Annotated in this window: 48 protein-coding genes and 3 pseudogenes (1 of these 51 only partly in view); 29 read left to right on the top strand and 22 right to left on the bottom strand. The window is 64.1% G+C overall.

The genetic code is table 11. The features are described from left to right. The 3 genes in view from AC1MHZ_RS21540 to ureG are tightly spaced (at most 11 nt apart) and all read left to right on the top strand, a layout consistent with a single transcriptional unit that may run on beyond the window. On the top strand, positions 1–128 hold the 3' portion of the coding sequence (locus AC1MHZ_RS21540) for a HupE/UreJ family protein (protein ID WP_482966901.1). 418 nt of this gene lie to the left of the window's left edge; only the last 128 of its 546 coding nucleotides appear in the window; its start codon lies off the left edge, out of view; the stop codon is at positions 126–128. Then, entirely contained in the window at positions 128–802 is a 675-nt protein-coding gene (locus AC1MHZ_RS21535) for an urease accessory protein UreF (protein ID WP_084856911.1), read from the top strand. Before AC1MHZ_RS21540 ends, AC1MHZ_RS21535 begins: the two co-directional genes overlap by 1 nt. An 11-nt stretch (positions 803–813) precedes the next feature. Further along, positions 814–1,437, top strand: a complete 624-nt coding sequence (ureG, locus tag AC1MHZ_RS21530; RefSeq protein WP_084856912.1) for an urease accessory protein UreG — start codon at positions 814–816, stop codon at positions 1,435–1,437. 65 nt (positions 1,438–1,502) lie between these two features. Here the strand turns inward: ureG and AC1MHZ_RS21525 are convergent. After that, positions 1,503–1,766, bottom strand: a pseudogene (locus tag AC1MHZ_RS21525) (short chain dehydrogenase); the annotation flags it as partial. A gap of 178 nt (positions 1,767–1,944) precedes the next feature. On the opposite strand from AC1MHZ_RS21525, the gene sodC reads away from it, so the two are divergent. Both sodC and AC1MHZ_RS21515 read left to right on the top strand, forming a co-directional pair. Continuing rightward, positions 1,945–2,460: a superoxide dismutase family protein gene (sodC, locus tag AC1MHZ_RS21520; RefSeq protein ID WP_084856914.1), complete on the top strand. Its 516-nt coding sequence runs from the start codon at positions 1,945–1,947 to the stop codon at positions 2,458–2,460. Between the two features lie 239 nt (positions 2,461–2,699). Then, positions 2,700–3,605 carry a LysR family transcriptional regulator gene (locus tag AC1MHZ_RS21515; RefSeq protein ID WP_084856998.1) on the top strand — a complete coding sequence of 302 codons (906 nt, stop codon included), beginning with the start codon at positions 2,700–2,702 and terminating at the stop codon, positions 3,603–3,605. A gap of 81 nt (positions 3,606–3,686) precedes the next feature. On the opposite strand, the gene AC1MHZ_RS21510 is transcribed toward AC1MHZ_RS21515, so the two are convergent. Together AC1MHZ_RS21510 and AC1MHZ_RS21505 are read right to left on the bottom strand one after the other, a co-directional pair. Next, entirely contained in the window at positions 3,687–4,103 is a 417-nt protein-coding gene (locus tag AC1MHZ_RS21510; RefSeq protein WP_084856916.1) for a RidA family protein, read from the bottom strand. After that, positions 4,103–5,459, bottom strand: a pseudogene (locus AC1MHZ_RS21505) (flavin-containing monooxygenase). Before AC1MHZ_RS21505 ends, AC1MHZ_RS21510 begins: the two are co-directional and overlap by 1 nt. 298 nt (positions 5,460–5,757) lie before the next feature. Here AC1MHZ_RS21505 and AC1MHZ_RS21500 point away from each other — a divergent pair. Then, positions 5,758–6,432: a DUF1028 domain-containing protein gene (locus AC1MHZ_RS21500; RefSeq protein ID WP_084856919.1), complete on the top strand. Its 675-nt coding sequence runs from the start codon at positions 5,758–5,760 to the stop codon at positions 6,430–6,432. Further along, positions 6,425–7,585: an acetylornithine deacetylase gene (argE, locus tag AC1MHZ_RS21495; protein WP_084856921.1), complete on the top strand. Its 1,161-nt coding sequence runs from the start codon at positions 6,425–6,427 to the stop codon at positions 7,583–7,585. The genes AC1MHZ_RS21500 and argE overlap by 8 nt, the downstream gene beginning before the upstream one ends. Before the next feature lie 70 nt (positions 7,586–7,655). On the opposite strand, the gene AC1MHZ_RS21490 is transcribed toward argE, so the two are convergent. The 4 genes from AC1MHZ_RS21490 to AC1MHZ_RS21475 all read right to left on the bottom strand — a co-directional run bounded on the left by AC1MHZ_RS21490 (position 7,656) and on the right by AC1MHZ_RS21475 (position 13,826). After that, entirely contained in the window at positions 7,656–9,029 is a 1,374-nt protein-coding gene (locus AC1MHZ_RS21490; protein ID WP_482966900.1) for an APC family permease, read from the bottom strand. Between the two features lie 190 nt (positions 9,030–9,219). After that, positions 9,220–10,491, bottom strand: coding sequence for a carbohydrate porin (locus AC1MHZ_RS21485; protein ID WP_482966899.1), 1,272 nt, complete (start codon positions 10,489–10,491; stop codon positions 9,220–9,222). 122 nt (positions 10,492–10,613) lie between these two features. Beyond that, positions 10,614–13,031, bottom strand: coding sequence for a glucose/quinate/shikimate family membrane-bound PQQ-dependent dehydrogenase (locus AC1MHZ_RS21480; protein ID WP_482966898.1), 2,418 nt, complete (start codon positions 13,029–13,031; stop codon positions 10,614–10,616). 201 nt (positions 13,032–13,232) lie between these two features. Beyond that, the gene (locus AC1MHZ_RS21475; protein WP_084856927.1) at positions 13,233–13,826 is read right to left on the bottom strand and encodes a TetR/AcrR family transcriptional regulator; all 594 of its coding nucleotides are present in this window, start codon (positions 13,824–13,826) and stop codon (positions 13,233–13,235) included. Positions 13,827–13,928: 102 nt separating this feature from the next. Between AC1MHZ_RS21475 and AC1MHZ_RS21470 the strand changes: the two genes are divergently transcribed. Beyond that, entirely contained in the window at positions 13,929–15,314 is a 1,386-nt protein-coding gene (locus tag AC1MHZ_RS21470) for an MATE family efflux transporter (RefSeq protein WP_482966897.1), read from the top strand. Here AC1MHZ_RS21470 and AC1MHZ_RS21465 read toward each other — a convergent pair. Further along, complete coding sequence (locus tag AC1MHZ_RS21465; RefSeq protein WP_084856931.1) at positions 15,279–16,625, bottom strand: hypothetical protein; 1,347 nt, start codon at positions 16,623–16,625, stop codon at positions 15,279–15,281. The genes AC1MHZ_RS21470 and AC1MHZ_RS21465 overlap by 36 nt on opposite strands. A 170-nt stretch (positions 16,626–16,795) precedes the next feature. After that, positions 16,796–17,407: a LysE family translocator gene (locus AC1MHZ_RS21460; protein WP_084856932.1), complete on the bottom strand. Its 612-nt coding sequence runs from the start codon at positions 17,405–17,407 to the stop codon at positions 16,796–16,798. A 103-nt stretch (positions 17,408–17,510) separates the two neighbouring features. Here AC1MHZ_RS21460 and AC1MHZ_RS21455 point away from each other — a divergent pair, with 103 nt between their 5' ends. Continuing rightward, positions 17,511–18,500: a GlxA family transcriptional regulator gene (locus tag AC1MHZ_RS21455; protein WP_324812069.1), complete on the top strand. Its 990-nt coding sequence runs from the start codon at positions 17,511–17,513 to the stop codon at positions 18,498–18,500. 69 nt (positions 18,501–18,569) lie between these two features. Here AC1MHZ_RS21455 and AC1MHZ_RS21450 read toward each other — a convergent pair whose 3' ends face one another. Next, entirely contained in the window at positions 18,570–19,430 is an 861-nt protein-coding gene (locus AC1MHZ_RS21450; RefSeq protein WP_084856936.1) for a CAP domain-containing protein, read from the bottom strand. A gap of 231 nt (positions 19,431–19,661) precedes the next feature. Here AC1MHZ_RS21450 and AC1MHZ_RS21445 point away from each other — a divergent pair, with 231 nt between their 5' ends. Further along, the gene (locus tag AC1MHZ_RS21445) at positions 19,662–20,066 is read left to right on the top strand and encodes a hypothetical protein (RefSeq protein WP_084856938.1); all 405 of its coding nucleotides are present in this window, start codon (positions 19,662–19,664) and stop codon (positions 20,064–20,066) included. A 3-nt stretch (positions 20,067–20,069) separates the two neighbouring features. Here the strand turns inward: AC1MHZ_RS21445 and AC1MHZ_RS21440 are convergent, their stop codons facing one another. Continuing rightward, entirely contained in the window at positions 20,070–20,687 is a 618-nt protein-coding gene (locus AC1MHZ_RS21440) for a LysE family transporter (protein ID WP_084856940.1), read from the bottom strand. Between the two features lie 151 nt (positions 20,688–20,838). On the opposite strand from AC1MHZ_RS21440, the gene AC1MHZ_RS21435 reads away from it, so the two are divergent. From AC1MHZ_RS21435 to AC1MHZ_RS21420, 4 genes are all read left to right on the top strand, one after another. Next, the gene (locus AC1MHZ_RS21435; protein ID WP_196166767.1) at positions 20,839–21,060 is read left to right on the top strand and encodes an MbtH family protein; all 222 of its coding nucleotides are present in this window, start codon (positions 20,839–20,841) and stop codon (positions 21,058–21,060) included. Between the two features lie 10 nt (positions 21,061–21,070). Further along, positions 21,071–21,790, top strand: a complete 720-nt coding sequence (locus tag AC1MHZ_RS21430) for a thioesterase II family protein (RefSeq protein WP_324812057.1) — start codon at positions 21,071–21,073, stop codon at positions 21,788–21,790. An 84-nt stretch (positions 21,791–21,874) separates the two neighbouring features. Continuing rightward, positions 21,875–22,426: a hydrolase gene (locus tag AC1MHZ_RS21425; protein WP_084856946.1), complete on the top strand. Its 552-nt coding sequence runs from the start codon at positions 21,875–21,877 to the stop codon at positions 22,424–22,426. A gap of 5 nt (positions 22,427–22,431) precedes the next feature. After that, complete coding sequence (locus tag AC1MHZ_RS21420) at positions 22,432–23,514, top strand: DUF1615 domain-containing protein (RefSeq protein WP_084856947.1); 1,083 nt, start codon at positions 22,432–22,434, stop codon at positions 23,512–23,514. A gap of 109 nt (positions 23,515–23,623) precedes the next feature. Here AC1MHZ_RS21420 and AC1MHZ_RS21415 read toward each other — a convergent pair whose 3' ends face one another. From AC1MHZ_RS21415 to AC1MHZ_RS21400, 4 genes and pseudogenes are all read right to left on the bottom strand, one after another. Further along, on the bottom strand, positions 23,624–24,475 hold the full coding sequence (locus AC1MHZ_RS21415; RefSeq protein WP_084856949.1) for an ABC transporter permease: 852 nt from the start codon (positions 24,473–24,475) through the stop codon (positions 23,624–23,626). Continuing rightward, positions 24,472–25,485: an ABC transporter substrate-binding protein gene (locus AC1MHZ_RS21410; protein WP_084856951.1), complete on the bottom strand. Its 1,014-nt coding sequence runs from the start codon at positions 25,483–25,485 to the stop codon at positions 24,472–24,474. The genes AC1MHZ_RS21415 and AC1MHZ_RS21410 overlap by 4 nt, the downstream gene beginning before the upstream one ends. Positions 25,486–25,749: 264 nt before the next feature. Further along, a complete protein-coding gene (locus AC1MHZ_RS21405) occupies positions 25,750–26,505 on the bottom strand; it encodes a methyl-accepting chemotaxis protein (RefSeq protein ID WP_416768064.1) in 756 nt (251 codons plus the stop codon). A gap of 102 nt (positions 26,506–26,607) precedes the next feature. Then, a pseudogene (locus tag AC1MHZ_RS21400) lies at positions 26,608–27,573 on the bottom strand (methyl-accepting chemotaxis protein); the annotation flags it as partial. Positions 27,574–28,202: 629 nt separating this feature from the next. Between AC1MHZ_RS21400 and AC1MHZ_RS21395 the strand changes: the two are divergent. Then, the gene (locus tag AC1MHZ_RS21395; RefSeq protein ID WP_084856955.1) at positions 28,203–29,522 is read left to right on the top strand and encodes a Na+/H+ antiporter family protein; all 1,320 of its coding nucleotides are present in this window, start codon (positions 28,203–28,205) and stop codon (positions 29,520–29,522) included. A 103-nt stretch (positions 29,523–29,625) separates the two neighbouring features. On the opposite strand, the gene AC1MHZ_RS21390 is transcribed toward AC1MHZ_RS21395, so the two are convergent. Then, positions 29,626–30,633, bottom strand: coding sequence for a FecR family protein (locus tag AC1MHZ_RS21390; RefSeq protein WP_482966896.1), 1,008 nt, complete (start codon positions 30,631–30,633; stop codon positions 29,626–29,628). A gap of 223 nt (positions 30,634–30,856) precedes the next feature. On the opposite strand from AC1MHZ_RS21390, the gene AC1MHZ_RS21385 reads away from it, so the two are divergent. From AC1MHZ_RS21385 to AC1MHZ_RS21370, 4 genes are all read left to right on the top strand, one after another. Next, entirely contained in the window at positions 30,857–31,330 is a 474-nt protein-coding gene (locus tag AC1MHZ_RS21385) for a MarR family winged helix-turn-helix transcriptional regulator (protein ID WP_084856959.1), read from the top strand. A gap of 30 nt (positions 31,331–31,360) precedes the next feature. Then, a complete protein-coding gene (locus tag AC1MHZ_RS21380; RefSeq protein WP_084856961.1) occupies positions 31,361–32,554 on the top strand; it encodes an HlyD/EmrA/EmrK family protein in 1,194 nt (397 codons plus the stop codon). After that, complete coding sequence (locus AC1MHZ_RS21375; RefSeq protein WP_084856963.1) at positions 32,551–34,086, top strand: DHA2 family efflux MFS transporter permease subunit; 1,536 nt, start codon at positions 32,551–32,553, stop codon at positions 34,084–34,086. Before AC1MHZ_RS21380 ends, AC1MHZ_RS21375 begins: the two co-directional genes overlap by 4 nt. A gap of 114 nt (positions 34,087–34,200) precedes the next feature. Next, the gene (locus AC1MHZ_RS21370) at positions 34,201–34,947 is read left to right on the top strand and encodes an SDR family oxidoreductase (protein WP_482966895.1); all 747 of its coding nucleotides are present in this window, start codon (positions 34,201–34,203) and stop codon (positions 34,945–34,947) included. Positions 34,948–34,977: 30 nt separating this feature from the next. Here AC1MHZ_RS21370 and mapR read toward each other — a convergent pair whose 3' ends face one another. The 3 genes from mapR to AC1MHZ_RS21355 form a co-directional block, all read right to left on the bottom strand. After that, positions 34,978–36,387 carry a GntR family transcriptional regulator MpaR gene (gene mapR, locus AC1MHZ_RS21365; RefSeq protein WP_324814629.1) on the bottom strand — a complete coding sequence of 470 codons (1,410 nt, stop codon included), beginning with the start codon at positions 36,385–36,387 and terminating at the stop codon, positions 34,978–34,980. Between the two features lie 38 nt (positions 36,388–36,425). Beyond that, complete coding sequence (gene ccoG, locus AC1MHZ_RS21360; protein WP_368829594.1) at positions 36,426–37,832, bottom strand: cytochrome c oxidase accessory protein CcoG; 1,407 nt, start codon at positions 37,830–37,832, stop codon at positions 36,426–36,428. 120 nt (positions 37,833–37,952) lie between these two features. Beyond that, on the bottom strand, positions 37,953–38,192 hold the full coding sequence (locus AC1MHZ_RS21355) for a DUF3203 family protein (RefSeq protein WP_084856971.1): 240 nt from the start codon (positions 38,190–38,192) through the stop codon (positions 37,953–37,955). A 161-nt stretch (positions 38,193–38,353) separates the two neighbouring features. On the opposite strand from AC1MHZ_RS21355, the gene AC1MHZ_RS21350 reads away from it, so the two are divergent. Continuing rightward, complete coding sequence (locus AC1MHZ_RS21350) at positions 38,354–38,878, top strand: MgtC/SapB family protein (RefSeq protein ID WP_324814621.1); 525 nt, start codon at positions 38,354–38,356, stop codon at positions 38,876–38,878. 537 nt (positions 38,879–39,415) lie between these two features. Here AC1MHZ_RS21350 and AC1MHZ_RS21345 read toward each other — a convergent pair. The 3 genes from AC1MHZ_RS21345 to AC1MHZ_RS21335 form a co-directional block, all read right to left on the bottom strand. Next, positions 39,416–40,315: a hydroxymethylglutaryl-CoA lyase gene (locus tag AC1MHZ_RS21345; RefSeq protein ID WP_084856975.1), complete on the bottom strand. Its 900-nt coding sequence runs from the start codon at positions 40,313–40,315 to the stop codon at positions 39,416–39,418. A gap of 20 nt (positions 40,316–40,335) precedes the next feature. Then, complete coding sequence (locus AC1MHZ_RS21340) at positions 40,336–40,743, bottom strand: MerR family transcriptional regulator (protein WP_084856977.1); 408 nt, start codon at positions 40,741–40,743, stop codon at positions 40,336–40,338. 149 nt (positions 40,744–40,892) lie between these two features. After that, positions 40,893–41,543 (bottom strand): ankyrin repeat domain-containing protein, encoded by a 651-nt coding sequence (locus AC1MHZ_RS21335; RefSeq protein WP_084856979.1) that lies wholly within the window; start codon positions 41,541–41,543, stop codon positions 40,893–40,895. 181 nt (positions 41,544–41,724) lie between these two features. On the opposite strand from AC1MHZ_RS21335, the gene ggt reads away from it, so the two are divergent. From ggt to AC1MHZ_RS21290, 9 genes are all read left to right on the top strand, one after another. Further along, positions 41,725–43,533, top strand: a complete 1,809-nt coding sequence (ggt, locus tag AC1MHZ_RS21330) for a gamma-glutamyltransferase (protein WP_482966894.1) — start codon at positions 41,725–41,727, stop codon at positions 43,531–43,533. 75 nt (positions 43,534–43,608) lie between these two features. Beyond that, complete coding sequence (locus tag AC1MHZ_RS21325; RefSeq protein WP_084856982.1) at positions 43,609–44,490, top strand: LysR family transcriptional regulator; 882 nt, start codon at positions 43,609–43,611, stop codon at positions 44,488–44,490. Positions 44,491–44,693: 203 nt separating this feature from the next. Further along, positions 44,694–45,983, top strand: coding sequence for a serine/threonine transporter (locus AC1MHZ_RS21320; RefSeq protein WP_482966893.1), 1,290 nt, complete (start codon positions 44,694–44,696; stop codon positions 45,981–45,983). 161 nt (positions 45,984–46,144) lie between these two features. Then, entirely contained in the window at positions 46,145–46,645 is a 501-nt protein-coding gene (tpx, locus tag AC1MHZ_RS21315; protein ID WP_084856986.1) for a thiol peroxidase, read from the top strand. Positions 46,646–46,909: 264 nt separating this feature from the next. Then, positions 46,910–48,199 carry an MdtA/MuxA family multidrug efflux RND transporter periplasmic adaptor subunit gene (locus AC1MHZ_RS21310; RefSeq protein WP_482966892.1) on the top strand — a complete coding sequence of 430 codons (1,290 nt, stop codon included), beginning with the start codon at positions 46,910–46,912 and terminating at the stop codon, positions 48,197–48,199. Continuing rightward, the gene (locus AC1MHZ_RS21305) at positions 48,196–51,294 is read left to right on the top strand and encodes an MdtB/MuxB family multidrug efflux RND transporter permease subunit (protein ID WP_482966891.1); all 3,099 of its coding nucleotides are present in this window, start codon (positions 48,196–48,198) and stop codon (positions 51,292–51,294) included. The genes AC1MHZ_RS21310 and AC1MHZ_RS21305 overlap by 4 nt, the downstream gene beginning before the upstream one ends. Then, complete coding sequence (locus AC1MHZ_RS21300; protein ID WP_368829598.1) at positions 51,291–54,398, top strand: efflux RND transporter permease subunit; 3,108 nt, start codon at positions 51,291–51,293, stop codon at positions 54,396–54,398. The genes AC1MHZ_RS21305 and AC1MHZ_RS21300 overlap by 4 nt, the downstream gene beginning before the upstream one ends. After that, positions 54,395–55,891 (top strand): efflux transporter outer membrane subunit, encoded by a 1,497-nt coding sequence (locus AC1MHZ_RS21295; RefSeq protein ID WP_482966890.1) that lies wholly within the window; start codon positions 54,395–54,397, stop codon positions 55,889–55,891. The genes AC1MHZ_RS21300 and AC1MHZ_RS21295 overlap by 4 nt, the downstream gene beginning before the upstream one ends. Before the next feature lie 320 nt (positions 55,892–56,211). Continuing rightward, positions 56,212–56,547: hypothetical protein (locus AC1MHZ_RS21290; RefSeq protein ID WP_482966889.1), on the top strand; the 336-nt coding region annotated here is incomplete at its 3' end.

Genomic DNA, 56,547 nt, shown 5'->3' with positions numbered 1-56,547 from the left:
TCACGGTCAGCGGCTTGCTGTTGCTGGCAGGTTTCGCGGTGGGGTGCCTGTTGCGCCGCCATCACCGGCTGCAGAAAGCGTTCGGTGGCGGCCTGCTGGCTGGTGCGGCCTTGGTGCTGGCCGGCTGATGAAGAACGATATGGCGCTGTTGCGCCTGCTGCAACTGGCGAGCCCCGGCCTGCCGGTGGGCGGCTTCACCTATTCCCAAGGTCTGGAGTGGGCTGTGGAAGCCGGCTGGGTGCACGATGTCGCGAGCTTCGCCGCCTGGCAACGCGAGCAGTTGCACGACACCCTCGGTTTTCTCGATTGGCCGGTGCTGGCGCGGCTCTACCAGGCTTGCCTGGACGATGATGCCGAATGCTTCGAGCATTGGAGCCGCTTCCTGCTGGCCAATCGGGAGACCGCAGAGCTGCGGCTGGAAGAGCAGCAGCGTGGCAGCGCGTTGGCGCGCATGCTCGACGGTTGGCAGCTGGGCCAGGCACCGGCCTGGCGTGCAAGCCTTGAGCGCTGTCAGTTGGGCGGCATGGCCTGGCTTGGCGCGCATTGGTCGATCCCACTGCGCCAGTTGGCCTTGGGCCATGGCTACGCCTGGCTGGAAGGGGCGGTGATGGCGGGCGTCAAGCTGGTGCCGTTCGGCCAGCAAGCCGCCCAGACGCTCCTGCGGGACCTGGGCGAGGCGCTACCTGCCGTACTCGAAGACGCCCTGGCCCTTGATGACGAGCAGCTCGGCGCCGGCCTGCCGCTGCTGGCGATCGCCTCGTCACGCCACGAAACCCAATACACCCGTTTGTTCCGATCCTGAGGACTGCCTTGATGCAACATTACCAGCAACCCCTGCGCGTCGGTGTCGGCGGCCCTGTCGGCTCCGGCAAGACTGCACTGCTCGAAGCCCTGTGCAAGGCCATGCGCGATCGCTACCAGATCGCCGTGGTGACCAACGACATCTACACCAAGGAGGACCAGCGCATCCTCACCGAGGCCGGCGCCCTGGAGCCCGAGCGCATCGTCGGTGTGGAGACCGGCGGCTGCCCGCATACCGCCATTCGCGAAGATGCCTCGATGAACCTCGCTGCCGTGGAAGCGCTGGCGCGCAAGTTCGGCAACCTCGAGGTGATCTTCGTGGAGAGCGGAGGCGACAACCTGAGCGCGACATTCAGCCCAGAGCTGGCAGACCTGACCATCTATGTGATCGATGTGGCCGAGGGCGAGAAGATCCCGCGCAAGGGTGGGCCTGGCATCACCAAATCGGATTTCCTGGTGATCAACAAGACGGACCTGGCCCCCTATGTCGGCGCTTCGCTCGAGGTCATGGCCAGTGACACCCGACGCATGCGGCCGGAGCGGCCCTGGACCTTCAGCAACCTCAAGCAGGGTGAAGGGCTGCAGGCGGTGATCGACTTTATCGTCGAGCGTGGGATGCTGGGCATCAGGCACTGAGTGCCCTCGGGTGCACGTCAAAGCCCTTTGCGTGCATCCGTCGGGTGGCCTTGTAGCGAGCCTTCGAGCTTGAGAGTCGTCCCGTCGGCCAGGGTCAGCACCAGATCCTCGATGGTCCCGGCCAGGCGATCCGGGAAGATCGGCTGACCGTCGGGGTCGACATCGTCGTAATAGAACCGCGTGCCCTCAAGCCAACCGAGGGCGGTCTGCAGGTCGGGGCCGAGGTAGTACTTGCCGTCGAGGAAGAAGCCGGTGAACTGCCAGGTACGCTCTTCGTTATCCACTGTATAGCGTTCGCCAGGTTGCATACCGGTTTTGGGATCGAGCATTCGATGAGCCTCCGATGGTGGTAGGTACTGGGTAGAAAACACCCCCTGCGCAGAGGTTCCTTACAAAAGACGGAAGTGTTTCTGACTGTGGCGCGATGGAATCGCTGGCAGCCTGCGCAGTCCCACCTGATAGGTGGGCATGTATGAAGCCCGATATCCCTCGCCATGGAGAAATGTCATGAAAGCAGTGGTAATGACCGCATTGCTGGCCACCGCCGGCCTCGCCCAGGCCGCCCAGACGGTGGAATTGAAACTGGCCGGCCCGGATGGCCCGGGCAAGCCGATCGGCACGGTCACCCTTGAGCAGGGCAAGTACGGCACCTTGCTCACCCCGGACCTCAAGGACCTGCCACCCGGTGTGCACGGTTTCCATTTGCACCAGCGCCCCTCGTGCGACCCTGCCGAGGAAAACGGCAAGCCGGTGCCGGCCGGTGCCGCAGGCGGGCATTGGGACCCGGATGCGACCAATGCGCACAAGGGCCCCTATGACGACAGCGGCCACCGCGGCGACCTGCCGGCGCTGTATGTCGGCGCCGACGGCAAGGCCATGACGCCGGTATTGGCGCCCCGGCTCAAGACAGAGGATTTCAAGGGCCATGCCCTGATGGTGCATGCCGGCGGCGATAACCACAGCGATCACCCCGAGAAGTTGGGCGGCGGTGGGGTGCGGGTGGCGTGCGGGGTCGTTCAGTAGGAGCGGGGCTGCAGGGCCTGTAGGATCGGGCTTGTCCCGCGATCAAGGGCGACGCCTTGCCATGCAAGCGTGGTAACCGGGCCGGCCAATCGCGGGGCAAGCCGGCTCCTACAGGCTCCATGAAAAATATGCTCAAGCCATAGGCAAATCCTTGGCCACCGAAGCGCCGGCCAGCCCGGCGCTGAGGTATGGTGGCAGGAAAAATCCCGCGCGCCGCCCACGGCGCCAGAGAGGTGCCTGTGGCTTCCTATACCTTGCGTCAACTCAAGTACTTCGTCACCACCGTGGAAGCGGGCAGTGTCGCCGAGGCGTCACGCCAGCTGTACATCGCCCAGCCGTCCATCTCCACGGCCATCAAGAGCCTGGAAGAAAGCTTCGGTGTCCAGTTGTTCATCCGTCACCATGCCCAGGGCGTGTCGTTGACACCCAGCGGCAAGCGCTTCTATGCCAAGACCAAGGCCCTGCTGCAGATGACCCATGAATTCGAGCAGAACGCCCTGGCCGACAACGACACCGTGGCCGGGCAGATCGACATCGGGTGTTTCGAGACCGTGGCGCCTTTGTACCTGCCCAGGTTGATCGCCGGCTTTCGCGAGCGCTACCCAGGCGTGGATATCCGTTTGCGCGATGGGGAGCAGCAGGACCTGATCCAAGGGTTGACTGCCGGTACCTTCGACCTGGCATTGCTCTACGACCACGACCTCGATGGCACCATCGAGGCCGAGCCACTGATGGCGCCGCAGAAGCCCTACGTATTGCTGCCGGAGAAACACCGCTTCGCCGGCCAGGCCCAGGTGTCCCTGCGTGACTTGTGTCCGGAGCCGATGATCCTGCTCGACGTGGCGCCGAGCCGAACCTATTTCGTGAGCCTGTTCAACGAGATGGGCCTGACGCCGAACATCGTCTTCAGTTCGCCGTCGATCGAGATGGTGCGAGGGATGGTGGGGCAGGGGTTCGGTTTTTCGCTGTTGGTGACCCGGCCGCATTCGCCATACACCTACGATGGCCAGCGCTTGGTGACCGTGGATATCGCCGAGCCGGTGGCATTGTCGGGGCTCGCGGCGGCGCGGCTGAAGCGCGTGCAACTGACCAAGCCGGCGCAGTTGTTCGTGGAGTTCTGCCGGGAGCAGTTGGAGCAGCTATAAAAACATCGCGGGACAAGCCCGGGCCTACATCCTTGTACCGGGCTTGCCCCGCGATTGGGCCGCAGGGCGGCCCTTGTCGCATCACACCTGATCAGGTATCACGGCGATCACATCGATTTCCATCAACCATTCAGCCTGTGCCAACCCCGCCACCACCAACCCGGTGGAGATCGGGAACACGCCCTTGAGCCACTTGCCGACTTCCTGGTACACCGGCTCACGAAAGCGTGGGTCGGTGATGTAGGTGGTGGTCTTGACGATGTGCGACAAGTCCGAACCCGCTTCCTCGAGCAACTGCTTGACGTTCTTCATCGCCTGTTCGGCCTGGGCACGGGGGTCGCCCAGGCCCACCAGGCGGCCTTCGAAGTCGGTGCCGACCTGCCCCCGTACATAGACGGTGTTGCCGGCGCGTACCGCCTGGCAGAGGTCGTTGTCCAGCGTCTGGTTGGGGTAGGTCGCCTTGGTGTTGAACATGCGGATACGGGTATGGGTAGGCATCAGAGTGCTCCGAAGGTGCTGACTTTCTTGATCGAGGAAGGCGTCTGTATGGCATCCGCTTCGCGCTGCCGGCGATCGCGGTAGGCCTGGTAGGTACGTTGGGTGGCGATGTGGCCGGCCACATGCTTGGCGTCGTGCCACACGCCCCAGATGAACGACGAGCCGCGACGTGACAGCCAGGGCAGGCCGAGGAAGTACACGCCAGGTTCGCGGGATACCCCGCGTTGGTGCTGTGGCTTGCCGTTGGCATCGAAGGTGTCGACCTGCAGCCAGCTGAAGTCCACGCCATAGCCGGTGGCCCAGATGACGGTGCTCACGCCTGCCTTGGCCAGGTCCAGGTCACGCAGCGGGTTGGTGATGCAGTCGGGGTCCGGCAGGCGCTTGCGGGCCTCGGGCTCCTCCGGCAGGTCCAGGCCGTTGCGTTCGACGTAGGCATCGGCCGCATCGAGCAGGGCCAGGTAGTTCTCGTCGCCGCGACGGATGTTGTCGGCCAGATCCGCCTGGAAGCGCACCACGCCGTTGTCGAACGACTGGGTCAGGCCGACCAGGGTCATGCCCTGATGGGCCAGGGCGCGGAAGTCCACGGTATGGCCGCCGCGGGCACCGCTGACGGCGATGGTCACATGTTCACGGCCGGGCTTGGCGATCTCGGCGTCCCATTCGCCGAGCACACCCAGCCACCAGCAGAAATCGCGGTTGCGGTAGCTGCGCGGTGGGCGGTCATGGGCACCCACTGACAAATACACCTGGCGCCCGGCGCGCATCAGCTCTTCGGCGATCTGCACCCCGGAAGAGCCCGCGCCAACCACCAGCACGGCGCCCTCGGGCAGTTGCGCGGGGTTGTAGTAGGCGGCGGAGTGGATCTGGTGCAGGCGTTCGTCCTTCGGCGCGATGGCTGGGATCACCGGGCGTTGGAACGGCCCGGTGGCGGCTACCACGCGGTTGGCGCGGACCACCCCTTCACTGGTTTCGATGGTGAAGCCCGGGCGATCGGTGTTGCGTACCACGCGCTTCACGTCGACGCCGGTGCGCACGGGCAGGTTGTACGTGCGGACATAGGTCTCGAAATAATCGGCGACCTGCTCCTTGCCGGCGAAGGCGTCCGGGTCCAGGTCGAATTCAAGGCCTGGGAAGCGGTCGTGCCAGACGGGGCCGTTGGCCACCAGCGAATCCCAGCGCCCGGTGCGCCAGGCTTCGGCGATGCGCTTGCGTTCGAGCACCAGGTGCGGCACGCCGAGTTTGCTCAGGTGTTCGCTCATGGCCACGCCGGCCTGGCCGGCGCCGACCACGAGGGTGTCGATTTCAAGATTGTTCAATGTCATGTCAAAGCCCTTCTTCGAAGGCGGTTTTATTCAGGTCGGTGGGGTACCGCCTTTGCCTGGGGCCAGACTAGGGACGCCGCTTGGATCGCGAAAATATTATTTAGCTAATGCTTGCCCATAAATTAACGAAGGCCTTGACCTGCGGGGCTTCAAGGTGTGTCAGAGGCTTTGTGGGTATGCATTTCCTCTGTTTTATTGACGTAGTTTTTTGCTTGCCAAGTCCTAGGAAAAAGTTGGTTTCGTGGGCCGTTGGCTTTTGCCCAGAATGCATTTACCCGCGCGAAAAGTTGTTGTTTGGCGGGCATCGAACAGACCATCAGGAGCCTTGGAACATGACCTTTTCCATCATCGGTCGCTGCCCGGAAACCGGACAGCTCGGTATCGCCATCAGCTCGTCGAGCATCGCCGTGGGGGCTCGTTGCCCCTGGGTGCGCGCTGGCGTTGGCGCGGTGGCCACGCAAAACATCACGTTGCCGGCCTTGGGCCCTCAAGTCCTGGACGCTCTGGAGCACGGGCAGGCGCCGAGCACAGCCCTGGAACAGGTGCTCAGGGCCAATGGCTGGAGCGAGTACCGCCAGGTGACGGTGATCGACAGCCAGGGCCAGGTGGCCCTGTTCACCGGCAGGGAGGCGCTGGGTGTGCACAACGCGGTGGCCGGCCAACAATGTGCGGCAGCGGGTAACTTGTTGTCCTCTATCCATGTGATCGCGGCGATGGTCGAGGCTTTCGAGCACGCTGCGGGGCACCTGGGCGATCGTTTGCTGGTGGCCATGCACGCCGCAATGGCTGCCGGTGGCGAAGCGGGGCCGGTGCATTCGGCCGCGATGAAGATTGCCGGTGACCTGACCTGGCCGCTGGTCGACCTGCGGGTCGACTGGGCCGACGACGATCCCATCGGCGCCTTGGGCAAACTGTGGCAAGCCTATCGTCCACAGATGCAGGATTACGTGACCCGTGCGCTGGACCCCACCGCTGCGCCCAGCTATGGGGTGCCGGGCGATGAGTGAGTCAAGCAGCCGCGACCTGCTGGCGCGGCTGGTGGGTTTTGCCACCGTCAGCCGCGACTCGAACCTGGAGCTGATCGACTTCATTGGCGATTACCTGGCCGGGTTGGGGGTGGCGTGCGAGCTGTTTCTCAACGACGAAGGCAGCAAGGCCAACCTGTTCGCCACCATCGGCCCTCAGGACCGCGGCGGTGTGGTGCTGTCCGGGCATACCGACGTGGTACCGGTGGATGGGCAGGCCTGGACGGTCGAACCGTTCACCTTGACCGAGCGCGATGGACGTCTCTACGGGCGTGGCACCGCTGACATGAAAGGCTTTATCGCATCGGTGCTCGCGGCGGTGCCGGCATTCCTCGCCCAGCCATTGAAACTGCCGGTGCACCTGGCGTTTTCCTACGACGAAGAGGTCGGCTGCCTGGGCGTGCGCTCCATGCTCGCCGCCCTCGAGCAACGTGCGCACAAGCCACGGCTGTGCCTGATCGGTGAGCCCACTGAACTCAGGCCGGTGCTCGGGCACAAGGGCAAGCTGGCCATGCGCTGCCAGGTGCAGGGCGCAGCCAGCCATTCGGCCTATGCACCCTATGGTGTAAATGCCATCGAATACGCTGCGCGGTTGATCGGCAAGCTGGGCCAGATCGGTGACAGCCTGGCTCGACCCGAGCACCACGATGAACGCTTCGATCCGCCGTTCTCTACGGTACAGACCGGTGTGATCAAGGGGGGCAGGGCGTTGAACATCGTCCCGGCCGACTGCGCGTTCGACTTCGAGGTGCGCGCCTTGCCCGGTTTCGAGGCCCAGACCGTAGTCGACCAGCTGCAGGCCTATGCCCATGCCGAGTTGTTGCCGCGTATGCGTGCGGTGAGCGCCGACAGCGACATCCGCTGGCAACCGCTCAGTGCCTACCCAGGATTGGCAACGCCGGCCGACAGCGAGGCGGCGCAACTGGTGGCGCTGCTCAGTGGTTCGGATGCGTTCGGCACCGTGGCGTTCGGCACCGAAGGCGGGCTGTTCGATCAGGCGGGTATCCCGACCGTGGTATGTGGGCCGGGCAGCATGGACCAAGGGCACAAGCCAGATGAGTTCATCAGTCTCGAGCAGTTGCGTGGGTGCGATGCAATGTTGTTGCGGTTGGTGGAGCTCTTGAGCGTTGGCTGAGGCTTGTACTGACGCTATCGCGGGCTTGCCCCGCGATAGCGTCAGTTCAGCCAACAAAAGCCGGCCAGGTTTACATCGCCTCAGGCTTGAACAGCGGCTTCCTCATCACCCCCTTGATCCACACCACCGCGATCAGCGAAACGACCGCCAGCACCACCCCGGCAACGCCAAAGATCCTGCCGCTCATCTCGGGGCTCGGCGAGGCATACCAGATCGCATACAGCATCCCGCCGATGCCGAACACTTGCGGCAGTGGATAGAACGGCGTGCGGAACGGACGCGCCAAATGCGGGTAGCGCTGGCGCAGGGCAATGACATCCAGGTGCACGATGATGTACGCCAGCAACCAGGCCAGAGCAGCGGAAAGCAGCAGCAGGTTGATGGCGGCGGCATTCTGACCCATCACCAGGATCGGCAGGCCGGTGATGGCCGCGACGAACAGCACCGCTACCCAGGGCGTATTGGCGCGGACGCTGAGCCGCTTGAACTGCGGGAACGCCTGGCCGTTGCAGGCCATGCCGTAGAGCATCCGCGGAATGGCTGCCAGCGAGGTGTTGAGGGTACTGCAGGTGGCAGTGACCGCCGCGATCACCAGGAACACTTCGCCGGTCTTGCCGAACACGGTGGTGGCGAACAGGTAATGCGGCAGGGCATCGGCAGACAGTGCCTGGCGTGGCACCAGGAACAGCGCACCCAGGCCATACAGGGCGATGGTGGCGAAAATCACGGTCAGGCCGATCATCATCGAACGCGGGATATTGCGCTCCGGCTTGCGGGTTTCCTCTACCAGCGAACAGACGAACTCGGCGCCGACGAAGCCCCACACGGCCATGGCCGTCAATGCCAGCACGCCAGCGCCCATGGGGTTCCAATCGCCTTGCTGCAGCGCATGGGTAGCGCCGGCGTCATGGCCTTCATGGATGGCCGCGATGCCAAGGATCAGCAGCACGATGACCATCACCACCGCCATGGCGCTCTGCAGCTTGGCGAAGATGTCGATGCCCATGAGGTTGAGCACGGTGAACAGGCCAAGCACGGCGAAGGCCACCGAGAATTGCGGGAAGACGCCCGGGTAGACCTTGCCGACGATCAGGTCGAGCAGCAGCAGTTCGGCCGACAGGGCGAACATGGCCACCACCACATAGCCGGAAAAGGTCGCCAGGATGGCCGGGAAGTGGCCCAGGGCGACTTCGGTGTAGCTGGAGAGGCTGCCGGCGCGGGGTATGAGCAAGGCCAGCTCGGAGAACGAGCAGGCATAGCTCAGCGCCAGCAAATAGGCCAGGCCCAGCGGCACGATGAAGCCAAGGCCTGCGGCACCGACCCCTTGCAACATCATCACCATCACACCCTGTGACACCACCAGGCCGATGGCCACGGCCAACAGCGAACCTAACCCCAATACCCGGCGAAAGCCGGCTTGATTCGCCTGCGCGGTGGCAGGCATGGACGCACTCGTACTCATCGTGTTCACCGCTCTTTGTTGTTGTAGTTGCGGCGAATACTGGAGCAGGGGGCGGGAACGGAAAATTATTAAAAATATGTTCGGTAGGCAGGAAAAAGTTGGGTAGCCCTGGCAATGCCCCTCTAGGCGCAACCTTGTGCCGCGATGGCCGCAAAGCGGCACAAGGCACGGTTCAGAACGTCGCCTTGACCTGCAGCCCCACGACCAGCGCATTGTCGATATCTTGCCCGGAGAAGGCCCCCGGCTCGATGATGTACTGCACATCCGGCCGCAGGTTCAGCCACGGCGTGGCCTGATAGCCATAGCTCAGCTCGATCAGTTGCTCGGCACTGTCGAGGTCGGGGAAGCCCTGCCCGGTGGCGAGCGCCGCATCCTGTAGCACATCGCGGCTACGCGGGTTGGGCACCGCGCGACCATAACCCAGGGCCAGGGTGTCGCGCGGGCGACCCTCGAACGGCTTGTACAGCACCACGCCCGCGCCATACCACTTGGTGAACGGCGACGCGGCCTTGCTCGAGGCTGAGTACTGGCCAAAGGCATGCAGGGTGCGCCCAGGCGATGTGGGGTCGTTCCACACGGCCTGGTCGACCAGCAGGTAGTGGCCGCCGCGACCGGATACTTCCTTGTCGCTGCCGATCCGCTTCACGTCGGAGCTGTCGTAGTAGTAGCCGAGCTTGTACTCGCCGGGCAATTCGCCCTGCAGCTTGTACACCAGCTCCACTGGCACCACGGTCCCGGTGGTGTGCCGCGGCCCCAGGTGCCAGGCGCGGCTGGAATCACCGTTGCTTTCGGGGTCGACATTGAACGCCGCCACGCGCAACTGCCAGGCGGGCGACACGTCGTACTTCACCCGCACGCCCAGGTGGGCGTTGGGGTAGTTGGTCCAACCGCTGCCACCGGACATGTTCAGCGGGTGGCCACAGAAGCCTGCGTTCATGAAGTTGCACAGGATGCCGCTGTCCAACCCGCCCAGGTCGTTGCCCATGGCCATGTAGCCGAGCTTGACGTTCAGGGCCGGGGTGAACAGCGTGCGCTCGTAGCTCAGTTCGGTCAGGCGGGTATACAGGCCGCCGTAGTTTTCCTGGATCGGCAGGCGGTTGCCCACGAGGTCTTCGGAGGCGCTGTTGCCGCGGCGATCGTTGAGGGTCAGCTGGACCTTGCCGCCGTTGTCCAGGCCGTAGAGCCTGGAGAGATCGAACTGCACGCCGAGCTTGAGGTTCTGTGAGTAGCGCGCGGAACGGTGCAGGCCGCCATGGGCGTTGTAGGCGGTTTCGCCGCTGTAGTCGCCGGTGAACCTGATGCCGTCTTCTTCGAGCTGGTGGCGCAGGCCGCCCCAGTCACCGGTCAAGGTGTTGCGGGTCGTCAGGTCGCTGCTGGCCAGGGCGGTGGTACTGGCCAGGGTCAAGAACAGGGCAGTGGGGGTGACGCGAAAAACGGGTGGCATTGCAAAATCTCGGGTTGTCAGTATGAGGCCAATCGCCGGCAAACCGGCTCCCACAGATTCCACTGTTTCAGGTGGCGCACAGACGTTGTGGGAGCCGGCTTGCCGGCGATTGGGGCGGTGATCTATGGCAAGGCGTAGGCCATCACATAGTCGCCACGGTCGGTGGACTGCCGCGCACCGCCTGCCGTAACCACCACGTACTGCTTGCCGGTCTTGGGCGAGACGTAGGTCATCGGGCCGCCCTGGCTGCCCACGGGCAGGCGAGCCTTCCAGATCTCGTTGCCGTTGCTGCTGTCGTAGGCGCGCAGGTAGAAGTCCTGGGTGCCGGCGATGAACACCAGGCCGCCTTGGGTGGACAGGGTGCCGCCGAGGGTCGGCAGGCCGATCTTGATCGGCAGGTGCATGCGGATACCGAGGGGGCCGGTGTCTTCGACGGTGCCCACCGGTACCTGCCAGGCCACCTGACGGGTCTTCATGTCGATGGCAGTAAGGGTGCCGAACGGCGGCGCCTGGCAAGGGATACCGGCCACCGACAGGAAGCGGTTCTTGTTCACCGCGTAAGGGGTACCCTTGAGCGGCACGGCGCCCATGCCGGTGTTCAGCGCTTCACCCCCGGAGGCGGCCTGGCCTTTGTTCTGCGACGGGATCATCTGGATCCACAGACCCAGGCGCATGTCGTTGACGAAGATGAAGCCATGCACCGGATCGGTGGAAATGCTGCCCCAGTTCATGCCGCCCAGCGAGCCGGGGAAGCTCAGCGACAGATCGGTGCCCGGCGCAGTGTACAAGCCGTCATAGCGCATCTGCTTGAAGTCGATGCGGCACAGCAGCTGGTCATAGGGGGTGGCACCCCACATATCCGACTCGGTGAGGGTCTGTGCGCCGATCTGTGGCATGCCGACAGACTTCGGTTGGGTCGGCGAATACGGCTCGTTGGGGATGTTGCCTGGCTTGACCGGTACTTCGTCGACCTGGGTCAGCGGCGCACCGGTGGCGCGGTCCAGTACGTAGATCTGGCCGGCCTTGGTGCCGATTACCACGGCCGGGACGGTCTTGCCATCGTCCCGGGTGAAGTCGATCAGGCTCGGCTGCATCGGCAGGTCGAAGTCCCACAGGTCGTTGTGCACGGTCTGGAACCCCCATTTCTGATCGCCTGTGCTGGCGTCCAGGGCCAGTACCGAAGCGCCGTAGGTGTGGTCCAACCGGCTGCGCTCGACACCATAGATGTCGGTGGAAGAACTGCCCATCGGCAGGAAGACGGTATTCATCGAGGGGTCGTAGGACATCGGCGCCCAGCTGTTGGGCGTGCTGCGCACGTAGGTGGCGTCGCCTTGCGGCGCGTTACGCTGCTGCGGGTTGCCGGGGTCGAAGGCCCAGCGCATTTGCCCGGTGATCACATCGAAACCACGGATGACACCGCCTGGCATATCGGTCTGGACGTTGTCGGCCACACGACCGCCGACCACCACGGTGGTGCCCGCCATCAGCGGGGCGGAGGAGAGCTGGTAGTACGAGTCCGGGACATCGCCCAGGCCCTCCTTCAGGTCGACCTGACCATTGTCGCCGAAACCTTCGCAGAATCCGCCGCTGTCGGCGTCGACCGCGATCAACCGGCCATCGATGGTATTGGTCAACAGCCGGCGCTGGCAGTTCGCGCCGGCCGGTACATGAGCAGTGGCAATTGGCGAGCTGTCGGGTTGGGTGGGCTGGGCGATCGGTGCGGTGGCGTCGAAGTAGGCCATGCCGCGGCAACGCTGCCAGACTTTGGACTGGGCATTGATCGCGTGCTTCCAGATTTCCTTGCCGGTGTCGGCATCCAATGCGATGAGGTTGTTGTGCGGGGTGCAGACGAACACCTTGTCACCCACCTGCAGCGGTGTCAGTTGGTCTTCGGCGCCGTTGCCGTCGCTCAGCGCCACATCGCCTGTGCGGTAGGTCCAGGCGACCTGCAGCTTGTCGACATTGTCGCGGTTGATCTGGTCCAGCGCGGCGAAACGGCTGCCGCCTTCGGTGTTGCCATAGTGGGCCCAGTCTTTCTGCGCCTTGGCCGGCTCGACGGGAGTCAGGCCCGGGCCCTTGCCGGTCGGGGCAACGCTTGGGTGGGCGACGAACATGTTGCCGGCAGCAACCGCCAACGTAACGGCCAGTACCGCCGCCACGCGGTATGCGCCTGGACCGGCCTTGCCACCATTGGCGCGCATCAGTACCGGGTACACCAGCGCAACCACCAGGCCGATGGCTGCGAACATGAACAGCCGCGAGAACAGCGGCCAGAACACCAGGCCCGCATCGAGCACGGCCCAGATAGCCGTACCGATCAAGAATGCAGCGAACAGCCAGGCGCCTGCCGGCTTGCGCCGTGCGATGAGCACGCCGGAAATAGCCATGGCCAAGCCGCCGACCAGGAAGTACCAAGAGCCTCCCAGCCCCGCCAGTTTGACGCCGCCAGCGGCCAGGAGGAGGCCGAGCAGGGCGATGACCACGCCCAGGCCGACCAGGAGGAAAGTTGAAGCGCCAGGGGCGCGAGGTGATTGTGACATTGCCAGTGTTCTCGCAGGTGGGACGGTGCGCAGTTTAGGCCTTTCAAAAGATAATTAACAAGTTAGTACATAATTTTTCGAGGCGAATTGTCGCAGGGGATATGACCCGGTTTTGTCACGAACAGGCGATGAAAAAATAGATTTTCGCTGGAAAGCTGGCGCTAATTCATGGTTTTGAACAATGGTCGCATTGGCTGGAAATCAGCGGCGCAACCCCTCCATCAGGCACTTCAAAGCCCCTTTGACCTGTTCTGCCGCCGCTTGGGGGTCGTCCTGGGCGACCACCCACATGCCACTCTCACCCATGGCACCATTGATCAGGTGCGCCATGGCGACCGGGTCGAAGTCCCGCAGCACGCCGGCTCGTTGCAGCTGCGCCAGCCCTTCGACCATTGGCCCTATATAGCTTTGCTCTTCCAGTTCGCGCAGCCGTGGGCCGAGCACTGCCGGGGCATCTTGCAGGAGGATGCGGCGCAGGGCGGGGTCGTGGAGCAGGTCGTAGTAATACAGACAGGTGTCGAGGTAACCGTCCCAGGGATCGCTGTGGGTGGCGAAGCGTTCATCCAGGGCCAGGTTGATCTCATCGAGCAATGCGGTCACCACCGCCGTGAACAGGCCGGCCTTGCCGCCGAAGTGGTGGTGCAGGGCGCCACGGGTCAGGTCGGCTTCGGCACACAAGTCGTCCATGACCACTGCTGCAAAGCCTTTCTCCGCGAACTGGCGGCGCGCGACGGCGATCAATCGTTCTGTGGTCTCTGCGCTCATGGCAGCGCGGCTGCGGCGGGTAACGGGCATGGATAGCGTCCGGCTGAATACGATGCGCTGAAATTAACATACGTTGCGTATGTAATTAACAACTATTAGCATACGTAGCGTATGTAAATAGAGGTTCGTGTCATGTCTGCAACGCTTCAGCGCCGAAAAACCACTTGGCCGGATGAGCTCCCCGCCCTGTTGCGTCTGGCCCTTCCTTTGGTGCTTGGCCTTTCTGCCAGTGAGCTGATCAGCCTGACCGATACGCTGATGCTCGCTTCGCTCGGGACGGTGGTGCTGGCCTGTGTATCGCTCGCCGCCAGTACCGGCTTGATCTTCCATGCTGGCTTGTACGGGATGCTCGCCACCCTCAGCGTGCGCGTGGGGCATGCCTTCGGTGCCGGTGATACCGCTGCCGTGGCGCGAACGTTGCGCGCCGGCCTGGGCTACGGGTTACTGGCAGGTATCCTGGGCTGCCTGGCCATGCTCGCCCTCCTGCCGGTGTTGCAATGGGCGGGCGTACCGTTGCCGGATGAGCAGTTGCTCACGCCTTATTGGCAGGCAATGGCTGTGTTCCTGATCCCGTTCTGCCTGGCGGTGGTGTTCAAGGACGTACTGGAAGCCATTGGTCGGCCCTGGGTGGCAGTGGTGATCGTGATGAGCGCCGTGGTGTTCAACGTTCCCCTGAGCTATGCCTTGATCCATGGCCATTTCGGCTTGCCGGCGCTGGGGTTGCTGGGCGCCGGCATTGCCAGCGTATTGGCCGAATCCCTGGCAGTGCTGCTGGCATTCACCTACTGGTGGCTGGCGCCGTCGTTGGCGGTCTATCGGTGCCCGGCACGCGGAAAGCAGTTGGCCTGGCGCACATTGTTGAACGAGGGCTGGCCGCTGGGCCTGGGTTACCTGGCCGAAGCCGGTGCGGTGGTGATCGCCGCCTGGATGCTGGGATGGTTGGGCTCCGCGGCGTTGGCTGCCAACCAGATCGTGCAGTCGATCGGCTCGTTGTTGTACATGCTGCCTCTGGGCATGGCCGCTGCGGTGAGCATCCGTATCAGCCAGGCTCAGGGGCGCGGTGAAAATGCGCGGATCAACGCCATCGGCAGCGCCACGTTCACCAGCGTGACAGCCTGGATGGTTGCCAGCACCCTGCTGCTGGCGTTGTTCGGCCGGCGTATCGCCGAGGCCATGAGCGATGACCCGCAGGTCATCGCTATCGCCGTGCCGATGTTCGTGGTCGTGGCGGCCATGCAGGTGGCCGATGGTCTGCAATCCACCGCCTTGGGCGCCTTGCGCGGCTTGCAGGATTACCGCTGGCCGGTGGGGGTAACGCTGGTCAGCTACTGGCTGCTGGCGTTGCCGTTGAGCTTTGGCCTGGCGTTTCATTCGCCGTTGGGCGCTGTCGGCGTGTGGGTCGGCTTTGCCTGTGGCCTGGCGGTGGCTGCGGTTCTGCTGCCGTGGCGCTTCTACCGCCTACAGTCACAGGCCGCCTCTCGGTCAGTCGATGGTCAGGTTGTCCAGCACAATGCGTGAACCGTCCTCCATGCTGCTCGTCAGGCGAATCACTTCAGGGGCCGTCACCGACACGGTGTGGCGCCCGAAGCGCATAGGCCCCACCGTTTCAGCCTCCACCAGCACCGTCTCACGACCGCTGGTGAGCTCGGTGACGCTGCAATAGCTGTTGCAACCCCAGGAAAATTCGACCGTTCGCGTGCCGGTATGATTGCCGTTCGGGTCCACGGGGAAGTCCAGCAGGTTGTCTACGACCAGGTAGTTACCCGTGATCAGCGGGCTGCCAAGGTTCGAATCCTGGATCTCGATCAGCTCGGAGGCGATGGCGGCGAAGCCCATACCGCCTGAAACCAGGTCCGCAGGTGATCCAGGGGGAATGTCTTCGAAATCCACTTCCAGGCGAGGTGCCGACAGGCCCACCGCCTGGTCCGCCTCGAGGAAGCTGATTACGGTGGTTGCGTGTCGGTCCTGTGGAAAGGCCAGGCGTATGAGCGGCAGTGTCTGCCCGTATTGTTCGAAATAGCGCGTCTGGTCGATGCGTGCCTTGGCTCTGGATTCCAGGCTTCGCGCTGGGTAGAAAAATGAATGCAGCGGCAGTTGGGCGCCGTCGCCGGTTCGCCAGCTGGAAAGCATCAATTCGTCGAAGGTTTCCCAGGCAAGGCCCGTAAGGCCCTGATGCGCGTCGATCGACGCCTTGAACCAGGCGGCGGTCGCCTCTCGCCCTTCGCGAATGTCCCAGCCGCAAACCTTGTTGGTGGTCGCAGTCTTTGAATATTTGGTCAACCAGTCCGACGCGCTGTGGATGTTGAGGTTCTGGCAGGTGTCGGTCAGTTCGGGGGCGTCCGGCATCGGGCCGCAGCCTTGCAGGTCAGGGCGTTGCCACGTATCGGCATTGATCGGGAACGAGCAGAGCACCTTGATGCTGTCGAGCCTATCGGGTGGCGTGGCGTGGCCGGGATAGAAAATGAAACCGTTCCAGTTTTCCCAGGTCCTGGCGAACGTATGGTCGCGCCTTAGCCAGGAGAAGGACACGCCACCCAGCGCGATGGCCCCGGGGCTTGGATCCCAAGGCAGGAAGTTCGGGTTGGTGTCGGTCGCACGGAGCATCAGGCCGCTGCACAGGTGCGCGGGTTTGTCGGGGCCGCCGCAATCGTCGGGTGTTGCAGCGAACCAGGCGTTCAGTTCGCGGGCGGCCTTGGCGCCCCGTTGGCTCAAGTCGCCCACAGGCGCTTCGGCAAATGCTGGCTGGGTGTCGGAAAGGGGTGGGGTGCTGGTGGCGTGTACCTGGCTACTCAGGGCCAGCGCGCCGAGGATATAGGCCAGAGGGCGCATCGTGAGGTCTCGTCGGTTTCTGGAGCCGGTTGGAGGTCAACCGCGTAGAAGACGAGTGTCGGCCGCATGCCCTACCAACGATACAGCCATTAGCTGACATTCTTGGGCTACTTGGCTGAAAGCCCTGTAGCTCAAAACCGATAATGGGCTGCCCTGCGTGCCGTTCGGCGTCAGCGCCCCAACGGCAAGGCCACGCCGATCAATGCGAACAATGTCCCGCAGCAGCGGTTGAAGCCGCGCCCGCCCTTGGTCAGCCAGGGGCGTACGCCCAGGGCCAGGCGCGCCAGCAGGTACTCGACGAGAAACTCCACGCTGACGAACGTTGCGGCCATGATCAAGAACTGAATCGCCAGCCCGCGTTGCGGGTCGATGAATTGCGGCAGGAAGGCGCCGTAGAACAGCAGTACCTTGGGGTTGGCCACGGCGCAGAGGAAACCCTGGCGGAACAAGCCACCATTGCCCACGCGTGGGCTGCCTACGGCCAGTTCCAGACGCATGGCCGGGCTGCGCCAGAGTTGGATGCCCAGCCATAGCAGATAGGCCCCGCCAACCCACTTGAGCACCTGCAGCAACGAGGCCGAGGTGTGCAGCAAGGCGCTCAGGCCGAACATGGCCAGGGCGATCAGGGCGCTGAAGCCGAACACGCCACCTACGATGGTGAACAACGTGCGGCGGGCGCCATAGAGCGCGCCATGGGTCAGGGCCAGCAGGCTGTTCGGACCGGGGGTCAACGACAGGCCTATGCTGGCCAGCAGATAGAGAAGCCAGGTATCCAATGCCATGAGCAGCGCCTTAGGGTAGGGACGGGCGCCAGTCTAGAGCACGAAGCGTCGTTTGAAGGGTAATATTCGGACATTCCATGGTGTTTTCTGGACGTGTTTTTCAATGACACCCGATATCCGACTGTTGATCCTTCCCCTGCCGGAATTCGCCTTGCTGCCGTTCGGCGCCTTCCTCGACAAGTTGCGTTTCAGCGCCGACGATGAGGATTACAGCCGCCAGCGTTATTGCAGTTGGGCATTGTTGGGCCTGGACGCGCAGCCCGTGTCCTCAAGCAGCGGTGCAGTGGTACAGGTGGACGTGATCGCGCAGCAGGTGGCGTTCAAGGGCTACGATTACCTGGTGCTGTTCGGCGGGCGCAGTGCCGCTGCAACGGCTGCCCTGGCGCCGTCTTACCGGGCACTGCTCAAACGTGCTGTGCGAGCTGGAGTGAAGCTGGTTTGCGTCGATAACGCAGCGTTTCTCCTGGCCGCCTGCGGCCTGCTCGATGGCCACAAAGTCGTGGTGCATTGGCGGCACGAAGCTGAATTTCGCGCAGCGTTCCCTCACCTGCAGGTGCAACGCGAACAGCTGTACTGTTTCGATGGTGCACGTATCAGCTGTGCCGGCGGGACCGCAGCCATCGACCTGGCCGTGGAGCTGCTGTCACGGGCCTGCGGGCGAGCCCGTGCACTCAAGGGCCTGGCTGACATGCTGGTGGACGAGACCCGAGACAGCCGTCATGCCTTGCGTTCGCTGGACGCCGGGGCAGGGCAGCAGGGGCGTCAGGTCCAGCGTGCCACTGCGCTGATGCGCCATCACTTGGGCGCCTCGCTGTCGATCGAGCAATTGGCGGCCGAGCTTGGCATCAGCCGCCGCCAGTTAGACCGCCAGTTCCAGGCCAGCCACGGGATGAGCGCCAAGGCCTGGTGGCAGGAGCTGCGCCTGCAGCAGGCGCGCTGGCGATTGATCAACACAAGCCACAGCCTGGCGCAGATTGCCGATGAGGTGGGGTTGGGAGATGCCAGCTACCTGGGCAAGTGCGTACGGCGACGGTTTGGTTGTACAGCGTTGGCGTTGCGGCAGGGGTTGCCGCGGCAGCCGCGGGGGCGGTGAGATCGAGCGCAGCGCTCGATGCGCCGCGCGGGCGGCGCGCGCTCACAGGCCTCATCATGCCCGCAAAAGTCATTGCGGCGAGGCGAACACGCCTGTCCAGTAGATCCCGGCGTCGCTCTTCGGGTCCACGGCATAGGCGGCGCCGAGCTCGCGAAATTCAGGGTTCATCAGGATGGCGCAATGGCCGGGGCTTGCCAGCCAGCCGTCCACGACCTTGCGTGGCGTGTCGCGCCCGGCGGCAATGGTTTCGCCGATTTGCTGGTACAGGTAGCCGGCAAGCTCTGCGCGATCACCTGGGGTGCGCCCGTCGCGGTCCAGGTGGTCGAAGAAGTTCTGGTTGGCCATCGCTCGGGTATGGTTGGCGGCAACTCCAGCCAAGGTGGCGTTCCAGCCCAACGCCGGCGCCGCTGCGAAGGGTTGGCCGCCACACTGGCGCGGTACCTTGCGTGCGGCATTGATTTCCTGCAACAGTTTCTGCCCTTCGGCCTGCCAGTCGCCCAGGCGCCCGCTGAGCAACGGGCGGGCGAGGACGATACGCCAGTCACGGCCCTCCTGGCTGACCCCGATATCGACGAACTGCGGGTCGAGCACCACCTGGCAGAAGCTTTCCTCGATGGCACGCATTGCGGCCTGGGCATCGCGTGGGCCGGACAGGCTGATGGCTTGTACGTTGACCATCGGATAGGCGGCGCGGGTCATGGCCTGCTGCAGGTCGCGGGTGCCTTCTGGCGACAAGGCCAGGCGGGTGTCGCTGTTGAGAGGGGGCAACTCCAGCGAAGCCTCCCCGCCGCAACGCTGGGCCTGGCTGCGGTAGGCGTTGATCGACTCGATCAGTTGCCCCTCTTCGCCACTGAAGGCCAGGGCATTGGCGCACGCCACCAGGCCCAGCGACAGGACGGCAAGACGGGCAACGGATGACAGGACGCGCATGAAGATCTCCCTATGAACTGGCAGCGCCTAGGTTGCGCTGCTCATCCTACACAAGCGCAGGGCTTTTGGCCCTGCCTTGTGCACTGCGAATAACGGCCGGCAATCGATTGCAACTCGGCAAAAGAGGGGGTAGACCACCGCTTGCCGGAAAAGTGCGGCACGTCATTGGCGTTTTCATCCAGGCGATCCCTGCCTCATGAACTTGGACAGGGAAAGATCTATGCTTGCTCCATGACCAGCACCCAGTTACCCCTTCGCCAACCCTGTCCGCCGGGCGCCTGCAATTGTGGGCGCGAGCGGCTGCACGAAGGGCCGCCTCAGGCGCAACGTATCCTGTTGCTGACCCGCCAGGAGGAAAAACGCCTGCTCGAGCGCCTGGAAAACCTCAAGGACCTGGAAGACCTGCAGCGCCTGCAGGTGCGCCTGTACGAGCAACTGGGCATCCGGGTGCGTATCGCGCCGGGCTACAACGAAGTGCGCACCATGCGCGGCATCGTCATCGAACTGGACGAACAACCGGGGCTGTGCCGCAAGACGCGCCAGTCGATCCCCGCCGCGATCCGTCGTGGGCTGGAGCGTAACCCGCAGGTTGCCTTCCGCCTGCTCGATGCCCACGACCTGTTGCGTGACGCTTGAACCTCAGCGCATCGCCGCCAGCTTGATGCCGAACCCCACCAGGCAGGCGCCTGCCAGGCGCTCGAGGAGGTTGCTGATGCGTGGGTTGGCACGCATGCGCTCGGCCAGGTGATGGGTCAGCACCACCGCAACCAAACCATAGAGAAAAGTCAGTGCCGCCACGGTGACCGCCATGAAAGCGAAGGTGACCACGCCCTGGTGATGCACCGGGTCCACGAACAACGGAAAGAACGCCATGTAGAACATGATCGCCTTGGGGTTGAGCAAGGTGATCATCATGGTCTGGCGCAGGTAATGCCCATTGGCCATGCGGCTTTCCCGCGGGGCTGCGCCAGGCTTGCTCAACACCATGCGCAGGCCGAGCCAGGCCAGGTAGGCCGCCCCCACCCACTGCACCACGTGGAAAGCGGCGGGGTAGGCGGCCAGCAGCGTGGCGACCCCGGCCACCGCCAGCCACATCAGCACCTGATCGCCCAGGATCACCCCACAGGTGGCGGCCAGGCCAGCCTTGATACCGCCTTTGCCGGTGGCCGTGATCAGGGCGAAGTTGCCGGGCCCCGGAATGGCCAGCAGGATGAGGAAGGCAACGACGAATGCGCCGTAGTCGGTTACGCCGAGCATGAGAAAACGCTCCATTAAGGGAAGCTCGATCTATGCCACCATCGGCGCCGCTTGCAAAGGCAGGCGATTAATTTTTCCCGCTCGCCCTTCGTTTGATGGAGAGCCGCCTTGCGCACCGCGCATCGGCCTTCAACATTCAAGGAGACAGGCAATGACGTCCGTATTCGACCGCGACGATATCGTGTTCCAGGTAGTGGTCAACCACGAAGAGCAATATTCCATCTGGCCGGACTACAAGGCCATCCCCAACGGCTGGCGCGCGGTGGGCAAGAGCGGTTTCAAGCAGGAGTGCCTGGCCTATATCGATGAAGTCTGGACCGACATGCGTCCGCTGAGCCTGCGTCAGAAGATGGCGCAGACCCAGGCGCAATGAGGCGTTGCCGGTGACCGAGGTGAACCTGTTGTGCCTGCCTTATTCCGGCGCCAGCGCCATGGTCTACAGCCGCTGGCGCCGCAAGGTGCCGGCCTGGTTGCGAGTATGCCCGGTGGAGCTGCCCGGGCGTGGTGCGCGCCTGGGCGAGCCGCTGCAGACCGACATGCAGGCCCTGGCCCGGCAACTGGCCACCGAACAGCGCCTGCAGGCCAACGCGCCTTATGCCTTGCTCGGCCATAGCCTGGGGGCGTTGCTGGCCTTCGAGCTCGCCCATGAACTGCAGGCCGTGGGTTGCCCGCCGCCGCTGGCGCTGTTCGCCTGTGGCACCGCGGCGCCGACTCGCCGGGAAGACTACGAGGCCGGCCACTGGCGCGAGCCCAGGCCTGATCACGCTCTGATCGCAGAACTGCGTGACTTGCAGGGTACCCCGGAGGAAGTGCTGGCCAACCAGGAGCTGATGAGCCTGACCTTGCCGGTCCTGCGCGCCGACTTCCTGCTATGTGGCCGATATACCTACCGCCACCGCCCCTTGCTACGCTGCCCGCTGCATGTGCTCGGTGGCGAGGACGACCGGGCCAGCCAGGAACAATTGCTGGCCTGGCGCCAGGAGACGGTGGGCGACTTTTCCCTGGAGGTATTCCCCGGCGGGCATTTCTTCATCCACGAGCATGAAGACCGTGTTCTGGCCGTGCTGGCCAACGCCCTCGGCGCCTATCGGCGTTGCGCATGATTGACGCCACCCCCTCGCCTCGGCCAGCCTAGTAGCCTTCGTGGCCTACGGCAGGCCGCTACGTTCCCAGGCAAGGGGCAGTCAATGCTGATCGATTCTCACAAGGCCACGCTGCTGGTCGTCGATATCCAGGAAAAACTCATAGGTGCCATGAGCGACCCGGAGGGCACGCGGGCGCGGGCCCGTTGGTTGCTGGCCGCGACCGCCGAACTGGAAGTGCCCACGGTGATTTCCGAGCAGTATCCCAAGGGCCTGGGGCATACCCTGGCCGAGCTGCTGGCAGCAGCGCCGGCCGCCGAAGTGGTGCAGAAACAGCATTTTTCCTGCGTGGCCGCGCAGTGTTTGCCGGCGAGCCTGATGGCGCGCGAGCAGGTGATTGTCTGTGGCATGGAAACGCACGTCTGTGTGTTGCAGACCGTGCTCGGCCTGTTGGCCCTGGGCAAGCAGGTGTTCGTGGTCGAGGATGCCTGCGACAGCCGCAGCCCGGCCAGCAAGGCGGCGGGCCTGGCACGCATGCGCGATGCCGGGGCCCAGGTGGTCACCCGTGAGATGGTGCTGTTCGAATGGATGGGCAGCGCCGCCCATCCATTGTTCCGCCATATCAGCAAGACTTATCTGGTGGGCGAGCAGCCTTGAAGAAAATGATCGACCGGCGGCTGGTGGCTTGCGGGCTGGCCATCCTCGTACTGATGCAAGGCTGTGCCACCCCACCGCGAGCGCCTGAGGCCGACCCGGCCAAGGTCCAGGCCCAGGTCAAGCGCCTGCTGCCGGCCTCGACCCGGGACCGGGACGGTTGGGCTCAGGACATCCAGGTCGCCTTCGCTGCCCAGCGTATCGCTCCCAGTAAGAGCAACCTATGCGCCGTGCTGGCCGTCACCGAGCAGGAGTCGACCTTCAATGCAGACCCGCAGGTGCCGAACCTGGGCCGCATCGCCCGGGAGGAAATCGACCGCCGTGCCGCGCGCCTGCACATCCCCAGGTTGCTGGTCGATGGCGCGCTGAAGACCCCATCGCCCAATGGTCAAACCTACCAGCAACGGTTGCTCGCGGTACGCAGCGAGAAGCAACTGAGCGGCCTGTTCGACGATTTCATCGCCGGCCTGCCCTTGGGAAGAACCCTGCTCGGTGGGCTTAACCCGGTGCGCACCGGAGGGCCGATGCAGGTGAGCATCGACTTCGCCGAGCGCAACGCAAGGGATTACCCCTACAGCCACTCGGGGACGATCCGCCAGGAAGTGTTCACCCGCCGTGGTGGGATGTACTTCGGTATTGCCCACCTGCTGGGCTACCCCAGTCATTACCAGCGTCAGCTGTATCGCTTCGCCGATTTCAATGCCGGCTGGTACGCCAGCCGCAATGCCGCGTTCCAGGCAGCCCTGAGCCGTGCGACCGGGGAGCGGCTGGCGCTCGACGGCGACCTGATAGCGCCGGGTTCGATCATGCCTGGCAGTACCGAACGGGCCGCCCGCAAGCTCGGGGTCAAGCTTGGTTTGCGCAATACGCAGATCCGCAACCAGCTGGAGAAGGGCGACAGCCTCGCGTTCGAGGACACCGAGCTGTATGAGGGTGTGTTCGCCCTCGCCGATGCTGCGGCTGGTAAACCTATGCCGCGAGCGGTGTTGCCGGGGATCGAGCTCAAGAGCCCGAAGATCACCCGCAAGCTGACCACTGCATGGTTTGCCGGCAGGGTGGACGAGCGTTACCAACGCTGCATGAAACGTTGATAAGGCTTTGCGGGAGCTGCGGTGGTATGGCAAGGGCTTCGCCCTTGATCGCGGGACAAGCCCGCTCCTACAGGTCAGTGTGATGCTGCCTTTGTGTGGCGACGAGGGTTCATGAACGCCCCGGCTGGCCATACGCCTGGCTGATCCGGTCGATGACCATCGCTAGCGCGACGATCGCCAGCCCGGCTTCGACCCCTTGGCCGACATTGAGCGTCTGGATGCCGGCCAGCACATCTTCGCCCAGCCCCCGTGCCCCGATCATCGAGGCCACCACCACCATCGACAACGCCATCATCACCGACTGGTTCAACCCGGCCATGATGCTCGGCAACGCCAGGGGTAGGGCGATGCGCCGCAACCGCTGCCAACGATTGGCGCCCAAGCCATGGGCGGCCTGCAGCAACGAGGGGTCGATCTGTGCCAGGCCCAATTGGGTCAGGCGTACCAAGGGCGGGAGGGCATAAACCAGAGTGGCGAACACGGCGGGCACCTTGCCCAGGCCGAACAGCATCAGCACCGGGATCAGGTAGACGAATGCCGGCAAGGTCTGCATCACGTCCAGCACCGGCAACAGCAGGCGCCGGGCTAGCGGCCGGGTCGCCAGTACGATCCCCAGCGGCACGCCCACCAACACACACAGGCCCGTGCTGACCAGTACCAGGGCCAGTGTCTGCAGCAGTTTGTCCCAGAGCCCAAGCATACCGATCAGCGCCAGCAAGGCGCACAGCACCACCGCTCGCAGCAGGCTACGGCTGGCATGCCAGGCGAGCAGCCCTACTACCAGCAGTAACAGCCACCATGGCAGCAGGCGCAAGCCGTTTTCCAGGCTTACCAGGACCTGCAGCAGCTGGTCCGAGACATGACGCAGCTGGTTGCCGTAGTGCAGCACCAGCCAATCGACCAGGCGGTTGACCCATGCGGCGAAAGAGAATTGCAGTGCCTCGGGAAAGCCTGCGCTCACAACGCCCCCTCGACCTTGGCGGCGGCCTCGGCAGGCAACCAGGCCTTCCACACCGCCGGGTTGTCGCGCAGGAACGCCCGGGCCGCATCACGCGGTGGCTGTCGGGTTTCGCTCATTCGTGCCAGGGCTTTGTTCAGTCGGTCGATCGGCAGGTCGACCTTTTCGAATACCGCGACCAGGTCCGGGTATTGCTGGCGGAAGGGCGCCGACACGCCGATCGACAGCTTGGCCGGCAATGAGCGGCTGCCCTTGGGCGCCGGGTGCTTGGCATCGGTCAGGGTGGCCCAGGCAGCTGCGTCGAAAGGTGGCTCCTCCAGGCGCACCAGATCGTAGCGCCCCATCAGCGGCGTCGGGCTCCAGTAATAGAAAAGCACCGGCTGGCCGCGCCGGATCGCCGAGCCGATCTCCGCATCCAGGGCTGCGCCCGAGCCGCTGCGGAAATTGTTGTAGAGGGTGTCGAGGCCATAGGCCTTGAGCTTCTGGCTGTTGACCGTCTCGGATGTCCAGCCGCTGGGGCTGTTGAGGAAGCGGCCTTTGTCCGGCGCCTCTGGGTCGCGAAATACCTGAGGATAGCGCTTGAGATCATCGACGGTGCGCAGGTCGGGGGCCAGCGGCGCGAGCTTGCGTGCGGGGTCGCCCTTGATCACGTAGGCCGGCACCCACCAGCCTTCCTCGGCGTTCTTTACCGTATCGCCGAGCGCGAATACCTGGCCGGCCTGCTCGGCCTTGACCCAGGCGGGGCTGCGCCCGGCCCATTCTTCGGCGATCACCTGCAGGTCGTTGCGTGCCAGGGCCACCTCCATGCTGACAGTGCTACCCGGCAAGGTGTCGGTGGGGTAGCCGTAACCGTGCTCGACGATCAGCCGCAGGATCTCGGTGGTCAACGCACCGCTTTCCCAGCCGATGGCGCCGAAGTGGATGGGCGCGCGTTCGTCGGCTGCGGCACTGTCGGTGCTGGCCAGGCCGACGGCAAGGAGCAGGCCGGCCAGCAGCGTGGAAATCTTCTTCATCTGTGCCTCTCGGTCGCCAGTCTCGGGGTTCGGGCAAGTGTAGACGACGCAGGTTCGTCACCCTGGTTGGGCACGGCGGGAACGGCTTCAGGCTGCGGCAATGCCTGTGCCGGTGGGAATAATTGCGGCCCGATTGGCGAGCTCGCCTACTGGGAGGAGGGCGGTTCCACCCGGCGCGCGGTGCGTTGTAAAAGGAGAGGGCGCTTTGCGCCCCGATTGCAGACAGGTCCGGCCGCCGCTTCTACAGGCGGCCGGTTATGGCACTCAGACGCGGAACTGGTCCATCAGCCCTTGCTGCTGGTTGGCCAGGTCGTTCAGCGACTGGCTGACCCGTGCCGACTCATTGGCCTGCCCGGACAGCGACTCGGTGACATCGCGAATGGTCGCCACATTGTGGTTGATCTCCTCGGCCACTGCGCTCTGCTCTTCGGCGGCCGAGGCGATCTGCAGGTTCATGTCGGTGATCACCGTCACCGCCTGGCCGATGCGTTGCAGTGCGGTCACCGCTTGGCCGACTTGCTCGACGCCACCCTGGGCCTGGCGGTGGCTGTTGTCCATGGCGCCGACCACTTCCTGGGTGCCGGCCTGCAGCGCCTCGATCACTTGGCGGGTTTCTTCCACCGACTCCTGGGTACGCCGGGCCAGGTTGCGTACTTCGTCGGCGACCACTGCGAAGCCGCGCCCGGCCTCGCCGGCCCGGGCGGCCTCGATGGCGGCATTGAGGGCCAGCAGGTTGGTCTGTTCGGCAATCGAGCGAATCACCTCCAGCACCGAGCCGATCTTCTCGCTGTTCTGGGCCAGGCCTTCGACCTGGGCCATGGCGCCGCTCATGTCGGCCGCCAGCGCATCGATGCTGTGGGTGGTGCGGTCGATCACCGCCAGGCCTTCACGGGTGGCCTGGTCGGCCTCGCGAGCGGCCTGGGCGGCTTGCGCAGCGCTGCGGGCCACGTCCTGGGCAGTGGCACTCATCTCATGGGAGGCGGTAGCCACCTGGTCGACCTGACGGTACTGCTGCTCCATCCCGGCGCTGGTCTGGGCGGCAATGGCTGCCGACTGGTCCGCCGTACCGCGTGCGGCATGTACCGAACGTTTGACCTCGGCGATGGTCGGCTGCAGCTTGTCGAGGAAGCGGTTGAACCAGCCGGCCAGCTCACCCAGTTCGTCGCGCTTGTCGTAGGCCAGGCGACGGGTCAGGTCGCCTTCGCCGCTGGCGATGTCCTTGAGCATGGCCGCAACACCAAGAATCGGTCGGGTGACACCGCTGGCCATCAGCCACACCAGCAACAGCCCTGCGATCGCGACAGCCAGGCCAAGGCCGAGCTCGAGCAAGGTGCCGCTGGTATTGAGGGCGTCGAGCTCCTGCTTGAGCGCTTCGGCCGGGCCGGTCAGGGCGCTTTGCGGGACATCGAGCAGCACGCCCCAGGGCTTGCCGCCCGGGATCGGCTCGAAGGCGGCCAGCACCTTCAGGCGTTGTTCATGGCGCACGACCTGCAGCTTGCCGTCCGGCAGCTTGCGCACCAGTTCTGCACCCTGGGCCGGGTCGACCTGGTCGAAGCGCTGGGCCAGCTTGCCAGCATCGGCGCTGTAGCCCGCCAGAAGGCCTGCGGGACTGAGGATACCGACCGTGGTACGGCCTTCGTAGAGGCTTCGGCTGGCGCGTTCGCTCAGGGCCTGGAGGCTGTTGAGGTTGATATCGATGGAGAGGGTGGCGATGACTTTGTCCGCCACGATCAATGGGAACACGATGCTGGTCATCAGCACCTGGTGGCCATCGATGGTATAGAAGTAGGGCTCGCTCACGCACACTTTGCGCGTGCTGCGCGGGCATACCCACCAAGTGTTGGCCGGCTCGCCGCTGGGGCCGATCTCGGTGTTGGCCATGTCCTGTTCCGGCAATGCCATGGCCGTCAGCTGGCCGGCGCGTGGCTGCGACCAGTACAAGGCAAAACGCCCGGTTTCGTTGCTGCCCAGCTCGGCCTGGCCGTTGAACAGGCTGTCCTTGCCATCCAGCGCATCAGGCTCGAAGACCAACGACAGGCCGAGCAGCTCGGGGTTGGCCTGCAGTGCCGAGCGCACCTGCCGGGTCATGTCCTCGCGCAGGTCATAGGCATCGAGAAAACGCTTTTCGGCCTGTTCGCGCAGGAACAACACTTGGCGGGCGAAACCGGCGCCGTACTGGTACGCATCCATGAACTGGCGGCGGATATCCAGGGCCTGCACCTCGCCCTGGGACTCGATGCGGGCCTGGGCCGACTCGGTGAGCATCTGCATGCTGCTGGCCTTGACCAAGTCCGAACTGTGATCCATGCGGTACAACGAAAGACCGATCAGCACCGTGACGATGGTCGCCAGGCACAGGCCGGCCAACAGGGTGATCTTCCACTGGATGGAAAGTTGACGCAAAGGCATTTGGGGATCCCTTGTAAAGAGGTCTTGGCCAGTGCCAGTCGGTCTAGTCGCGGCTGATTGGCAGCAGGGCCTGGGGCTGCCCTTTATGTCGGCGAGCCGGTCCTTTTCTTTATCCATGCGTTCAATAAAAAAACCTACTTTCAGGCACTTCTGACACGAGTCACGGCCTTGACGGCTTTGACAAGCGCCCAGGTGTGCTTCAGAGTGTGCGCCCTTCATAACAACATCCCCTGGCCCGGCCACTGCCCGCATGCAGCCTGTCGCCGGCGCACTCGCTTTTCGTCTGTCGTAACGAGGTAAACCACACCATGAATGCAGTCATTGCCGCGGTTGGCGTCATGCTGGTATTGAGCCTGTCCCGCGTGCATGTGGTCATCGCCCTGATCGTCGGCGCCCTGACCGGTGGCCTGGTCGGCGGCCTGGGCACCGAAGGCACGCTCAAGGCCTTCAACAGTGGCTTGGGCGGTGGTGCCACGGTGGCGCTGTCCTACGCGCTGCTCGGCGCTTTTGCCGTCGCCATTGCCAAATCCGGCCTGGCCCATGCCTTGGCCGACCGCGCCTTGGCGATGGTCGACCGGCAGGGGCATGCCAACAAGGGTGCGCTCAAGTGGGTGCTGGTCGGGCTGATGCTGGTGGTGGCTGTCTGCTCGCAGAACATCCTGCCTATCCATATCGCCTTCATTCCTCTGTTGGTACCGCCGCTGCTGTACGTGCTGACCCGGCTGCGCATCGACCGGCGGCTGATCGCCTGCGTGATCACCTTCGGCTTGATCACCCCGTACATGTTCCTGCCGGTGGGCTTTGGCAACATCTTCCTCAACGAGATCCTGCTGGCCAACGTCGCCCGTGCCGGCGTGGATGTCAGTGGCGTCAACGTCACCCATGCCATGGCCATTCCGGCCGCGGGCATGCTCGCCGGGCTGTTGCTGGCCGTGTTCGTCAGCTACCGCAAGAAGCGCGACTACGACCTGGACCGCATCGAACAGGTCGAGCAGGTCAGCGTCCGCTACAACCCCCTGACCCTGCTGGTAGCCGGCGCCGCGATTGCCGCAGCGTTCATCATCCAGTTGTGGCTGGACTCGATGATCATCGGTGCCATGGTCGGCTTTCTGATCTTCTCGCTGTCGGGCATCGTGCGCTGGAAGGACACCGACGACCTGTTCACCGAAGGCATGAAGATGATGGCCATGATCGGCTTCATCATGATCGCCGCGTCCGGGTTTGCCGAAGTGATGAAGGCCACCGGTGAAGTGAACGGTCTGGTCGAGGCTTCGGCACAGTGGATCGACCACAGCAAGGGCGTCGGTGCCTTGCTCATGCTGCTGGTGGGGCTGCTGGTGACCATGGGCATCGGCTCGTCGTTCTCCACCGTGCCGATCCTGGCGGCGATCTTCGTGCCGCTGTGCGTGCAATTGGGCTTCGACCCGCTGGCCACTGTGTGCATCGTGGGCACCGCCGGGGCGCTGGGCGACGCCGGGTCGCCTGCATCGGATTCCACCCTCGGCCCGACTTCAGGGCTGAACGTGGATGGCCAGCATCACCATATCTGGGACACCGTGGTGCCGACCTTCATTCACTACAACCTGCCGCTGCTTGCGTTTGGCTGGGTGGCGGCGATGGTACTTTGAGCGGAGGCAGGGCTCGAGCGGGTTGGTAGCTGTGAAATAGAGCGCCGCCTGTGCGGCGCTCTATTTCAAAGGCGCCGAAGCTGTTGCGGCGAACGCTTCAGGCTCACCCTCGGCTGGCCGGTGGGGAGATGCGATTGAGCACGGTGCTGCCGTCCTGGCTACGCGTCAAGTAGACCGGTAGCACCTTCGGCAGGTTATCCACCAGGCGCTCCACCTCGTCGATGCTGTACACCCCGCTGACGCGGATCTTGCCCGTGCTCTCGTCAGCCAGGCGCAAGGGCTTGTCCAGGTAGCGGTTGATCACTGGCAGGGCCTGGGCCAGGGTGAGGTTGTCCAGGATCAGTTTGCCGCTGCGCCAGGCCAGGCTGTTGCCGGAATCGTCGGTTTGCGCCAGCACCGGCTCGAAGTCACCGGTGCGGTAGCTGGCCTGCATGCCAGGGCCAAGGCGGTAGCCGTCATCGGCGCCATGGCTGGTGACCAGCACCGAGCCTTCCACCAGTGTCACCTTGACCTGGTCTTCATGCTTCCAGACATTGAATTGGGTCCCGGTGACCCGGGTTTGGCCGCTGCCTGCCCGGACGATGAACGGGTGGCGGCTGTCGTGCTTGACCTTGAAGAACGCCTCGCCCTTGACCAAGGTGACCTGGCGCCGGTCCTTGTAATTCAGGTAGCGCAACTCGGTGTGCAGGTTGAGCTCGACCACGCTGCCGTCGCTCAGGGTCACCTGCTGCACCTTGCCGTCGCTTTCGACGTGCTGGTAGCGGTTGGGCAGCCAGCCTTGTTCCCAGCCGACCCAGCCAGCCAGGGGCAGGGCGAGCAGGAGCACTGCTGCAGCCGAAGCCAGCGGGCGCCAGGTGTGTTGGCGCGTTACGGGCCGTGCGCGTGGGTTGAAGTCCACCACTGTAGCGGTAGGGGGCAAGCGTTCGGCGGTATGCCAGATCTCCAGCATCGCTTGATACTCCTCCTGGTGCCGTGGGTCGGCCGCCAGCCAGCGCTGGAATGCCTCGCGCTCGGCTGCCGTGCAGTCGTCGGCATGCAGCCGCATGCACCAGTGGGCGGCCGCGTCGGCGAGGGCATCGTCTGGGGTGGGGGTCAAGCGATCGTGGTTCATTGCGGCTCCCGGTTTTGCGCATTCTACCCTCGACCGGGGAGTGTCGAGAACCAAGATAATGGCGAACGACTATCAGATGCCTGTTTTTTTCATCGCGATTCCGGCGGATCCAGGCGATCTGATAGAGCGTCTTGCCGAACTTTTACATAGCAGGCTAATCAAGGCTTTGACATTCACTGCCTAGGCAGTAATATTTCTACACATATTGCCCCGGGCCTTCGTCATGTCTCATTTCTCGCCGGAAAACTTCCAGACCTGCGCCATCGGCATGCTCTTGGGGCGTGCCGCGTTGCTCAAGGACCGCATCCTCGATTGGCACCTGGAAGCAGACGGCGTCACTGCCGCGCAGTTCAAGGTGCTGATCATCGTCACCCAGTACGACGTGGATACCCCAGCCGAACTGTGCCGCTACCTCGGCCTGGACAGCGGCTCGATGACTCGCATGCTCGATCGCCTCGAGCAGAAGGGCCTCATCCTGCGCAACCGTTGCCCCGAGGATCGCCGCCAGGTTCGCCTGGCGTTGACCGAGGATGGCCAGCGCCTGGCCGATCGGCTGCCGGAGATCGGTGCTGCGGCAATGAATGAGCTGGTCGGCGCCTTGCAGCCCGAGGAGCTCAAGACCCTCGAGGGTCTGCTGGCCAAGGTGCTGCTGAGCGCCGGCGACCCCCTGACGATTCGCCGTTTCGGCAATCGTTGATCTTCCCACGACTCTTTCCAAGGTATTGTCATGGCCACTTCCGCTGACACTCCCACCCCAGCACCTGCGCCGGACAACACGCGCACGCGCAAGGCCTGGCTGCTGGGCTTGCTGCTGGTGCTGATCCTGGCAGGCGCCGCCACCTGGGCCTGGTATGCCCTGGTCGGGCGCTGGCACGAAAGCACCGATGACGCCTACGTCAACGGCAACGTGGTGGAAATCACACCGCTGGTGACCGGTACCGTCACCAGCATCGGTGCCGACGATGGCGATCTGGTGCGCGAAGGTCAGGTGCTGTTGCGTTTCGACCCCGCCGACAGCGAGGTGGCCTTGCAGGCCGCCGAAGCCAGACTGGCACGCACCGTGCGCCAGGTGCGCGGGCTGTACAGCAATGTCGATGCCCTCAAGGCCCAGTTGCAGACGCGCCAGGCCGAGTTGCAGAAGGCCCAGGACAACTACCGGCGGCGCAAGGTGCTGGCCGACAGCGGGGCGATCGCAGCCGAGGAAATATCCCATGCCCGCGATGACCTGAGCGTTGCCCAGAGCGCCCTGAACAGCGCCCGCCAGCAGCTCAATACCAGCACTGCGCTGGTCGACGACACCGTGGTGTCGTCGCACCCTGAAGTCATGGCCGCCGCCGCCGACCTGCGCCAGGCCTACCTTGACCATGCCCGTACCACGCTGGTGGCACCGGTTACCGGCTACGTGGCCAAACGTACCGTGCAATTGGGCCAGCGCCTGCAACCGGGTGTGGCGACCATGGCGGTGATTCCCCTGGACCAGGTCTGGATCGACGCCAACTTCAAGGAAACCCAACTGCGCGATATGCGCATCGGCCAGCCGGTGGAGATTTCCGCCGACCTGTACGGCAGCGACGTGAAGTACAGTGGCACGGTCGATAGCCTTGGTGCCGGTACCGGCAGCGCCTTCGCGCTGTTGCCGGCACAGAATGCCACCGGTAACTGGATCAAGATCGTCCAGCGGGTACCGGTGCGTATCCACATCAACCCCGAGCAGCTCAAGCAACACCCGCTGCGTATCGGCCTGTCCACGGTGGTGGAGGTCGACCTGCACGATCAGAGTGGCCCGGCATTGGCCCAGCAACCTCCGCAGCAGGCCAGCTATGCCACCCAGGTGTATGACCGCCAGCTGGCCGAAGCCGATGAGCTGATCGCCCGGCTGATCCACGAGAACAGCGCCAGCGGCAAGACGGCCCAGCGATGAGCAACAACGCGCCCGCGCAGTTCACCCCGCCGAGTCTGCTGCTGACCACCATTGGCCTATCGTTGGCCACCTTCATGCAGGTGCTCGACACCACCATCGCCAACGTGGCCCTGCCGACCATCTCCGGCAACCTCGGCGTGAGCTATGAGCAGGGCACCTGGGTGATCACCTCGTTCGCCGTGAGCAACGCTATCGCCTTGCCGCTGACCGGCTGGTTGAGCCGGCGCTTCGGCGAAGTGAAGCTGTTCATCTGGGCCACCTTGTTGTTCGTGCTGGCTTCGTTCCTGTGCGGGATCGCCCAGTCGATGCCGGAGCTGGTGGCTTTTCGCGTGCTCCAGGGCGTGGTCGCGGGGCCGCTGTACCCCATGACCCAGACCTTGCTGATCGCCGTGTACCCACCCGCCAAGCGAGGCATGGCGCTGGCCTTGCTGGCCATGGTCACGGTAGTGGCGCCGATTGCCGGGCCGATTCTCGGCGGCTGGATCACCGACAGCTACAGCTGGCCGTGGATCTTCTTCATCAACGTGCCCATCGGCCTGTTCGCCGCCGCCGTGGTGCGCCAGCAGATGCGTACACGGCCGGTCACCACCAGCCGCCAGCCTATGGACTACATCGGCCTGCTGACGTTGATCATCGGTGTCGGGGCGTTGCAGGTGGTACTGGACAAGGGCAACGACCTGGACTGGTTCGAGTCGTCGTTCATCGTCGTGGGCAGCCTGGTCTCGGTGGTATTCCTGGCGATCTTCGTGATCTGGGAGCTGACCGACCGCCATCCGGTGGTCAACTTGCGGCTGTTCGTGCACCGCAACTTCCGCGTGGGCACCTTGGTGATGGTCGGTGGCTACGCCGGCTTCTTCGGCATCAACCTGATCCTGCCGCAATGGTTGCAGACGCAGATGGGCTATACCGCCACCTGGGCGGGCCTTGCGGTGGCGCCGATCGGCCTGTTGCCGGTGGTCCTGTCGCCCTTCGTGGGCAAGTACGCGCATCGGGTGGATCTGCGCCTGCTGGCGGGCCTGGCCTTCCTGGCGATCGGTGCCAGCTGCTACATGCGCGCAGGCTTCACCAACGAGGTGGACTTCCAGCACGTGGCGCTGGTGCAGCTGTTCATGGGCATTGGCGTGGCGCTGTTCTTCATGCCGACCTTGAGCATCCTGCTGTCGGACCTGCCCCCACATCAGATCGCCGACGGCTCGGGCCTCGCGACGTTCCTGCGCACCCTGGGCGGTAGCTTCGCCGCATCGCTGACCACCTGGATATGGATCCGCCGCGCCGAGCAACACCATGCCTACCTGAGCGAGCACATCAGCGAGTACGATCCGGCGACCCAGCATGCCCTGGGGCAGCTGGGCGGGGCCAACCCACAGAGCTATGCGCAACTGGAGCGCATCCTCAACGGCCAGGCCTACATGATGTCGACGGTGGACTATTTCACCTTGATGACCTGGGTGTTCGCCGGCCTGATCCTGCTGGTGTGGCTGGCGCGACCGCCGTTCACCGCCAAGGCGGCGCCGGCTTCGGCTGGGCATTGATAGCTGTGTGAAGCCTGTGGGAGCCGCTTTCGCCCTGCGCCCTTCGAGGGCATTCACAAGCATCGCCTTTTCCCCTATTGTCGGGAATCCATTCCCAGAGCAATTGGCGGATTCATGGAGAAGGTCATCGTCATCACCGGTGCCAGCCGTGGCATCGGCGCTGCCACGGCGCTGCTGGCGGCACAACAGGGCTACCGCATCTGCATCAACTACCACGCCGACGACCAGGCCGCTGAACAGGTATTGGCCCAGGTGCGCGCGTTGGGCGCCACGGCCATCGCCATGCGTGCCGATGCCAGTGTCGAGGATGAAGTGTCCCAGCTGTTCCACCGCGTCGACCAGGAGCTTGGCCCGGTTACCGCGCTGGTCAACAACGCCGGGACCATTGGCCAGCAGAGCCGGGTCGAGGAAATGTCCGAATTCCGCCTGCTCAAGGTGATGAAGACCAACGTGGTCGGGCCGATGCTGTGTGCCAAGCACGCCTTGCTGCGCATGGCCCGTCGTCATGGCGGGCAGGGCGGGGCGATCGTCAACGTGTCGTCGGTGGCGGCACGGCTTGGCTCGCCCAATGAGTACGTCGACTATGCCGCCTCCAAGGGCGCGCTGGATACCTTCACACTGGGGCTCGCCAAGGAAGTAGCAGGCGAGGGCGTGCGGGTCAACGGCGTACGCCCCGGCTACATCCACACCGGCTTTCATGCCCTGAGCGGTGACCCGGACCGTGTGGCCAAGCTTGAGCCTGGCCTGCCGATGGGGCGAGGCGGGCGGCCTGAAGAGGTGGCCGAGGCGATCATGTGGCTGCTGTCGGACAAGGCATCCTATTCGACAGGCAGCTTCATCGATCTGGGGGGCGGGCGCTAGGCCGCTTCCCGTAGCCGGCATGCAGGTCTGTCAGAATGACCTGACGATCTTCCCCAACGTCTCCATGGCCTGTTCCGCGGTGTCGTGCCAAGGGCTGCCGTAGTTCAGGCGAATGCAATTGCCAAAGCGTCGGGTCGGCGAGAAGATCGGCCCCGGTGCGATGCTGATGCCTTGGGCCAGGGCCAGGTGGAACAGCTTGAGGGCGTCCATCTGTTCGGGCAGTTCCAGCCACAGGAAATATCCACCGGTGGGGTGGCTGACCCGGGTCTGGGCCGGAAAGTGCCGGGCGATTGCGCCGAGCATGCTCAGTTGCTGGCCCTCCAGGGCGTAGCGCAGTTTGCGCAGATGCCGGTCGTAGCCGCCGTGCTGCAGATAGTCGGCAATGGCCGCCTGGGCCGGCATCGAGGCGCACAATGAGGTCATCAGCTTGAGCCGTTCGATCTTCTGGGCGAAACGCCCGGCCGCCACCCAGCCGATGCGGTAGCCGGGGGCCAGGCTCTTGGAGAACGAACTGCAATGCATCACCAGGCCATCGGTATCGAATGCTTTGGCCGGCTTGGGCGCTTGCTGCGAATAATAGAGTTCCGCGTAGACATCGTCTTCGATCAGCGGCACCTGGTGGCGGCGCAACAGTTCGACCAGTTCCTGTTTCTTCGCCTCCGGCATGCTGGCACCTACCGGGTTCTGGAAATTCGTCATGCACCACACGGCCTTGATCGGGTGTTTCTCCAGGGTCTGGGCCAACGCTCCCAGGTCCATGCCTTCGCGTGGATGGACCGGAACTTCCACGGCCTTAAGTTTGAGCCGTTCCAGTACCTGAAGGCAGGCATAGAAAGCTGGTGCCTCGATGGCCACCAGGTCGCCGGGCTGGGTGACCGCCTGCAGGCACAGGTTCAGGGCTTCCAGCGCGCCATTGGTGATCAGCAGCTCCTCCATCGGCAACATCAGGCCTGTGACCATGTAGCGCAGGGCGATTTGCCGCCGTAGCTGTGGATTGCCCGGCGACAGGTCGGTGACCACCATCTGCGGGTCCATGGCGCGGCTGGCACTGGCCAGTGAGCGCGACAGACGTTGCAGCGGAAACAGTTCCGGGCTGGGGAAGGCCGAGCCGAACGGCACGGTGTGCGGGTCCTTGATCGAGTCGAGGATGGAAAACACCAAGGCACTGACATCCACGTCGGTGGACTCACTGACCGGTGCCTGGGCGAGAGGTTCACTGAACTGGCGTGGCGCGTGGGCATTGACGAAATAGCCCGAGCGCGGCCGGGCCCGGATCAGGCCGCGACGCTCGAGCAGGTAGTAGGCTTGGAACACCGTGGACGGGCTGACCCCATGGGTCTGGCTCGCGTAGCGCACCGAGGGCACGCGCTGGCCAGGGGCGAGCACCCCGGAGCGGATCAGTTCGGCAATGTCGTCGGCGAATCGTTCGTAGCGTTTCATCGTGGCTCGGCAGGCAGGTGACACATCAGTGTAAGGGATCAGCGGTTCAGTGGTGCGACGAAGCGGCTACGGGCCTGGCTGCAGGTCGATGGCGCGCCCAGTGCGCAGACTTCGAAGATCAGTTCCTGGGTACTGTCGGCCGGGCGCTCGGCGAGCAGGGCGACCGACACCGGCAACTCATTCATTTCGCCGGCGGGGATGGCGAATACAGTCTTGGCGTTCAACTCCAAGCCTTCGGCCTCCACCAGGCGCAGGTGATACTGTTGCGGCTGTTGGGTCTTGTTGATGATCTTGAGCAGGTAGATGTTCTCGATCTGGCCCTGGGCGTTCTCGCGGAACAGGCTGCGGTCCTTGATCACATCCAGCGACACCATCGGGCGCATGTCCAAGGCCACGCTGAGGGCGCCGACCATCAGCAGCAGGGCGCCGGCGTAGCCGAGCAGGCGTGGGCGCAGCCAGTGGGTTTTGCCACCGTGCAGGTTGTGTTCGGACTTGTAGCCGATCAGGCCGCGGGCGTAGCCCATCTTGTCCATCACGCCGTCGCAGGCATCGATGCAGGCGGCGCAACCGATGCAGGCCATCTGCAGTCCATCACGGATATCGATGCCGGTGGGGCAGACTTGCACACACAAGGTGCAGTCGATGCAGTCGCCCAGGCCCTGGACCTGCGGGTCGCTGCCTTTTTTGCGCGGGCCACGGGCTTCGCCACGGCGCGGGTCGTAGGCCACCGCCAGGGTGTCCTTGTCGAACATCACGCTCTGGAAGCGCGCATAAGGGCACATGTGCAGGCATACGGCCTCGCGCAACCAACCGGCATTGAGGTAGGTGGCGATGGTGAAGAAGACGACCCAGAACAGTGGTACGCCGCCCAGCTGCAAGGTGAACAGGTCGATGGCCAGAGCGCGGATCGGGGTGAAGTAGCCGACGAAGGTCAGGCCGGTGACCACGCCAATGGCCAACCACAGGCCATGCTTGAGGCCACGGCGTGCGACTTTCTCGAGGCTCCAGGGGGCTGCGGCAAGCTTGATACGCTGGTTGCGATCACCTTCGCTGACCTTTTCGCACCACATGAACAACCACGTCCAGACGCTTTGCGGGCAGCTGTAGCCGCACCATACGCGGCCGGCGAATACGGTGATGGCGAACAGGCCGAAAGCGCAGATGATCAGCAGCGCCGACAGCAGGATGAAGTCCTGCGGCCAGAAGGTCGCGCCGAAGATATGGAACTTGCTCTCGGACAGGTCCCAGAGCACTGCCTGGCGACCGTTCCAGTTCAGCCAGGCGGTGCCGAAGAACAACACGAACAGCGCACCGGCAAAGCCGATGCGCAGGTTACGGTACAGGCCGGTGAAACTGCGGGTGTGGATGCCGCTGTCATCCAGGGCCTTGCGCTTTTGTACCGGCGCGGCAACCTCGATGACCTGGCTGGGGATTTTATCGCTCATGGCGCGGTGCTCGTCTGGTTCGATCAGGCCCGTTCACTATGAGGCGTGGTCTGTTTTCAGCACAGACTCAGGTGGCGCGATAAAAACCGTATCAGATGGTCGTGGATTGTCGCGCAGCCCTTAGATCACGGAGCCTGGCGCGCTGGCCTTCAGATGCCTGCGACTATCTAGCGCACCGGCCACGGTGAGCGCGTCGGCTTCGGTCTCGGTAATGGGGACGCGTTGGCCGGCAAGCAGCGCCACGGACATGCGCAGCTGTTCATCGGTGACGATCTCGATGTCCGGGCCTTCGGCCTCAAGGCGCAGGTCCTCGCCGATCAGCGTGCAGCGACGGGTGGTTTCATCGATTTCAACGGGCATGGCGAATTCCTCCTGTGACAGTCATCGGTTGTGACCGCACCAGGTTCGCGGTTGCTGCATCGTTCCGCTCGGCGGGGCCGATCGCACTCCGGGCAGGCGCAACGGTCAACCTACAGGGGAACGGTGCATAAAAGGGTGATGCACAACCTGGGAGGCACAGCATGGATCCTTGGTGGTACACGATATGGCAGGCGATACAGGCTGAATTCGCCGACATCACCGATGTGCGCGAGGTCACCCAAGTCCTCGTGCGCCTGATCATGGCGGCGCTTCTGGGCGCGGTGCTGGGTTTCGAGCGCGAGCACAAGGGCAAATCGGCGGGCGTGCGCACGCATATGCTGGTATCCCTGGGCGCGGCGCTGTTCGTACTGGCGCCGAGCATGGCCGGCGCGAACGAACAGGCATTGAGCCGAGTGATCCAGGGCATTGTCGCGGGCATCGGCTTTCTCGGTGCCGGTACCATTCTCAAGGGAAACGGCACGGACACCAGCCATGTGAAAGGCCTGACCACCGCCGCTGGGCTGTGGATGACCGCCGCCATCGGTACCGCCGCCGGGATGGGCCGCGAAGCCACGGCGGTGATCAGCACGGTATTGGCGCTGTTGGTGCTGGGCAGCATGCCGGTGCTGGTGGAGAAGATCGAGGGCGAGGAGGAGAAGCTGGAAGGGGATGACAGGAAGCACTGAGGGGAGCCGAAGCTCCCCTCATAAGCGTTGTTGCGTGCTCTTTTTTTATTATTGGAGACTGGCCTGTTGTTGTTTTTGTCAGCCTTTGCCTCTGTACCGCGGGTGGCCCCCATTCGGGGCACAAGAGCAAACGTATTTTTTTGAGCGCCGACCTGCCTTCATCATTGCTGATCCGAACCTGGCTGCCGCTACCTGAAGGTAGTTTTATTGTTCTGTGCCAGACCGCGGGGCGAACCCCTGAAAAGCGTGTTTACTCCAAAAAAATCTGCTTGCTACGCCTCTGCCGTGTTGTTCTTGTTATGTCAGAGCCGTTACCTGTTGTTTTTATTGGGTATCGCGTTTTTGTTCTTGTTATGCCAGAGACAAAGCAGGTGCCGTGCCAACTTTTTAAAACCTTTTAAAATCAAAGGCTTGGGTGATGCCTGAGAAATCGGGGTACCTGAAAATCTGCCGATTTGTTTCCCTGTTACCCGATTTTTCGCTGGCAAACGTGGGGGAGGTAACACTCCACCCACACGAATGTGACACCTCGATGATTTATCGTGCGCTATAGGCCCGTGCGACCCGCGACCCATTGTCGCGGCCCAGCACCGTGCTGATGCGCTGGCCAGCGGCGATCAGTCGCGCAAGGTCGATGCCGGTCTCGATACCCAGGCCCTGCATCAGGTAGACCACGTCCTCGGTCGCGATGTTGCCGGTAGCACCCTTGGCATAGGGGCAGCCGCCCAGGCCTGCGACCGAGCTGTCGAACACCTGGATGCCTTCGAGCAGGCTGGCATAGACATTGGCCAGGGCCTGGCCATAGGTGTCATGGAAATGCCCGGCCAACCGCTCGCGCGGCACATGGGCCGAAACCACCTCGAACAACCGGCGGGTGTCGCCTGCGGTACCGGTGCCGATGGTATCGCCCAGGGAGACTTCGTAGCAGCCCATCTCGTGCAGTGCACGGGCCACCGGCGCGACCTGCTCGGCACTGACCTTGCCTTCATAGGGGCAGCCCAGCACGCAGGAGACATAGCCACGCACGCGTACGCCGTGGTTGCGCGCTGCGTCCATGATCGGCTCGAAGCGCTTGAGGCTGTCACTGATCGAGCAGTTGATGTTGCGCTGGGAAAACGCCTCGGAGGCGGCCGCGAATACCGCCACCTCCTTCACGCCCGCCGCCAGGGCATCTTCGAAGCCGCGTAGGTTGGGCGCCAGTGCGGCATAGGTCACGCCTGAACGCTGCCTGATCGCCGCGAATACCTCGGCCGAGCCCGCCATCTGCGGTACCCACTTGGGCGAGACGAAACTGCCCACTTCGATATAAGACAGCCCAGCATCGGTCAAGTCATCCACCAGCCGGACCTTGTCGGCGACGCTGATGGGCTGGGCTTCGTTCTGCAGGCCGTCGCGTGGGCCGACCTCGACCAGGCGGACATTCTGGGGCAATGACATGGCGGGATTCCTGTGGCGGATCAATGGCTGTTGTTGTGGTTCTGCTTGTTCAAGGTGGCGGCCAGGGCCTGTTCACAGCGCTCCTGGGCGGTGTCCAGCTCCAGGTGCATCTGCTGGATGTCGAGCATTTGCTGCTCCAGCTGGGCGCGACGTTCGGCGATCTTGGCGAGCATGCTGGTCAGCTGCTTGAGGTTGCCGCCGCTGGGGTCGTACAACTCGATCAGCTCACGGCACTCGGCCAATGAAAAACCAATGCGTTTGCCCCGCAGGATCAGTTTCAGGGTGACCTTGTCACGCGCTGAATAGATGCGTTCCAGCCCCCGACGCTCAGGGCTGAGCAGGCCTTGTTCCTCATAGAAGCGGATCGCGCGCGTGGTGATGTCCAGTTCGCGGGACAGGTCGGAAATGCTGTAGGTCTGGGTGCTCATGCTCGGGCTCGGAAGAGTGGATAGCCGTAAGCTAAAGGCAGGTTGACGTATACGTCAAGCAAGCCGTTCCGGGCCATGTTCCGACAGGGAAGGCGGAACATCGTAAAGAGCAGCGGTTCGCACGAGCACTGTGGGAGCAGTGGGGGAACCTACTTTTCCAATAGCGACACCATCTCCCGATAACCACGCTGGCGCGCATGTTCCAAGGCCGTCACGCCATCCTTGTCGGTGATCATCGGGTCCGCACCGGCCGCCAGCAGACGACGCACGATCTCTACATGACGTGGGCCGCCGTCGCCGAGGATCACCGCTTCGAGCAGGGCGGTCCAGTGCAGCCGGTTGAGGTGGTCCACGTCGACGCCGGCATCGATCAGCAGCTGCACGGTCTCGACATGCCCGCGCTCGGCAGCGGGGATCAATGCCGTACCGCCGTAGCGGTTGGTGCTCTTGAGGTCGGCCCCGTGATCCAGGGTCAGGCGCAGGATGTCGTTCAGGCCGCGGGCGCCGGCATACAGGTAGGGGCTGTCTTGGATATTGTCCTTGGCGTTGACGTCGGCGCCGGCCTCGATGAGCGCCTTGGCCGCGTCCACGCGGTTGGCGCGGGTGGCGACCAGCAGCGCCGTACGCTCTTGGCTGTCGCGGGCATCCACTGTGGCCCCCTGGTCGAGCAGGTGGCGTACGGCTGTGGCATCGCCACGTTGGGCGGCATCGAGCAACTGGATATCCATGGCAGAGGTCTCGGCGTGGGCAGCGAAGCTTGTGAACAAGGCGAAGAGGGCAGTGGCGAACGGCAAGCGCATGGGCTGGGCTCCTGATTGACCGGATTTCATCCTAGGAAAACCACAGGTCGGCTTGGAAGTTAATTATCCGCATGGCATGCAGTGCATTTCTTGATACGAGTCGCTTTGCAGCTTTTCACGCAGGTTCGGCTAAAATCGCTGTTTTTGGCACATGTTGCCCCTCGATTACAGGACGTCACGCTTGAAAAGGCCTTCGCACACACTGCCGCTTGCTCTCTGCTGCCTCCTGGCCCTGACCAGTTGCGGCTGGGGCGGGCGGGCAGGGCCGCCTTCCCTGCCACCTGCACCGGAACTTGCCTCCGGCTATCGTGCAGGCCTGGTACCTACTCAGGCCAGCCGCCATATGGCCGCTGCAGCCAACCCGCTGGCCAGCGAGGCGGGGCGGGCCATGTTGCGTGCCGGTGGCAGCGCCATCGATGCGGCAATCGCCATGCAGGCGGTGCTCACCTTGGTCGAGCCGCAGTCCAGCGGCATTGGCGGTGGGGCGTTCATCCTGTATTGGGACGGCCGGAACGTGCAGGCGTTCGATGGTCGCGAAAGCGCCCCCAGCGGTGTTACTCCAGACCTGTTCCTCAAGCAGGACGGCACACCCATGGCCTTCAGGGATGCCCAGATCGGCGGTCGCTCGGTCGCGGTGCCTGGCGTGCTGCGGGCGCTGAAACTGGCCCATGAGCAGCATGGCAGGTTGCCGTGGCGCGACCTCTTCGCGCCGGCCATCGAATTGGCGCGCGAGGGCTTCCCGGTTTCCAGCCGCCTGCATACATTGCTGGCCTCCGACGCCTTCATTGCCGGTTCGCCGAGCATGGCTCGCTATTTCCTCGATGCCCAGGGCAAGCCGCTGGCGGTTGGCGCGCTGCTGAAAAATCCCGAGCTTGCCCAGACCCTGGAACTGATCGCCGACCAGGGCCCGGATGGGTTCTACACCGGGGCGGTTGCCGAGGCGATGGTGGCCGCCGTACGTGGCCACGCCAACCCTGGTGTCTTGTCACTCGAGGACCTGCGCCAGTACCGGGCCAAGCCCCGCACCGCCTTGTGTGGCCCCTACAAGGCCTGGCGTATCTGCGGCATGCCGCCGCCGTCTTCCGGTGCGGTCGCCGTGCTGCAGACACTGGGCATTCTCGAAGCGCTGCAAACGGCGACGCCCCGGCTGGACCTCGCACGCATGCCGCCCGTGCCGGTACCGTCCCTGGCGGGCCTGGAGCCGACACCCACGGCGGTTCACCTGATTGCCGAGGCCGAGCGTCTGGCCTATGCCGATCGCGCCCAGTACCTGGGCGACAGCGACTATGTCCCGGTCAATACCCAGGGCTTGCTCGACAAGGCCTACCTGGCCGAACGCGCCAGGCTGATCGGTGCGCGGAGCATGAAGCACGCGCAGGCCGGGTCCCCACCTGGCGCCGACCTGTCGCTGGCCCCGGACCGCTCGCCGTTGCGCGTCGCCACGTCCCATGTCTCGGCAGTCGACGAGCAGGGCGGGGCCGTCGCCATGACCACCTCGGTGGAAGCCGCGTTCGGCTCGCACCTGTTCGTCAAGGGGTTCGTCCTGAACAATCACCTCACCGATTTCTCCTTCGTGCCGAGCGAAGGTGGCCGGTTGGTCGCCAACCGCGTCGAGGCGGGCAAGCGGCCGCTGTCGTCCATGTCGCCGACGTTGGTGTTTTCTCGCCAGAGCGGCGAGCTGGTGGCCAGCCTCGGCTCGCCCGGTGGCTCGCAGATCATCGGCTACGTGAACAAGGCGCTGATCGGGCTGCTGGATTGGCAGCTCGACCCTCAGCAGGCCATCAATCTGCCCAATTTCGGCAGCCGCAATGTCGGCACCGAAGTGGAGGCGGGCCTGGTCAGCCCGAAGCTGGTGCATGCGCTCCAGACGCTGGGCCATGAGGTAACGCCGATGACGATGACCAGCGGTACCCAGGTCATCCAACGCACGCCTGAGGGCTGGTCGGCCGGTGCCGACCCGCGCCGCGAAGGGGTGGCGCTGGGCGACTGATTCCTTGGGCGCTGTTGCCCGCCATGGGCAGGCGTGCTAGAAATCGAGCCTGCCATTCAAAAGTTGAATAGTTCCATGTCTATCAGCGTTAAATCGAATAGGGCTCTTTTCGACCTGGACTTGTTGCGTGCCATTGTCGTAGTGGCTGACTGCGGCAGTTTCACCACCGCCGCGACACGCCTGCATTCGACCCAGTCCACCATCAGCCAGAAGGTGCGCCGGCTGGAAGACATGGTCGGCCATCGCCTGCTGGTGCGAGGCAACCGTGACGTGCTGCCCACCGATGCGGGGCAGACGCTGCTCGGTTATGCCCGCCACATGCTCGCGCTCAATGACCAGATGCTTGAAGCCCTCGCTGGTGCCATGGTGGGCGTGACCGTACGCCTCGGGGTCCCCGAGGATTTCGTTGGCGGGCGCACCACCAATGCCTTGTCGGCGTTCAGCCGGCGCCACCCCGAGGTCAAGCTGGAAGTCACCAGCGGGCTGTGCCGCGACCTCAGCCAGGCCTACGACAACGGCGAGCTGGACCTGGTACTGCTCAAGCAGCGCCGCAATGCGCGCGAGGGCGTGGCCTGCTGGCCGGAGCGCCTGCAGTGGATCGACAGCGTGCGGACCCCGGCGTTCGAGCTGGACCCCATTCCCTTGGTGACCTTTCCGCCCCGGGGGCTATACCGGGACGACATGATCACCGCCATCGAAGGGATGGGCCGGCGATGGCGCATCAGTTTCACCAGCTCCAGCCTGAGCGGGATACAGGCTGCAGTGGCCGACGGCATGGGCATCAGCCTGTTGCCGCCGCGCGCGGCGACTGCCGAGCACAGGGTACTGGGCGCAGGGCAAGGGCTACCGGAGGTGGACAGCTACGAGATCGTGGTCGTGCACCGCCCCACTGCGGATGCCATGGTGCGGGCTCTGGCCGACGTACTCACGGAGCTTCTCGCTGCCCATGAAATCTGATGGGTGCAACTCTCTCTGTTTGTTCGGTGTGATTTTTTAAGGTAATTCCTACACAAAAGGTGCAACCACTCCTCGGGCGGGGCTATGCAAGTGCAACCCGATCAGCGCACAATCGCGCCCCTCTTTTTCGGTTGAGGTGCGCGAGGCCCCGTGTTTCGCCACTCTCAGCCTGTTGCAGTCTTGCGAGTGGAGTTGCACCCGGAATGAATGAGCAGGCCCCAAGCGTCGAACAGCGCTTCGAAGAATCGACCTCCGCTACCCTTGGCAGCTGGTCGCGACAAGACACCACCTGGATGCTGGGCCTGTTTGGCACGGCGATCGGTGCCGGGACCTTGTTCCTGCCGATCAACGCCGGCCTTGGCGGTTTCTGGCCGCTGCTGATCCTGACCGTGCTGGCCTTCCCGATGACCTACTACGCCCACCGTGGCCTGACCCGTTTCGTCCTTTCCGGTCGCAGTGGCGATATCACCGACGTAGTGGAGGAACACTTCGGGCTCAAGGCCGGTGCCTTGATCACCGTGCTGTACTTCTTCGCCATCTTCCCGATCCTGCTGATCTATAGCGTTGCCCTGACCAACACCGTCAGCAGCTTCATGGAGCACCAACTGCACATGACCCCGCCACCGCGAGCGATCCTGTCGTTCGTGCTGATCCTGGGCCTGTTGGCGATCGTGCGTTGCGGCGAGCAGGCCACGGTCAAGGTCATGAGCCTGCTGGTGTATCCGTTCATCGTTGCCCTTGCCTTGCTGGCCCTGTACCTGGTGCCGCACTGGAACGGCGGCATCCTGGACAGCGCCGCCACGCTGCCGACCGGTTCGGCCTTCCTGCATACCCTGTGGCTGGCGATTCCGGTGATGGTGTTCTCCTTCAACCACTCGCCGATCATTTCGGCCTTCGCGGTCGACCAAAAGCGCCGTTACGGTGAGCACGCCGACCAGCGCAGTGGCCAGATCCTGGCCCGTGCCCACCTGCTGATGGTGGCCATGGTGCTGTTCTTCGTCTTCAGTTGCGTGCTGACCCTCAGCAGCGCACAGCTGGCCGAGGCCAAGGCGCAGAACCTGTCGATCCTGTCTTACCTGGCCAACCATTTCAGCAACCCGGCCATTGCCTTTGCGGCGCCGCTGATTGCTTTCATTGCCATCGCCAAGTCGTTCCTGGGCCATTACATCGGTGCCAGCGAAGGCCTCAAGGGCATCATCGCCAAGGCTGGTCTGCGCCCCGGCGCCAAGGCCCTGGACCGCGTGGTCGCCGCGCTGATGCTGGTGGTGTGCTGGGTCGTCGCTACCCTGAACCCGAGCATCCTGGGCATGATCGAGTCCCTGGGCGGCCCGATCATCGCGGCGCTGCTGTTCCTGATGCCGATGTACGCCATCCGTCGCGTGCCGTCGATGCGCAAGTACAGCGGCGCGATGTCCAACGTCTTCGTCGTGGTGCTTGGCCTGATCGCCATGTCTTCGGTGCTCTACTCTGTGGTGGGCAGCCTGCTGGGCTGAGCCGCTGAACAATGGTGCCCAGGCAGTTTTGTTGCTGCCTGGGTATTTTTTTGTCCACAAAAAAAGCCAGGAAATAGAACAATTTAACTTTTCCGATAGGCACCTGAGCGCCTTCATGCTTAACTCAGGCTCCTTTTCAAACCGCGTACAAGGATTTCGTCATGGCTCAAGTGACCCTCAAAGGCAACCCAGTCAAGGTCAACGGCAACCTGCCACAGGCGGGCGCTCAGGCACCGGCTTTCTCCCTGGTCGGTGAAGGCCTGGCCGACAAGTCGCTGAAGGACTACGCCGGCAAGCGCAAGGTGCTGAACATCTTCCCAAGCGTCGACACCCCGACCTGCGCGACGTCCGTGCGCAAGTTCAATGCCCAGGCCAACGACCTCGCCAACACCGTGGTGCTGTGCATCTCCGCCGACCTGCCGTTCGCCCAGGCCCGTTTCTGCGGTGCCGAAGGCCTGGAGAACGTGCAGAACCTGTCGACCCTGCGTGGTCGCGAGTTCCTGGAGAACTACGGCGTTGCCATCGCCGACGGCCCGCTGACTGGCCTGGCTGCTCGCGCGGTGGTGGTGCTGGACGAGAACGACAAGGTCCTGCACAGCGAGCTGGTTGGCGAGATCGCCGACGAGCCGAACTACGACGCAGCGCTGGCTGTCCTGAAGTAAGCGTACCGGGGCGCTTCGCGCCCCATCGTTGATTCTGGGCTTTGCCCTTGATCGCGGGGCAGGTCGGACTGCCGCTCCCACAGAGCCCTACGAGATCAACATGACGGCCTGGAACGATTTCCAGGCCGTTTTCATTTAAAGTTCAGCACCTTGGCAACGTAAGGCGAAGGTAAATGCCTGGTAAAGGTGCTTTGCTAACACCGCCCCAGTGCTTATCGTTCAACCTCCCCAAGTCGTCATCACCGAACAAGGTTCGTTCAACCCATGCAAGCTTCTGTCTCTCGCTCCCCTCGTCGCTGGCTTTTCGGCCTGCTGATCCTGCTGCTGGTGGCCTTGCTGGCCTGGTGGCTGTGGCCCGCGACGCCGCCCCACCAGGCGCAGCCCAGCGGCCGGCCGGGGAAGGGCATGGGCATGGGAATGGGCGGGCGCCCAGGCTTTGGCGCCTCCAGTGATCCGGTGCCGGTGCGTGTGGCGCCGGTGCATGTCGGTGACTTCCCGCTGTACTACAAGGCCTTGGGTACCGTTACCGCGACCAACACCGTCAACGTACGCAGCCGTGTGGCCGGTGAGCTGGTCAAGATCCACTTCAAGGAGGGCCAGCAGGTCAAGGCTGGCGAGCTGCTGGCCGAGATCGACCCACGCCCGTACCGCATCGCCTTGCAACAGGCCGAAGGTACCCTGGCGCAGAACCAAGCCCAATTGAAGAACGCCCAGGTCGACCTGGCGCGCTACAAGGGCCTGTACGCCGAGGACAGCATCGCCAAGCAGACCCTCGACACCGCTGAGGCCCAGGTGGCGCAGTTCCAGGGGCTGGTCAAGACCAACCAGGCCGCGGTCGCCGACGCTCGCCTGAACCTGGACTTCACCCAGATCCGCGCCCCGATCAGCGGTCGCGTCGGCCTACGCCAGCTCGACCTGGGCAACCTGGTGGCAGCCAACGACACCACTGCCCTGGTGGTCATCACCCAGACCCAGCCGATCAGTGTCGCCTTCACCCTGCCGGAAACCGAACTCTCCACGGTACTCGCGCGCTACCGCAGCGGTGCCAGCCTGCCGGTCGAGGCGTGGGACCGCGCAGACAGCAAACTGCAGTCCACCGGTGTGCTGGGCAGCCTCGACAACCAGATCGACACCACCACCGGTACCCTGAAGTTCAAGGCCCGGTTCGATAACCAGGACCAGGCGCTGTTCCCCAACCAGTTCGTCAATGTGCGCCTGCTGGCCGACACGCTCAAGCAGGTGGTGCTGGCTCCGGCCGCGACGATCCAGTTCGGCAATGACGGTACCTTCGCCTACGTGGTCAACGCCGAAAGCAAAGTCAATATCCGCAAGGTCAAGGTCGGTGCCAGCGATGGTGAACAGAGCGTGATCCTGGAAGGCTTGGCCGCAGGCGATCGCCTGGTGCTCGAAGGCACCGACCGCCTGCGCGAAGGCAGCAAGGTCGAAGTGGTGGAAGACAGCTCGCAAGTACCGACCACCCCCGGCCAACACCTGCAGGGCCAGGATGTCAAGGGCTCGGCCCAGGCCGGTGAATCGGGCAAGGCCGGCGCATGAACCTCTCGCGCCTGTTCATCCTGCGGCCGGTCGCCACCACGCTGAGCATGCTGGCCATCGTCCTGGCCGGCCTGATCGCCTACAAGCTGCTGCCGGTCTCGGCGCTGCCCCAAGTCGACTACCCGACCATCCGCGTCATGACCCTGTACCCCGGCGCCAGCCCACAGGTCATGACCAGTGCGGTCACCGCCCCGCTGGAACGCCAGTTCGGCCAGATGCCCGGCCTGACCCAGATGGCCTCGACCAGCTCCGGCGGCGCCTCGGTACTGACCCTGCGCTTCAATCTCGACATGAACATGGACGTCGCCGAACAGCAGGTACAGGCCGCGATCAACGCCGCCACCAACCTGCTGCCCAGCGACCTGCCGGCGCCGCCGGTGTACAACAAGGTCAACCCGGCCGACACCCCGGTCCTGACCCTGGCCATTGCTTCCAAAACCATGCCGCTGCCCAAGCTCAACGACCTGGTCGATACCCGTGTGGCGCAGAAGCTGGCGCAGATCAGCGGCGTTGGCATGGTCAGCATCGCCGGTGGCCAGCGTCAGGCGGTGCGCATCAAGGTCAACGTCGACGCCCTGGCGGCCAACGGCCTGAACCTCGAGGACGTGCGCACCCTGATCGGGGCATCCAACGTCAACCAGCCCAAGGGCAACTTCGATGGCCCGACCCGTGTATCGATGCTCGACGCCAACGACCAGCTGCGCTCGCCTGAGGAATACGCCAACCTGATCCTGGCCTACAACAATGGGGCACCGCTGCGCCTGAAGGATGTCGCCGAGATCGTCGATGGCGCCGAGAACGAGCGCCTGGCGGCCTGGGCCAACGAAAACCAGGCCGTGCTGCTGAACATCCAGCGCCAGCCCGGGGCCAACGTCATCGAAGTGGTCGACCTGATCAAGGCCATGCTCCCGTCGATCACCGACAACCTGCCGGCCGGCCTGGACGTGATGGTCCTGACCGACCGTACCCAGACCATCCGTGCCGCGGTCAAGGATGTGCAGCACGAACTGTTGATCGCCATCGCCCTGGTGGTCATGGTCACCTTCGTCTTCCTGCGCCGCTTCAGCGCCACCATCATCCCGTCGATCGCCGTGCCGCTGTCGCTGATCGGTACCTTCGGCGTGATGTACCTGGCCGGCTTCTCGGTCAACAACCTGACCCTGATGGCCCTGACCATCGCCACCGGCTTCGTGGTGGATGACGCCATCGTCATGCTGGAGAACATCTCGCGGCACATCGAGGAGGGCGAGACGCCGATGCAGGCGGCGCTCAAGGGCGCTCGGCAGATCGGCTTCACCTTGGTTTCGCTGACCTTCTCGTTGATCGCGGTGCTGATCCCGCTGCTGTTCATGGCCGATGTGGTCGGCCGCCTGTTCCGCGAGTTCGCCATCACCCTGGCGGTGGCGATCCTGATCTCCCTGGTGGTGTCGCTGACCCTCACGCCGATGATGTGCGCACGCCTGCTCAAGCGCGAGCCCAAAGAAGAGGAACAGGGGCGCTTCTACCGTGCCAGCGGCGCCTGGATCGACTGGCTGATCGAGCGCTATGGCCGTGGCCTGCAGTGGGTCCTCAAGCACCAGCCGCTGACCTTGCTGGTCGCTGTCGCCAGCCTGGCGCTGACGGTGTTCCTCTACATCATCGTGCCCAAGGGTTTCTTCCCGGTGCAGGACACCGGGGTGATCCAGGGCATTTCCGAAGCACCGCAATCCACCTCGTTCGCCGCCATGAGCGAACGCCAGCAGGCCCTGAGCAAGGTGATCCTGCAGGACCCGGCTGTGCAGAGCCTGTCGTCCTATATCGGCGTGGACGGCGACAACGCCACCCTCAACAGCGGCCGCCTGTTGATCAACCTCAAGCCCCACGGCGAGCGCGATGTCACCGCCAGCGAGGTGATCGAGCGCCTGCAACCGCAGCTCGACACACTGGTGGGCATTCGTCTGTTCATGCAGCCGGTGCAGGACCTGAGCATCGAGGATCGGGTCAGCCGTACCCAGTACCAGTTCAGCCTGTCGTCCCCGGACGCCGATCTGCTCGCCGAATGGAGTGGCAAGCTGGTCCAGGCCCTGCAGCAGCGCCCCGAACTCCAGGACGTGGCCAGCGACCTGCAGGACAAGGGCCTGCAGGTATACCTGGTGATCGACCGTGACATGGCCAGCCGCCTGGGCATCAGCGTGTCGCAGATCACCAATGCCTTGTACGACGCGTTCGGCCAGCGGCAGATCTCCACCATCTACACCCAGGCCAGCCAGTACCGCGTGGTGCTGCAGTCGCAGACCGCCTCGAGCATCGGCCCGCAGGCGCTGGAGTCGATCCACGTCAAGGCCAGCGACGGGGGCCAGGTGCGTCTCTCGGCGCTCGCCCGCATCGAGCAGCGCCAGGCGCAGCTGGCGATTTCCCATATCGGCCAGTTCCCAGCGGTGATGATGTCGTTCAACCTGGCCCATGGCGCCTCCCTGGGCGAGGCGGTCAAGGTCATCGAGCAGGTGCAGCAGCAGATCGGCATGCCGCTGGGCGTGCAGACGCGCTTCCAGGGCGCCGCCGAAGCGTTCCAGGCCTCGTTGTCGAGCACCTTGCTGCTGATCCTGGCGGCGGTGGTGACCATGTACATTGTGTTGGGCGTGCTCTACGAGAGCTACATCCATCCGGTGACCATCCTCTCGACATTGCCGTCGGCAGCGGTCGGCGCGTTGCTGGCCTTGTTGTTGAGCGGCAATGACCTGGGCATGATCGCCATCATCGGCATCATCCTGCTGATCGGCATCGTCAAGAAGAACGCCATCATGATGATCGACTTCGCCCTGGAGGCCGAGCGCCACCAGGGCATGTCCCCACGCGAGGCGATCTACCAGGCTGCGCTGCTGCGCTTCCGGCCGATCCTGATGACCACCCTGGCTGCATTGTTCGGTGCTGTGCCGCTGATGCTCGCCACTGGCTCCGGCGCCGAGCTGCGCCAGCCGCTGGGGCTGGTGATGGTCGGCGGCCTGCTGGTCAGCCAGGTGTTGACGCTGTTCACCACGCCGGTCATCTACCTGTACTTCGACCGCCTGGCTCGCCGCTGGCGCCCGGCCACCGACACGCAGCAGGCCGAGGCATGAATCTCTCCGGGCCTTTCATCCGCCGGCCGGTGGCGACCATGCTGCTGAGCCTGGCGATCATGCTGCTCGGTGGCGTGAGCTTCGGCCTGCTACCGGTGTCGCCTTTGCCGCAAATGGATTTCCCGGTGATCGTGGTGCAGGCCAACCTGCCGGGCGCCAGCCCCGAAGTCATGGCCGCGACGGTGGCCACGCCGCTGGAGCGCAAGCTGGGCAGCATCGCCGGCGTCACCACGCTGACCAGCAGCTCCAACCAGGGCTCGACCCGCGTGATCATCGGCTTCGAGATGGGCCGCGATATCGACGGTGCGGCGCGCGAGGTGCAGGCGGCGATCAATGCCACGCGCAACCTGTTACCCAGCGGCATGCGCAGCATGCCTACCTACCGCAAGATCAACCCGTCGCAGGCGCCGATCATGGTGCTGTCGCTGACCTCCGATGTGCTGCAGAAAGGCCAGCTGTACGACCTGGCCGATACCATCCTGGCCCAGAGCCTGTCCCAGGTCAGTGGGGTGGGGGAAGTGCAGATCGGCGGCAGTTCGCTGCCGGCGGTGCGCATCGCCGTGGAGCCACAGTTGCTCAACCAGTACGGCCTGTCACTGGACGAGGTGCGCACGGCGGTGGCCAACGCCAACCAGCGCCGGCCCATGGGGTTCGTCGAGGACGCCGAGCGCAACTGGCAGGTGCGGGCCAACGACCAGCTGGAAAAAGCCGACGACTACAAGCCGGTGGTGATCCGTCAGCAGGACGGTTCGATCCTGCGCCTGGCGGACGTGGCCACCATCACCGATGGCGTGGAGAACCGCTACAACAGCGGCTTCTTCAACGACCAGAGCGCCGTGCTGCTGGTGGTCAACCGCCAGTCCGGCGCCAACATCATCCAGACGGTCGAGCAGATCAAGACCCAGCTGCCCGCCTTGCAGTCGCTGCTGCCGGCCAGCGTCAAGCTGGATGTGGCCATGGACCGCTCGCCGGTGATCAAGGCCACCCTGAAGGAAGCCGAGCACACCTTGCTGATCGCCGTGGTGCTGGTGATCCTGGTGGTCTATCTGTTTCTGGGCAACTTGCGCGCGTCGCTGATCCCCAGCCTGGCCGTGCCGGTGTCGCTGGTCGGCACCTTCGCGGTCATGTACCTGTGCGGCTTTTCCCTGAACAACCTGTCGCTGATGGCGCTGATTCTCGCCACGGGCCTGGTGGTCGACGATGCCATCGTCGTACTGGAGAACATCTCCCGGCACATCGAAGAGGGCCAGCCGCCCATGCGTGCGGCTTTCCTGGGGGCCAAGGAGGTGGGGTTCACGCTGCTGTCGATGAACGTCTCGCTGGTGGCGGTGTTCGTCTCGATCCTGTTCATGGGGGGTATCGTCCGCGGCTTGTTCCTGGAGTTTTCCATCACCCTGGCAGCCGCCATCCTGGTTTCGCTGCTGGTGTCGTTGACGCTGACGCCAATGCTGTGCTCGCGCTGGCTCAAGCCCCACGCCCAGGAGCAGAACCGCCTGCAGCAGTGGAGCGACCGTGTGCACCAACGCATGGTTGCGGCCTATGACCGCAGCCTGGGCTGGGCCCTGCGGCACAAGCGTCTGACCCTGCTCAGCCTGCTGGTGACCATCGGGGTCAATATCGCCTTGTACGTGGTGGTGCCCAAGACCCTCATGCCGCAGCAGGACACCGGTCAACTGCAGGGTTTCATCCGGGGCGACGATGGCCTGTCGTTCAGCGTGATGCAGCCGAAGATGGAAATCTATCGCCGGGCCCTGCTGGCAGACCCTGCGGTGCAGAGCGTGGCCGGCTTCATCGGTGGCAACAGCGGCACCAACAATGCCTTCGTGCTGGTACGCCTCAAGCCGATCGCCGAGCGCAAGCTGTCGGCCCAGCAGGTGATCGAGCGCCTGCGTAAGGAAATGCCCAAGGTGCCCGGCGGGCGCCTGTTCCTGATGGCTGACCAGGACCTGCAATTGGGCAGCGCCGGGCGCGACCAGTCCACTTCGCAGTACCTCTATACCCTGCAGAGCGGTGACCTGGCGGCACTGCGCGAATGGTTCCCCAAGGTGGTCGCTGCCCTGCGCGCCTTGCCGCAGCTGACCGCCATCGATGCCCGTGATGGCGCCGGCACCCAGCAGGTGACGCTGGTGGTCGATCGCGACCAGGCCAAGCGCCTGGGCATCGACATGGACATGGTCACCACGGTGCTGAACAATGCCTACAGCCAGCGGCAGATTTCGACCATCTACGACAGCCTCAACCAGTACCAGGTGGTGCTGGAGATCAACCCCAGGTATGCCTGGGACCCCAAGACCCTGGAACAGGTGCAGGTGATCACTGCCGATGGTGCCCGGGTGCCGCTGTCCACCTTCGCCCATTACGAGAACAGCCTGGCCAATGACCGCGTCAGCCATGAGGGCCAGTTCGCCTCCGAGAACATTGCCTTCGACGTTGCCGAAGGCTACAGCCCGGACCAGGCGATGGCGGCGGTGGAGCGCGCGGTGGCCACGCTCGGCCTGCCAGAGGAAGTGATCGCCAAGCTCGGTGGTACGGCCGACGTGTTCGCCAAGACCACCCAGGGCCAGCCACTGATGATCCTCGGCGCCCTGGTGCTGGTGTACCTGGTGCTGGGAATCCTCTACGAGAGCTATATCCATCCGCTGACCATCCTCTCCACCTTGCCGTCGGCCGGTGTCGGCGCCTTGCTCGCATTGTATGCCACGGGTGGCGAGTTCAGCTTGATCTCGCTGCTGGGGCTGTTCTTGCTGATCGGGGTGGTGAAGAAGAACGCCATTCTGATGATCGACCTGGCCTTGCAGCTGGAGCGCCATGATGGCCTGAGCCCGGAGGAGTCCATCCGTCGGGCGTGCCTGCTGCGCCTGCGCCCGATCCTGATGACCACCCTGGCGGCTATCCTTGGCGCGCTTCCGCTGCTGCTCAGCCGTGCCGAGGGCGCCGAAATGCGCCAGCCCTTGGGCCTGACCATCATCGGTGGCCTGGTATTCAGCCAGGTCCTGACCCTCTACACCACGCCGGTGGTCTATTTGTACCTCGACCGCCTGCGCCACCGTTTCAACCGTTGGCGCGGCGTGCGCACCGACGCCGCACTGGATACCCCGCTATGAATTTCGCCCAGACTCCACTTCACCGCGCCCTGCAGAGGCTGACCTGCGGGCGTGGCTCGCGACTGGTCGGCGCTGGCCTGTGCGCAGCACTGCTCAGCGCCTGTACCTTGAGCCCGGACTATCACCGCCCAGCGCTTGCGACCCCGGCACAGTTCAAGCAGGCCGAAGGCTGGACCCAGGCCAACCCCTCCGACGCCATCGCCCGAGGGGCTTGGTGGGAAATCTACGGTGACAGCGGGCTGAACGCGCTGGTCGATGAGCTCAACCGCAGCAACCAGACCGTTGCCCAGTACGAGGCCCAGTACCGCCAAGCCCAGGCTCTAGTGCGCAGCAGCCGGGGCGCGCTGTTCCCCAGCCTCGACCTGTCGGTGGGCAAGACCCGTTCGGCCCAGGGCACCGGCAGCAGCAGCTCGAGCTTGTCCAACAACAGCAGCGGTATTCGAAACACCTACAACGCCCAGCTTGGCGTGAGTTGGGAGATCGACCTGTGGGGCAAGCTGCGCGAAACCTTGAATGCCAATGAGGCCAGTGCCCAGGCGAGCCTGGCGGACCTGGCCGGCATTCGCTTGAGCCTGCAGTCGGAACTGGTGCAGAACTACCTGCAGTTGCGTGTCATCGATGAACACAAGCGCCTGCTGGAAGCCACCGTGGCGGCCTACGAGCGCTCGTTGCGGATGAACCAGAACCAGTACCGGGCAGGTGTCGCCGGGCCAGATGCGGTCGCTCAGGCGCGAACCCAGCTCAAGAGCACCCAGGCGGACCTCATCGACCTGGCCTGGCAGCGTGCCCAGTACGAGAATGCTATTGCCGTCTTGCTGGGCAATGCGCCGGCGGATTTTGCCCTGGCCGACAGCAAGGCCATTCCGGCGTTGCCGCAGATTCCGCTGGCGCTGCCTTCGCAATTGCTGGAACGCCGCCCCGACATCGCAGCGGCCGAACGCAACGTGATGGCCGCCAACGCCAATATCGGGGTGGCCCGCGCGGCCTATTTTCCGGACCTGAGCCTGAGCATGAGCGGTGGTTATTCCAGCAGCAGCTTCAGCAACTGGATCGAACTGCCCAACCGCTACTGGTCGGTGGGGCCCTCGCTGGCCATGACGCTGTTCGATGCCGGCAGGCGCAGTGCCGAGGTCGACCGCACCGTCGCGGTATACGACCAGACCGTGGCCCAGTACCGACAAACCGTGCTCGATGGGTTCAAGGAAGTGGAAAACTACTTGGTTCAGCTGAAGGTATACGGCGACGAAGCGGTGGTGCGCCAGGAGGCGCTGGAGGCGGCCCGCGAATCGTTGCGCCTGACCGAGAACCAGTATCGCGCCGGCCTGATCAGCTACCTGGATGTGGTCAACGTGCAGACCACCGCGCTGAGCAATGAACGCAGCGTGCTGAGCTTGCTGCAGGGCAGGTTGGTTGCCAGCGTACAGCTGATCGCCGCGCTGGGGGGAGGCTGGGATGCCAAGCAGGCCCTGGCCGAGGCTGATCAAGGGCACTGACGGCGGTGTTCGGCAGAGACCTCAGCAATTAATAAAGATCGTATTCATTTCGGACTGATTGAAACGAGTGGGCAGGGTACATGAAAGTAAATAATTGATAACCTCGTAGGGTTGCTGGTTATGGCAGAGGGGGTGTGGCTCTAAGCTTTCCATATACATGCATCCGTGGCGTATGGCGTTGTGCGGTTTTACAACCCGCAAGTGGCCACGAACTCGGGTGCATCCTTTAAACCAAATAACTTTCCGCGCACCGACTGGGAGGCGTGAGGTTGTTTGGTTTGAACAAGTCGCAAGGCTATATATGGAGAGGATATAGATTAATGCCGCAAAATACTCAGCCGCCGGTTGCGATATGTGCAAAAACCGGTGTTCGTTCATTGGCACCTGTTGGTCTTCTTAGTTGTGCGCAGTTGCGCAAGTTGGACGATACACTCACGTCGAGCGACGTGCAGGCGTTGCACGCGGCCGCGACCAAGGCCAACCAGGATGCGGTACTGCTGGAAAAGAAAATCCTCACCCGCGCCTCGCCCCTGCTGCCCCAGGCGATCAGACGCGGCATCCAGCATCCGGACGTTTCGTTGCACGACTACAAAGAATGGTTCGGCGGCCGCGCAGCGAAGTTTGCCGCCCCAGGCAGTGTCGCCTCGATGTTCTCG

This window comes from Pseudomonas sp. FA-1, from assembly GCF_056856075.1.
This window is presented reverse-complemented; position numbering and strand designations above follow the sequence as displayed.

Excerpts from the sequence above, each read along its gene's own strand:
- AC1MHZ_RS21535 (WP_084856911.1), top strand. The coding sequence starts at position 128 with ATGAAGAACGATATGGCGCTGTTGCGCCTGCTGCAACTGGCGAGCCCC.
- ureG (WP_084856912.1), top strand. The coding sequence starts at position 814 with ATGCAACATTACCAGCAACCCCTGCGCGTCGGTGTCGGCGGCCCTGTC.
- sodC (WP_084856914.1), top strand. The coding sequence starts at position 1,945 with ATGAAAGCAGTGGTAATGACCGCATTGCTGGCCACCGCCGGCCTCGCC.
- AC1MHZ_RS21510 (WP_084856916.1), bottom strand. The coding sequence starts at position 4,103 with ATGCCTACCCATACCCGTATCCGCATGTTCAACACCAAGGCGACCTAC.
- AC1MHZ_RS21500 (WP_084856919.1), top strand. The coding sequence starts at position 5,758 with ATGACCTTTTCCATCATCGGTCGCTGCCCGGAAACCGGACAGCTCGGT.
- argE (WP_084856921.1), top strand. The coding sequence starts at position 6,425 with ATGAGTGAGTCAAGCAGCCGCGACCTGCTGGCGCGGCTGGTGGGTTTT.
- AC1MHZ_RS21490 (WP_482966900.1), bottom strand. The coding sequence starts at position 9,029 with ATGCCTGCCACCGCGCAGGCGAATCAAGCCGGCTTTCGCCGGGTATTG.
- AC1MHZ_RS21485 (WP_482966899.1), bottom strand. The coding sequence starts at position 10,491 with ATGCCACCCGTTTTTCGCGTCACCCCCACTGCCCTGTTCTTGACCCTG.
- AC1MHZ_RS21480 (WP_482966898.1), bottom strand. The coding sequence starts at position 13,031 with ATGTCACAATCACCTCGCGCCCCTGGCGCTTCAACTTTCCTCCTGGTC.
- AC1MHZ_RS21475 (WP_084856927.1), bottom strand. The coding sequence starts at position 13,826 with ATGCCCGTTACCCGCCGCAGCCGCGCTGCCATGAGCGCAGAGACCACA.
- AC1MHZ_RS21470 (WP_482966897.1), top strand. The coding sequence starts at position 13,929 with ATGTCTGCAACGCTTCAGCGCCGAAAAACCACTTGGCCGGATGAGCTC.
- AC1MHZ_RS21465 (WP_084856931.1), bottom strand. The coding sequence starts at position 16,625 with ATGCGCCCTCTGGCCTATATCCTCGGCGCGCTGGCCCTGAGTAGCCAG.
- AC1MHZ_RS21460 (WP_084856932.1), bottom strand. The coding sequence starts at position 17,407 with ATGGCATTGGATACCTGGCTTCTCTATCTGCTGGCCAGCATAGGCCTG.
- AC1MHZ_RS21455 (WP_324812069.1), top strand. The coding sequence starts at position 17,511 with ATGACACCCGATATCCGACTGTTGATCCTTCCCCTGCCGGAATTCGCC.
- AC1MHZ_RS21450 (WP_084856936.1), bottom strand. The coding sequence starts at position 19,430 with ATGCGCGTCCTGTCATCCGTTGCCCGTCTTGCCGTCCTGTCGCTGGGC.
- AC1MHZ_RS21445 (WP_084856938.1), top strand. The coding sequence starts at position 19,662 with ATGACCAGCACCCAGTTACCCCTTCGCCAACCCTGTCCGCCGGGCGCC.
- AC1MHZ_RS21440 (WP_084856940.1), bottom strand. The coding sequence starts at position 20,687 with ATGCTCGGCGTAACCGACTACGGCGCATTCGTCGTTGCCTTCCTCATC.
- AC1MHZ_RS21435 (WP_196166767.1), top strand. The coding sequence starts at position 20,839 with ATGACGTCCGTATTCGACCGCGACGATATCGTGTTCCAGGTAGTGGTC.
- AC1MHZ_RS21425 (WP_084856946.1), top strand. The coding sequence starts at position 21,875 with ATGCTGATCGATTCTCACAAGGCCACGCTGCTGGTCGTCGATATCCAG.
- AC1MHZ_RS21420 (WP_084856947.1), top strand. The coding sequence starts at position 22,432 with ATGATCGACCGGCGGCTGGTGGCTTGCGGGCTGGCCATCCTCGTACTG.
- AC1MHZ_RS21410 (WP_084856951.1), bottom strand. The coding sequence starts at position 25,485 with ATGAAGAAGATTTCCACGCTGCTGGCCGGCCTGCTCCTTGCCGTCGGC.
- AC1MHZ_RS21405 (WP_416768064.1), bottom strand. The coding sequence starts at position 26,505 with ATGGAGCAGCAGTACCGTCAGGTCGACCAGGTGGCTACCGCCTCCCAT.
- AC1MHZ_RS21395 (WP_084856955.1), top strand. The coding sequence starts at position 28,203 with ATGAATGCAGTCATTGCCGCGGTTGGCGTCATGCTGGTATTGAGCCTG.
- AC1MHZ_RS21390 (WP_482966896.1), bottom strand. The coding sequence starts at position 30,633 with ATGAACCACGATCGCTTGACCCCCACCCCAGACGATGCCCTCGCCGAC.
- AC1MHZ_RS21385 (WP_084856959.1), top strand. The coding sequence starts at position 30,857 with ATGTCTCATTTCTCGCCGGAAAACTTCCAGACCTGCGCCATCGGCATG.
- AC1MHZ_RS21380 (WP_084856961.1), top strand. The coding sequence starts at position 31,361 with ATGGCCACTTCCGCTGACACTCCCACCCCAGCACCTGCGCCGGACAAC.
- AC1MHZ_RS21375 (WP_084856963.1), top strand. The coding sequence starts at position 32,551 with ATGAGCAACAACGCGCCCGCGCAGTTCACCCCGCCGAGTCTGCTGCTG.
- AC1MHZ_RS21370 (WP_482966895.1), top strand. The coding sequence starts at position 34,201 with ATGGAGAAGGTCATCGTCATCACCGGTGCCAGCCGTGGCATCGGCGCT.
- mapR (WP_324814629.1), bottom strand. The coding sequence starts at position 36,387 with ATGAAACGCTACGAACGATTCGCCGACGACATTGCCGAACTGATCCGC.
- ccoG (WP_368829594.1), bottom strand. The coding sequence starts at position 37,832 with ATGAGCGATAAAATCCCCAGCCAGGTCATCGAGGTTGCCGCGCCGGTA.
- AC1MHZ_RS21355 (WP_084856971.1), bottom strand. The coding sequence starts at position 38,192 with ATGCCCGTTGAAATCGATGAAACCACCCGTCGCTGCACGCTGATCGGC.
- AC1MHZ_RS21350 (WP_324814621.1), top strand. The coding sequence starts at position 38,354 with ATGGATCCTTGGTGGTACACGATATGGCAGGCGATACAGGCTGAATTC.
- AC1MHZ_RS21345 (WP_084856975.1), bottom strand. The coding sequence starts at position 40,315 with ATGTCATTGCCCCAGAATGTCCGCCTGGTCGAGGTCGGCCCACGCGAC.
- AC1MHZ_RS21340 (WP_084856977.1), bottom strand. The coding sequence starts at position 40,743 with ATGAGCACCCAGACCTACAGCATTTCCGACCTGTCCCGCGAACTGGAC.
- AC1MHZ_RS21335 (WP_084856979.1), bottom strand. The coding sequence starts at position 41,543 with ATGCGCTTGCCGTTCGCCACTGCCCTCTTCGCCTTGTTCACAAGCTTC.
- AC1MHZ_RS21325 (WP_084856982.1), top strand. The coding sequence starts at position 43,609 with ATGTCTATCAGCGTTAAATCGAATAGGGCTCTTTTCGACCTGGACTTG.
- AC1MHZ_RS21320 (WP_482966893.1), top strand. The coding sequence starts at position 44,694 with ATGAATGAGCAGGCCCCAAGCGTCGAACAGCGCTTCGAAGAATCGACC.
- tpx (WP_084856986.1), top strand. The coding sequence starts at position 46,145 with ATGGCTCAAGTGACCCTCAAAGGCAACCCAGTCAAGGTCAACGGCAAC.
- AC1MHZ_RS21310 (WP_482966892.1), top strand. The coding sequence starts at position 46,910 with ATGCAAGCTTCTGTCTCTCGCTCCCCTCGTCGCTGGCTTTTCGGCCTG.
- AC1MHZ_RS21305 (WP_482966891.1), top strand. The coding sequence starts at position 48,196 with ATGAACCTCTCGCGCCTGTTCATCCTGCGGCCGGTCGCCACCACGCTG.
- AC1MHZ_RS21300 (WP_368829598.1), top strand. The coding sequence starts at position 51,291 with ATGAATCTCTCCGGGCCTTTCATCCGCCGGCCGGTGGCGACCATGCTG.
- AC1MHZ_RS21295 (WP_482966890.1), top strand. The coding sequence starts at position 54,395 with ATGAATTTCGCCCAGACTCCACTTCACCGCGCCCTGCAGAGGCTGACC.